Here is a 48,324-nt window from a genome sequence, read left to right as displayed (position 1 = left end):
AAGACAATAAAAAACTGGCATTGGCGTGATCACCAATACCAGAAATTTTACAGCCTTTTTTGTTGGACTGAATTTTACCGCTAGCATTGAGGTACACCGCAAGGCTGCGGCAAAGGACCACGCCTTCAATCTGCCCATCATATAATCACAGGGTCGCGTTAGAAACTCAGGGTTCTTTTCAGATCATTTGAAATATAACGGCCAATGAACCTCACATTTCGGGTTGAACTGCGCGTGACAAGTTGGGCAGTACCCGTTTTGATAGTCGTCAAATGACATCGTGGTGTGACATTCGCCACAGATCACCGGGGCATCAGTCTTGTCACAGGCAGCAAAGGGATGGTCACGCAGCGCATCGTGGCACTGATAGCAGGCAAAATATTCCTGGCACGCGGCACATTTCAGACCGGCAATGTCATTATCCTGGTGGTAGTGTACGCACCGGCCGCACTTATCCGTTTTGATGCCAATAATTGGAATCGTCATGTGCTAGCCCTCTTCCTGCTGTCCAGCGTAGTTGACCTTCGTCACCTCTCCGCTGCTAAAGGTTCTCAGTTTGCCGTTACCCGTTTTAATGGTCAGCGCGCCATCAGCCTCGATTTGTTGTGCGACACCAACCACCGTTTCGTCACCCAGCTGCAGCTGAACCTCCCGACCCAATACAACGGCGTGTTGTCGATACTTTTCGAGGTATTGTGGATCATCGTAATCCAAATAGTGTGCGGAAATCGTTTCAATCAGCCGGCTAAGCAGTAAATTTCGATCAATGGGATGGCTAGTCATGCTCGTTACTTTAGCGCTGATATCGCTTGGAAAGGCCGTGGTCGCAATGTTCATGCCAACGCCCACAACAAAGGCTGCCGTTGAACTTGATTCTAGGTCCAAAACCGCTTCGGTCAGGATACCAACAACCTTCTTATGATGCAGGTAAATATCGTTGACCCACTTATACTGAAACGCTTCGTCGGGGAAGAACTGTCTGAGGACATCCGCAATCAAAACGGCGAATGTCGTTGTCATCAGACCCGCCTTAGGCCACACGTTCGTCGGGTTAGGCAGGATCATACTAAAGTACAGCCCCGTTTCAGCAGGGGAATAAAATGCCCGTCCCCGCCGACCATAGCCCGCCGTTTGTCTGTTTGCAATGAAGACCGTGGGCGCAATCACCTGGTGATGACTGAGAAACGCCTTGGCCACACTCTGCGTCGAAGTCACTTCGTCCGCAACGTGAAGGTGGCCGGTGAAGTGGTTGTTTGTATCAAAATTAATAATATCAGGATTCAGCGACATATTTTTGATAAAGCGGTAGCCGACGTTTTTTCGACTTTCAATTTCATTACCCTGTTTACGCAAAGCATTAATGGCTTTCCAAACGGACTCGCGACTGATTTGTAACTGGCTGGCAAGGATGTCACCGGAGACCCACGACTCTGAGTGTGATAACAGCTGTAACAATACTTTTTGCGCGGTTGATTGCGCCATGATAAAACTCCTTTTTTAAAAATAGGACAGGGCGCGTCGCAAACGGCGCACCAGGATCACTGAAATAACGGCTTTGATCGTGTCCCCTGGAATAAAGGTCAGGCTGGACGTCAGGCTTTCGACCATCGTCATGTGGGATTGCGCACTGACCCACACCGCACCAAGCCCATCGACGAACAGCACGCCAAACAACCAGACGATTAGATATTCAATCACCCAGTTCGGCTGGCGATGGCGGCTAACGCCTTTCAAACTGATTCCGATTAGCAGCGGTACCAGCACCCAGGCGACAATGTACCCGCCGGTTGGTCCGATCATGGTGGCAATTCCGCCACGCCCGCCTGACAGAAGGGGCAGGCCAAGAGCAACCAGAATTAAAAAGAGCCAAACCGCCAGACTGCCCTGTTTCGGCCCCAATAATTCGCCCGCAATCATGACCCCCATGTTCTGTAAAACGATTGGTACAGGGATAAAGCCTAACGGAATCCCTGGAAACATTCCCAGGACAATAATAATCGCAATCATCGTGGCAACCATGGTTACCTCACGTACTGATAACCGGGTCGCGCCTTGTTTATTGATCAAGATAGATCTCCATTCATGTTTGATAATCATTTTTAAAATACTGTCACAAACTGATTATAATCCTTAGTAACCCAAGATTCAACAAGAGGGTTACTATTGTCGCATTTAACAAAAAACGCTAATTGTCGGCATTCCCGGCAATTAGCGTTTAACTTTTATTTTGCGTGGACCCTGAACCATTTTGGCATGCCGTTCACCGCAAACGCCTGTAAAAATGCGGTTGCGAGAATCATAATACCGCCCAGCGCTTCTGGCAATCCAAAGGCCGTGTGCAACAAAACGACTGATAAAATCGTGGCCGTAAACGGCTCAAATGAACTCAGCATTCCCGTTGTTGACGGTTTTAAATACTGGAGGCTTTGCAGGTACAACAGGTAGGCAAACATCGTCCCAACCGTTGCCACAAATAGCACGCCAGCCCAACCAATCAGCGGCAATTTCGGCATCGGCGTTGTCAGCAAGTGCGGCAAGAACGCGATACTGCCGATCAGCATGGCCCAGCCCGTCACCACTTTTGCATCGTAGGTTTTCAACAACCGAATCGGGATCAGCGTGTACAGCGCCTGGCCGACGCCCGCCATCACACCCCAAAAAATAGCTGGCGGAGCCAATTGGAGACTCGTGAACTGGCCCTTCGTTACCAGCAAGTACGTCCCAAACAAGGCAACCGCCATTGAAATTGCATCGATTCGCCGCGGCAGCTGCCAGTTTGCGATGGCTAAATAAATGATAATGAATAATGGTCCTAAAAATTGCAGAATCGTGGCCGTTGGTGCATTCCCGTACTTCACTGCCATGAAATAGGAGAATTGTGACGGTACCATGCCGAACAGGGCAAACCCCACGAGCAGCGCCGCGTCACGTTTTTTGTGCCATACCGGCATGACTTGTTTGGGGGTGGTCACCGTACTCCACACCAGGAGCAAGACACCAGAAATCAGTAACCGCACGCTTACTAACCACGCCGGTTTCACGGCCAAGTCGGAAAATAGAAATTGTGCCGCGCAACCGGACATTCCCCAGAATGTTGTGCCAACAATGGCACAGATGAGCCCTTTAGTTTTAGTCGTCATCGCTGGTCTTCCCCTCTCAATTAAAACACTATGAGAATTATGCTATTGAATTTATGATGGTTTGTAAAGTCTTATTTAATAACGAATTGAAAATAAACCTCAAATTTTGCGGTATTTAGAATCATTCTGTACTAGAATTAGACCAAGACACCGTTTTCAGAGAGGATGATTATATGACCGATTATCACCAACAGGCTGACTGGACCACGGTCAACGACCACCAGTCACCCATCAACATTGACACGGCCAACACCGTTGTCATTAATCAATACTTACCGTTTACCATGAATAATAAGCATCACTTAAAACTTGACCGCGATGATGGCACCACGATTCAGGTCACGGGAACGGGGCACGCCAGCATTTTCAACCGCCCCTTTCACTTCGCTCAGCTGCATTTTCACTGGACGTCAGAGCACCTCATTGATGGTGCCACCGCGCCGTTAGAGATCCATCTGGTGTACCACACGAGCATCGGCCAACTTTGCGTTGTGTCGCTGATGGTCAAACTCGGTCCTGCTGACGAAACGTTGCAGGAGATCATCGATAACTTTCACCCGGATCAGGAGACGCCGGTAACATTTATCATCAAGCACTGGGTCAGTGAAAAAAGTTACGGTTTCCACTATCTGGGCTCCTTAACCACCCCGCCTTTGAGTGAGGGTGTTGAATGGGTCGTCATTACAAATCCGCTGGTCACAGCTAGTGTGGCACAACTGGCATGGTTTAAAAAACATTTTCCACGTAACGATAGGGACGCTCAAGATTTGAATGGCCGCACTATTGAATGGTACCAAGAGTAGCGTGTGGTTCCAGACGTCCTGCCTTGCAGAACGTGTTTCAGCTCAATAACCAAGGCCAACCGATCTCAGCATCGTAACCCAGTCCACAACAAAAAGCCGCCAACGGCTCAAATCCCGTTGGCGGCTTTTAATAACCAAATTATCATAAACCCTCTATTTCAAATAAGCACGCGTATAGTCCGCAAACCCGGCAACGTGGTATTCAACACCTGTCAACTTCGGGTTAACCAAGTGGGATTCTTTCACGTAGTACAACGGAATAATGCCCATCTGCGACTGCAGCCGTTTCTCAGCAGCTCTTAGATAACGCCAGTACGTAGTTTGGTTACCTGCTTTTTTAGCTTCAGCAACCAATTTATCATAGGTCTTATCACTGTAGTGACCCGGATTCATCGTGTTGCCAGACGTCAGAATACCTAAGTAGTTGATCGGATCAGCAAAGTCAGCCAACCAGTACCACTGACTCAATGAGAAGTTGCCGTTAGTCTTCTTGTCCTGGAAACCCTTATCAGGCAAGTTGCTGATCTGAACCTTGACATTTGGCAGATTTTCTTGAATCTGGCTCTGAATAAATTGCGCCACATTCTTGGTCACATCCTGGTCATCGCCAATGATCGACAACTTCAGCGTACCGGTAACGTTTGCTTCCTTACGGCCTTCTGCCCATAATTGCTTGGCTTTCGTAACGTTTTGAGCCGTGGATGTACTCGTTTCCTTGCTGAAATCTTTACCGGTCGTCGGATCAGTGGAAGTTCCAGGACTGACAAAGCTGCTGGCAGGAGTTGAGCCGTCAGCAAGAACTTTGCTGGTCAGCGATTTTCGGTTGATGACGAGCGAGATGGCTTGACGCAGTTTCTTGTTAGCAAGTGGCTGACCGTTACGCTGGTTAACTTGCAGGTAATAGGTCCAGGCTTTTGAAACGGACTTCAAATCCTTGTTTTTCTGCAAGTTCTTGGCGGTGACACCTGAAATAGTGGCGTCATCCAGCTTGCCCGATGTAAACAAATTGTGGGCCGTGTTGGCGTCCTTCACAGTTTGATACTTGATTTCATCAAGTTTGATTGCCTTCTTGTCCCAGTAATGACTGTTCTTCTTCAACGTATAAGTGTCGTTGGTTCCAGTCCAACCAGTAATCTTAAAGGCCCCGTTTGAAACGGTGTTCTTTGAAGATGTGCCATAGTTTTTGACGCCAATCTTTTGCACAAAGGTCTTATCCTGAGGCATAAAGACCGGCATAGCAACCAGCTTGTTAAAGTAGGTCATTGGGTGATCCAATGTGATCGTCAGTGTACGCTTTCCAGTTGCCTTAATACCAAGCGTTTTGTACGATTTTTTACCTGCAATAATCGCATCGGCGTTCTTGATGCCGCTGAAGATGTATGTGTACACCGGATTATTCTTTGGGTTCAGCGACCGTTTCCAAGAATATTCGAAGTCCGCAGCGGTAACCGGATCGCCGTTACTCCACTTGGCATCCTTGCGAATATGGAAGACGTACTTAGTGCCATTTGCCGTTGGTTTGACGATTTTCGTTGCCATGGCAGCTACCGGTTCGTTCTTACTATTCAGACGGTACAGCCCCTCTGAAATATTGGTGAGCGTGTTGAATTCCGGCATGGTCGCCTGGTTTGTATTATCCAAACTCGTCAAATCTGACGTTTGCATTAGCGAAATCGACTTTTTGGACGTGGACTGCTTACTATTTCCACAAGCGGCCAGCAATACTGCGGCTAACAGCACACCGGTCCCCATGAACACTTTCTTAAACCCTTTCACGATGATTCCCCCTCTTACTTGAAGTTACCTGAGTTTATCTTACCAAAATTAGGGTTTAATCGCTTAGATAATTCTTTGAGAATGGCAACTAAAACAACACTCAAGACAAATCTGCTAAGCCAACTGACAAACTTTGTATCGTCACCTTGATCATCTCAAACAATCTTTCAGGTGACTCCTTTTTGTGATGTTCAAACCACATTGACAGCGTACTGATCAACAACGCAGCCAGACTTGCATTCAAAAAATCGATTTGGTCTGTTGGTAATCCTAAACGATCAGTCAAGAATGGCATTTTCTGAAGCGTTCGGAGTTGGGCCGCATAAATAGCTTGTGTCTGATGTGTTCGAATTAATGTTTCTAATAAAACGGCATTGGCAATGAATGTGTCAATATTTGTTTGCAACCAAGTATTAATACTGGAAAATTCGTGATGATCGACCGTCATCGTTTCAAACAATTGATCACACTCATACACCAGAACATCCGTCGCAGAATCAAACAACCGATAAAAGGTCGCCCGGCCCACGGTAGCCTCAGCCACCAACGTGGAGATTGTAATGTCTTCAAATTTACTTTCAGCCAGGCACCGATCCAATCCCGCAGTAATTAATCGGGCTGACCGTTGTGACCGTTTATCTGATTTGATGTGATACATATCACACTCTCCCCTCAAAATATGGAACTCTTCCGCTAAATTAGTTCAGTATTTTATGGAACTATTGTATCACACAATAGTTTCATTTATACTAACCTCAAGATTAAAAATTGGAGGTGTTTTACATGTTAGAAAAGTGGGATAAAAGCTGGTTAAACATTTTGTATGTTGTCGGCATCGTCTTGTTAATGATTTTAGTAGCAGCCGGCTCAAATTGGTCGACAAGATTCAGGCTTATTTGGACAGTAGCCATCATTTTACCGATTCATGCCTGCGAAGAATGGCAACTGCCTGGTGGATTTCATTATTAATACAATCTAACCTTTGGCTCGAATGACCCCAACCGCTACCCAATGAACAGAATAACGGATATGTTGACCGTCTGCATCGCTGAAATCGTCTATCTCGGTTGTCTCTTTTTCGCTCAAAACACTTGGATCGTGATGGCACTCTGCGGTTTTTGTTTGCTGGAAGTTGGCATGCACACCTTCTTTGGCGTTACAATGTATCGCCGGTTTAAAGATCGCGGTAAAAAAACAATCTACAATCCCGGCTTTGCTTCTGCCTACCTTGGCTTTGGCGTCATCGCTATTATGATGATTCAAAACGTTATCGCCAGTGGTGTTACAGGCTACGACTGGGTAAAAACAATTATTATGCTGATACTCATGGGCCTGATTGAAATTCTCTTACCAGAACGGTTATTTCGAAATCACAACACGTCATACGGCTATGCTTCAGCGAAATACTTCACTAAATTTTTGAAATAGAACTGTTGTCTTCAGTATCAAAAAATAGACCCACATCAGAAAAAATAATTTTCTGGTCTGGGTCCATTTTTTAGTTTAGAATGACTAGTCAAAAATCACCGTATTACTGCTCTTTTCTTCACGAAATACGTTCTTCCATTAATGATTTCGTAATTACGGGGAACCTTAGGAAGGATAACAAGTTAAAAATCTCAATCATCACTAGACAACCATAAAATGACAAGTTTATTCCAGCCTAGATCAGCAAAAAGCACCCAGGCAAACCCGTCTTTCGGCCACTCCCATTTGCTGTGATAAATTAGAAAGACTTCCTAGACAACTGAGCGCAAAGAGTTTCAGAAAGCAGCAACCACTTTTTTCATTCTTTAATCATAATCCACAGCACTATGAGCCGCATCAACATAAACGGTCTCCGTCTTCGCACCCAAGTACTGCTCGATTTCACTCGTCAACTGGTTGACAGCTGCTTCGTGGTCAGCCTGCCATTCTGGCTTCAAACATTCAATGTACATCGTGGCAGCCGTGGTGTCATCGCGAGTCTCGACCCGTTCGGCATCCCGCCAGCACCAACAGCGACTGACCACGCCGGCATCATCCGCGTAGATCACTTCACCATCCAATGCCGGTTCTGGTTCATCTTCACTGATGGCTTGGAACGGTTCGCCGCCCTTGGCCACCGTTAACCGAATGTCACCCTGAATCGATTCAGTATCCAAACTGGCAACCGGAAACCCAGTGCGTAGTGAACAGGCGTTGTATAAATCTACCATGGGGTCGATCGACCGAACGGGATTCCCATTCTTCGACCGTTTTAACAAATTTTCCACCGCGCAACGGGCGCCTTTCTTGGTCTTAAACTTCCGAAAAGCTTCGCGCCACTCGTGAATCAACGGGTTGGCACTGATGGGGTCGTCTGGAATCAAGTCGGCCACGTGCGCGTTAGCTTCTTCTACCACAGTGTCCGGCAGTTGACCATGATCGTGATTATCTAATCCCGTCACGCGAATCAACGCGATTCGAACCTCCGGAAAAATATCCCAAAATGGTTTTTCAACAACGAACTGACTCATAACAGACACGTCCTTCCAACTTTTTGTTGTATTTACCACTATTATAACAAATCTTGCTTGTTTTCAGAAGGTTTTACCTTGGCCTTAACGTAAAAAACACGGGTCCCGCGGTCGATCAACTGTTGCAGCAGCTGCAACAGCATGACGACCCAGCCGAATGACAGCACAAACCCAATAATTTCAAAAGCGGTCAACGATAAGTAGCCAACGCCTTGAAACAAAATGTCGGCAGCGACTAGGATCGCACCAATCGTGTACGACAACGTCAAAAACTCCTTGGTAATACCCGGCAACAGCCATCGAATGCCAACAATCAGAATAATAATGAAGTACACCAGAAAACCCGAAACCTTATCATGCATGTAATGTGAGGCCGCGTTGTTTGGGAAAAAGCCGACTGAACCGAGGTCGACTGCCATGAGCGTCAGAACCCCGCGCAACACATTTAGCCGCCAAGAATGCGGATAACTAGCGTGCAGTGACACAAAGATGTAATCAACAAGCGCCACCATGATCAAAGCCGAAAACATGAGTGTGATATTGAATTGCCAACTGTTACTAGCTAGTTTTGTGCCCAAAAAGCTCAGATTATATTGCCACCACCGCCGTGACGTATTAGAAGCCATCGCGATCAGGACGCCGCTGATGATTGCCAGTGTAAATAGTCGAATCAGCATGTTGGGTGCTAACGAAAAGGCGACGAGAATCATCACGTAGTTAATAATCGTTTCAAAAATAAAGAAAATGATCGTTGCCGTCAGCCGGTCAAACGATAAACCATCAAACATCGTTCTAAATAGCCAGAAAAAGCCTAATAACCCTAACCCCAAAATAAGTGCAAACGACAAAATAATGACTGGAAAATTCCGCCAGTAAATATTCTTGGAAAACGTGTTGGTCTGATTACGGCGTTCACGAATAAAGAAGATACCAAATAGTATCGTTCCAACGATCACCCCCAGCAGAATCGTCGCTGTCGCCAGTGACGTATTCCCACTCAACGGAATTTGATTGTCCTCACGAACTGCGAAAAAAGCGTTAAAGACGAGTGCACAGACCACTGCCGGCAACACGTACCAGGCCAATGAGATACGCTGATATAACGAAATTTCACTCGCGGAACTCTGGATCAATGCATCGTGGTTACGCAGCGTTATTTTCACCTGGTCGCCATCTTTTAGCGCTAGCTGCTTAGTTACTTTTTGCGGCAGTTTAAGCCGCATTTTTTGTTCTGACATGTGTTGTTTTCCATTCCTCTTTCTTAATCTACATCCCCTATTTTCTAGTAAACGCAGAAATTTCGCAACTTTTATGTCCAACTTGACCGCCGTCAATTTCTTTTCCGGCAAATCATCGTACGATATAGCCAATCAAACAGGACATGTAAAAAGAAAGGACGCGAAACAACATGAAATTTCAAGCCTATATGCAGCACCATCAAAATCAATACACTGCTCTAAGTGCCATACTGATTGCCGCGGCTTACCTCAGCCAGTTTGGGCTCCATTACCAGCAAGGCTACACGGCCGCCATGATAGCCGCCTCAATTTTGGCCGCCATCCCCATCATGCGCCGCGCCTATCAAGCATTGAGGGTCGGGGTCATCAGCATTGAATTGCTGGTCTCGATTGCTGTCATCGGTGCCTTTCTCATTGGTGAATACAACGAATCGGCCATCGTGACCTTCTTATTCCTCTTTGGCAGCTACCTCGAACAGCGGACACTTGCGAAGACCCGCGATGCCATTAAGACTTTGACTGAGCTGACACCGGCAACCGCAGAACTGCTGCACTCAGACGGCACGACTGAAACGGTTGATCTCGACGATGTTGAGAAAGGAGATCACGTTTTGGTTAAAACCGGTGCCACGGTGCCCGTTGATGGCACAATTATTAACGGTGCGGGTTACCTCAACGAAGCAGTGATTACCGGTGAATCAGTCCCAGTCACAAAACAAACGGGCGACACCGTTTTTACTGGATCCCAGGTGCACAACGGTACGCTAACAATTGAAGCTGCCAAGGTTGGCGACGACACCACTTTCGGCAAAATCATTGAACTGGTAGAGGACGCCCAGGATGCCAAATCCAAGACTGAATCCTTTATTGACCGCTTCGCGCAGTATTACACCCCAGCGGTTTTGATTATTGCGCTGATCGTGTATCTCACAACCCAAAACTTTTCAACTGCCATCACGGTGTTGGTTCTAGGCTGTCCGGGGGCGCTTGTGATTGGTGCACCCGTTGCCAACGTTGCCGGCATCGGCAACGGCGCCAAGCGCGGTATCTTACTCAAAGGTGGCGCCGTAATGGACGATTTTTCAAAAATCGACACGTTCATGTTTGATAAAACTGGGACGTTAACCATGGGCAACACCGCCGTAACACAGGTCAAGACCTACACAAGCAACAGTAACATGGCCCTGTCATTACTTGCGGGAGCCGAAAAACTGTCCGACCATCCGCTTGGCAAAGCTGTCATCGCCTATGTTGCTGATAAGGGGTTGGCCTATCAAAATCTTACCGTCACGGACAACAATACTATCAAGGGTCAGGGTCTCGTGGCAGACATTTCTGGTCACCACGTGCTCGTAGGTAACCAGGCTTTACTGACCGCCAACCATATCGCTCTCACACCCGCCCAGAAATTTGATTTGGCTGAGATTCAAAACGATGGCAATTCAGTCATCATCGAAACTGTCGACGATCAACTCGCCCTCATTGTCGGCGTGGCAGACGTGGTCCGGCCAGAGGTGAAGACTGCCCTTCAAGCCTTGCACGGTCATGGTGCAAAACATCTCGTCATGCTGACTGGCGATAATCAGGCAACCGCCAACTCAGTGGCCGCCCAAATCGGTATCGACGAAGTGCGTGCAGAACTGCTGCCCGAACAAAAAGTTGCCGTCATCAAGGCTGCCCAGGCCGCTGGTCGCCGCGTTGCCTTTGTCGGCGATGGTATCAACGACAGCCCCGCCATTGCCACTGCTGACATCGGAATTGCCATGGGCAGCGGCACCGATGTCGCGATAGAAACTTCCGACGTTGTCCTCATGCAATCCAGTTTTCAAGCCCTAGTTCACGCTTTCGCCCTAGCTAAAAAGACCGTCCGCGTCACGAAAGAAAACATTGCGCTCGCTATCGGGGTCGTCATCTTCCTGCTGGTTGGTCTGATTCTTGGGGTCATCTACATGGCCAGTGGGATGTTCGTCCACGAGACAAGTATTCTCATAGTCATCTTGAACGCCATGCGACTGATTCGTTTCGGTAAACTGCCGATGACTCAGCCGAAACAATCAGCGACACCGGTCGAAAATCATCCCTGATAACCGGCGAATCTTCTGCTGATACCCACCTCATTGACCAGCAGGAACCTCACTTCTGCTACCGACAACCCGTAATTGCCCAATACCAACTAGATACGAAACGAATCGCTAAATCGTGTTAAAAAAAAGGCTGAACTTGACCTGGATCAAGTTAAATTCACGCCAAGCCCGTTAAACTAAATCTATTCAAAACAACTTGGAGGTTATTACCATGACAAAACGTGCTATTTTACAACTCGACACACTCACCTGTCCCTCTTGCATGACCAAGATTCAAAGTGCTGTCTCAAAACACCCTGGAACTGAAAAGGTTCAGGTACGCTTCAACGCCAGCAAGATCAAAATTGATTTTAACGAACGCCAAACCACCGCTGATCAACTCGTCGAAGTGGTCAGCAAACTTGGTTACACCGTCAAAAGTGTCAAGATTAAGACAGAAGCCTAGGGAGGAATTATTGTGACAACAGACCAAATTGAAGCAGCTTACCAGACCGAAATCAAACAGGCCGACACCGACCACCACACACCAACTGCTGGCGCAATGGCCGGACACATTGTGGCTAATTTAAACGTCCATATAACTAAACTTCACCAAGCCAAGTGGTTCTTGAAGGGTCCCGCAAGTGCGGCAATCAAGCCGCTGTACACCACCCTGATTGCACGGGCACGGCAAACCTATGACGATCTTGCTGACGTCCTGCTCGATGAGGGACAATTGCCACCCTCGACCACCGCTGAATACAAGACGTACGCGATGCTGGATGAGGACGGCCGCTTAAAATACCATGACACCGAAACCGTATTAACCGCGACCATCAAAGACTACAACACACAGAATCTGTTCGTGACCCGGGCAATTACCCTAGCAAAAAAAGAAAGCCGGCCTGCGATGGCCGCCTATCTAACTCAGATTTTTGGCGAGAATAACCATGCTGTCCGCCTCCTAGAAGACGCTTTGGGACATGGCATCGACAAACCGGAATAACCAAAGTGCGGGGCAGAAGTGCCTGCCGGAAATGACTGCAATACCACGTTTTCTAGGCAACTGAGCCGAAATAAGTGCTACAACCCAAAGGCTTGCAAAGAAGCGGCCTATTTTACAAACCCGGGTTTGTAAATGGTCCGCTTCTGCGTCAGTCATTAACCAATTTGTACCAGCATTTTTCACAACTATCTATGCCCATACCTCGTTTAGGCGTATCCTATTCTTAAAACGAACTGAGAAGTGATCATAATGAAACCATTAATCGGAATGCCAGCTGACACGGTCAAAACAGACCTCGGCTTTCGCGACTATGCTTACGATAACGTCATGCAGGCGGTCATTGCAGCTGGCGGAATCCCTGTCATGCTGCCATGCAATAACCCGGAACTTGCTGAAGACTACGTGACCCGCTGTGACGGATTCGCGTTTCTCGGTGGCCCCGACATTGACCCCACGCTATTTGGTGAAGAACCCATACGCGAAATCGGCGCGACCTCCATGAAAAAAGACCAGTTTGAAGTCGCACTATGTCAGAAAGCTTTTTCTGCCGGCAAGGCCATCTTCGGAATTTGTCGCGGTGCCCAGATTATCGCCATCGCACTTGGTGGTACGATGTATCAGGACTTTCCAAGCCAGTCACCCGATGCAAGATTGAAACACCAGCAAGAAGCGCCGTTGATCTACCCGACCCACCACGTCAACATTAAGGGCGACACGATCGCCGCTGAGTTGCTAGGTTCACATCCGTATGTCAACTCCAACCACCATCAGACTGTCAAGGAACCGGGATCGCATTTAATGGTGTCCGGACGGGCCGATGACGGTGCCGTTGAAATGATCGAATCACAGGACGATGACCAAGTTGTCGCCGTTCAGTGGCACCCAGAGTATCTTTATGAAACAATGCCAGAAGAAAACGCCTTGTTTGAAGATTTTGTTGACCGGTGTCGAAGCGGCCGTTAACTGTATTTTTATGTCCGTTGCGAAATTCACAACAGCAATTTACTAAAGGGTCCCCTGCCACGCCTAGTTCCCGAACGATAACACATTGCTTGCTGAGAAAACTGACACAAGTAGTCTAAAGACAGCAAATAGATGAGTGCGAGCAGGCATCTCTTCAGAATCCCCCTCGTTTAGTAGAATTCCTTTACTAATACCAATTTTAGAGATAGGAAGAGGCACCAAGTTATGCCCCAAAATATCAACGCCCCTAGCTAACCGAATAGGGTTTAGCTAGGGGCGCTGATATGACCATGGTCTTCGTTCATGACCTAAGCCAGCTAGCCAGAACGCACCAAAACGGTAATTGTATTGTCTGTGAAGACTTTTGACCCAGACCTATTTAATAGCGTGTCATCGTTTGCCAGTTTCCTGCGGGCAAGATCCTGATTTTGGTCGTGCTTAGCCGTCTAATTTTAACTGTCATTGTTTTCCCAAAGGCCTTTCCACGAATGTAGTAAGTTTTATTAGCATATTTATAGGTTGTGCCTTTGAGCTTAAATTCGTACTGAAAACCATACACGGAATAGGTCGTTTTCGTTGCGGAAACGTGTTCGTAATGGCGCGCGATGTTCCGCAAACTTTTCACATACTTGCCACGATATTTCTGACCGACAAAAACCTTTGGCGTTCCTTTATGCCAAGTTGCAGCCTGAACCGATGTGCCGCCAAAAGTCGCGACAGCACCTAAAGTGGCGGCAATGACAAATACAGTTGAGCCCTTAACAATATTTTTCAAGAAATCATCTCCCCTAAGAGTATTATAAGATACTAATATGTAGATAGGAAGATATTTTAGAAGTCGTTAAAAAAGCATCTCCCCGGCTGATTACTGGTTAGATGCTTTTTAACATACTTATTATTTAATGGTCATCTTCAACGTTCCAAGTGATGTGATACTTCCGGTCAGTTTATCGCCGGGTTTTAGGAAAATCTGCGGTTCATGGCCAACCCCAGTACCGCTTGGCGTCCCAGTGAAGATCAGATCACCAGGTTGCAGTTCAGTAATCGTTGACAGGTAGTGAACCAAATCGGGAATCGAAAAGATCAGCTGGCTTAACGGGGCTTCCTGCATGGTTTTGCCATTGACCTTGGTGGTGATCACTTCATCATCCAGGTTTTCCACTTCGTCGAGCGTGGTCAACCAAGGTCCAATCGGCCCGTAGTTTTCAAACGATTTCCCCATTGAAAATTGCGGGTTATCGTTTTGGAATTGGACTTCCCGGTCGGAGATATCTTCCCCAACCATGACCCCGGCAACGTGGTCCCAGCCATCTTCCACTGCGATGTCACGACCGCCGTCTTTGATGACCGCTACGATTTCAGTTTCCCAGTCAGTTTGCGGGCCCTGGGCTTTCACGTCAACCACTGACGGTGCTAAGGAACTGCTGAACTTCGTGAAAATGCTGGGTGCTTTCGGTAAGTCAATATGAATTTCAGCCGAGTGGTCAACGTAATTCATGCCCACCGCAAAAATTTGTTTCGGGTCACTGATCGGCTGTTCCAGTTCATCCTGAGTAAAGGCCTCAGTTTCGCCTAATAGTCGGTTGCTCGGGTTTTGGTGCAGCACGTCAATAATCGTGCTGGCGTTTTGAACGACCGAGCCGTGTTGATCATCTTTAAGAATAAATGGTTTTCCGTTTCGCATGGCAATTTTCATAGTCTTCACCTCGCTATCAGAATAGCACTTTGACAAGTTTCTTAACACTAAATTCTTAGAAAAGTGAAATCTGTAATGATTTGTCCTATAATAATAACCACTGTATTCAAAGTAAAGGAGGAACCAGCTATGCTCTATGCCCCATTATTCGAAAATGATGTGCCAGCCGTTGCGTAAGCCTCGATTGAGCAAATCTATCCTTCAGCTCAGTTAGGCGACCATTCGCCAACTAACTAAGGAGTTCACTAAATATGTATAAAAAAAATAGTACCAAATCAAAACTCATTGGGAGTCTCTATCTCACATTAGCCGCCAGCATCTGGGGCGGCATGTTCGTCGTCGTTAAGGTCGTGGTACCGAGTGTGCCGCCCTTCCTATTGGTGTGGTCACGGTACCTGATTGCCATCGTCGCCCTGACGTTACTGGGCCTGCAGCAACACGTACACTGGCACGTTGAAAAAAAAGACTGGCACCTGCTCATCAGTATCGGAGTTATCGGTCAACTGGCTTCCATCGTCTTCCAGGAAACGGGGACCATGCTGGCCAACGCCCAAATCGGGTCGATCATCACGGCGACCACCCCGGCATTTATGACACTCTTTGCGGCGTGGCTGCTGAAAGAACAGCTAACGGTCGTCAAACTACTGGCAGTCACTAGTGCCACCATTGGTGTAATTCTCGCGGGCGGCGGTCTGCATTTTCAGGCCCATCAAACGCTGGGCGTTCTCTCACTGACGGTAGCCGCGCTCACTTGGGCGCTGATGTCCGTTCTGTTAAAGAAGGTTCCGGCACGCTATTCGGCCTTACAAGTGACAACGATTGGTACCCTGGTGGCACTAATCGGTCTGACACCGGTAACCCTCATCGTGTACCATAGTTTCAACTGGGCCGTCATGCTGACGCCAAAGGTCGGCGGCGGTATTTTGTATCTAGGAATCGTATCTACCGCGATCGCGTTTGTGATGTGGAATAAGGGCTTACAACTCCTGCAAGCCAGTCAATCCGGTTTATTTTTCTTCTTCCAGCCATTGGTTGGCAGCTTATTAGGTTGGCTAGTATTGGGAGAGGCGCTGCATGTGAGTTTTGTCTTTGGCTGCTTGCTAATTTTCATTGGCGTGGGGTTGACGTTAAGAAATTAAAGAGCGTGGAACAAGGCGATTAGGGGGCGGAGTGTAAGGGGCCTTGGACAGAAAAGGCCGGGTCTGCCTTTTTTGCCCAAAGTCCCTTACGCGGTAGCCCCCTGCCTTGTGTAACTCGTTTCCACTCGGTTGCCTAGAAGGAACGGTTTTAAAGTATCTCCCTGAGTAACCATAGAGAATAGTGGCAGGAAGCAGTTAGAGACCAGAACGTAACCACGATTAGCGGGAAATCCTGGGCTTGGATTTGTCACTAATCGTCCTTACGTACCCGGTCTCTGTTTCCTAAAACTCGTATCCGCGACGTTGCCTAGCAACAAACACGGGCAGAAAAATCGAGGCCTCTTTCTCGTTTCAAAGTCCACTCGACACCAGTCCAAACTAGCAGAACTCATCTCCTCTGGACTGCCAAAAAGATTTACCCAATTAATAAAAAAGAGGTGCTTTCATGACCTATCATCTGTTTCACTGGCTCATTAAACGCACTGAGAACCCATTCCCGTGCTAGCAGATTCACATCAATAAAAATCTACTAAACGGGAGTCTTATAATGAAAAACGAACCTGTACTACCACGAAAAACCGTGCTCATGATGGCCTTCACTGCGGGGGTCATTGTGGCTAATTTAAACTTTATCCAACCCATTGAGGCTCTGATTGCCAACGACTTTCAAATTTCTAAAGCGGTAGTCGGGATTCTGGCGATGCTGACACAGTTGGGATATGCCTTTGGGTTACTGCTTATCGTACCGCTCGGCGATATTTTCGACCGTTACCACCTGATTCAATTCATGATGGTGTTATCGATCATTGCGCTGCTGCTTGCGTTCATGTCGCCAACCATGGGCATCTTCGCGGTCGCCACGACGTTGATTGGTATCACATCCGTTGCCCCGCAGATCATCATCCCCTACGCCGGTTTTCTTGCTCCTGCGCTCCAACGAGGGAAAGTACTGGGAACCGTGCTCAGTGGCTTGCTGACGGGAATTTTACTTTCCCGGTCGTTCAGCGGGCTTTTGGGCAGCGTGCTCCCATGGCAACAGATTTACTTGATTGCTGCGGTGCTGGATACCATTTTGCTTGGCGTCGTACACAGATACCTGCCGCGGGATCCCCGTGGGCACCATAGTCTGAACTACTTCAGCGTCATCCGGTCATTGCCGCATTTGTTAGTTACGCAACGTCCGTTACAGGGCGCTACGTTAAACGGCTTTTGTATGTTCGGCGTCTCAAATGTGATGTGGTCCACGCTGGCGTTTTATCTGGCATCCCAATACCATTACGGTAGCAACATTGCCGGTTTACTTGGCCTGCTGGGCATCGCCGGGGTCACCGCTGCGCCGTACATCGGCAGCATGGTCGACCACCGTTCACCACGACTGACAATCGGGATGTCAATTGGCTTTTCCACGTTGGCCTTTCTCATTTTCTGGTTGATCGGCCACTGGATGCTGGGACTGATTATCGGTATTGTGCTCCTGGATCTAGGAACCCAGTTCAGCCAGGTTTCAAACCAGGCAATCGTCCAGTCGCTGAACCGAGAACAAAGCAGCCGCAACAACTCGGTGTTCATGTTTGGCTACTTTATGGGCGGCTCACTGGGCACGCTGACAGCGACTTGGGCTTGGAGTCAGGCTGGCTGGACAGGTGTGTGCTTGGTGGCACTTGGCTTTTTAATTGTGTCACTGTTGGGACACTTGATATTGAGGGAGCCGGAAAGGTTGAATGCGTGAAAGAGAGTGGAACAAGGTGATTAGGGGGGCGGAGTGTAAGGGTCTTTGGGCAGAAAAGGCCGGGTTTGCCTTTTTTGACCAAAGTCCCTTACGCGGTAGCCCCCTGCCTTGTGTAACTCGTTTCCCCTAGGTTGCCTAGAAGGAACGCCTTTAAAGTTTATCTCCTTGATTAATCGCGTGAAAGAGAGTGGAACAAGGCGGTTAAGGGGCGGAGCATAACGGACTCTGAGCCAAAAAGTCCGTACCTGACTTTTTGGCTCAGAGTCCGTTATGCGGTAGCCTCCTGCCTTGTGCAACTCGTTTCCGCTAGGTTGCCTAGAAGAGAAACGGTCTTAAAAATCATTCCCTTGTAAACCCGTTTCCACCCTATGTCACTGAGCCTCTGCAATCATTGCATACTCACCCAAAAAACACGAAACACCACGCTAAAAAATTAAATCCAATAAGTAAAAAATCTTGAACTCACCGCCTTTACAATCAAGATACAAACGGTCCCACCCTAAGAAATTCAAACTCTTAGGATGGGACCGTTTATTATGGATAGGAGATTATCTCCAGTTATTTATTTAAACCAATAATCATTAGAAATGTGCTAGATCACTTCAACGCCAACTCCAGCCAAAATATCAGCCGCCTGAAATGTCGAAACTTTAAGTCCGCGCGCCAACTGCAAGTTTAGTCGGATGCCTGCCACTTGCGATGAACTCAAATCCACACCCTTCAACTTAGTCTCCGAAAAATCGGCCTCAGTCAGGTCGCATTCGGCAAAGGCAGTCTTACCGGTAAACGCGATATTATTCCAGTAACTTTCGATGAACCGACTGCCCATCGCAGAAAAATCCTTCACTTTGCTGTCACTGAAGTTACAATAATCGGCAACACAGTTCGTCAGCTTGAGTTTTTTGATTGCTGACTCGCCAAAATTGGCACCCATCAACTTTACATCCTGCAGCTCACAGCGTAACCAGTAACTTCTAGTAAAATCGGCGTTGGTGAAATCACAGTTTTTGATCAGGCAGTCGATCCAGGTGCCGTTACTAAAATTTGTCTGTTTAAAAGTACAATGATCAAAGACCACATCACTCACATCACTGTTATGATTGGCATACCCCACTTCACAGTTCACGTAGGTCGTATCGGGTTCAACATCGTCCAACCCAATGGTCACATTTTTTACAATTTCGTTTGGCATTTTATGGCTCCCATCCGCATTCTTTAGAAAAAAAGTTTACGCTACTTTTGCCGTATTAACAGGAATTTCGGCTGTCTTTCAAAAATAATTATCAAAAATGGCTTTACAATGAGAAAATCATCGGTTACACTACTCGTATATTAAAAGTTGATTAAAAGCTATGAAGAGCAGGGAGTACTGATCCCCAGGTCCAAGAGAGCGTTCGGTTGGTGTGAGAACGTGACCCATCGTCAGGAAAGTAAGCTCGGAGCTATAGATGCGACGATTTGAAGTATCTATTGGGTGCCGCCATTATCAAGGCCAACGAATCTGCCCACTGGGCATGCTCGTTAAGACTACGAACAGTAGTAAAGACAAGGTGGTACCGTGCATATCAATGCGCCCTTCGAAGATTATTCTTTGAAGGGCGTTTTTTCGTGGTTACGGCATTTACAAGGAGGAACTAAAATGACATTACTAGACACATTACAAACAACACCAGGCCAGTTAATTCCGGCAGCCGGCGATGGCAATACATTTAACTTATTAACAAACAGCGATACCCCAGCAATTTTACTGGACGCGACGCTCGCAACCAAGACTCTCTTGGCCGAAGAAAATCCCGGTCTGTTGACCATTTCTGAATACGCCAAGTTTCTCCGCGACATGCAGTTAAAAAAGACCACCCCATTGATTGCGGATATGCAATCAGGCTTCGGCAACCCGCTGAACACCTTCTACGCGGCCCAAGAATTAGAACGGTCCGGTGGCGATATTTTAATGCTAAACGACCAAACCTATCCAGCCCATAACCTGGAACGGCCAACGACGACCACACCAGCTGACCTGCTGGGAAAGGCTCGGGCCGCTAAGGACAGCCTTGAGAATCCGGCAACGCAACTTTGGATCAAGCTCGAAGGCATTTGGGACTACGGCATTGAGGGTGCGCAACAACGGATGCACTACCTCGCAAACGCCGGAGCCGACGCCATCATCATCGACCACTACACGACATCAGACTTACAGGCGTTAGTCAGCTCAGAACCCGAACTACCCCTGTTAGCCACTTGGAACCCAGACACCACCAAGATCTCCGGTATTGCTGGCTGGCTCGATACCGGCTGCCTTGCCGACAAAGCGTTACAAGCGCAACAAACTGCGTTACAAAACTTACTTAAGGAGGACACCAGCTATGCTGAAAAATGATCGCATGCGTCACCAATTTAAAACCGAAGTTATGAGCGGCCGCATCGTGCGGATGATGGTTGCGCCGGATGCCTTAGCAGCTAAAATTGCTGAGGACAGCGGTGCGCAGGCCATCTTCTCTGCCGGTTACGCCACCAGTGCTTCCACCTTAGCCATGCCAGACCGCGGCATCAGTGATTTCGGCAACGCATTGAACCGTTGCCGAGAAATCATCAACGCCACCAACATTCCAGTCTTCGCTGATGCAGATACCGGTTACGGCGACCTCGATAACGTCCGCCGTACGGTTGAATCTTACGAAGCCATCGGTGCTGCCGGTATCTTCATCGAAGATCAGGTCTGGCCAAAACGTTGCGGTCACATGGACGGTAAGAAAGTTGAGCCAACTGAAGTTCTCGAGGCTAAGATTACTGCCGCTAAGGCGGCCCGCAAACACGATGATTTTCTCATCATGTCCCGGACTGATGCCCGTGCCGTTTACGGGTTAGACAACGCCATCGAACGCAGCCGTCGCTACAAGGCTGCTGGCGCTGATCTCATCTTCATCGAAGCCCCTCGAAGTATCGATGAATTAAAGCAGATCCACGAAGCCTTCCCTGACACACCGTTAATGGCCAACATGATCGAAGGCGGCAAGACACCGCTGACCAAGTCCGAGGACTTAGAAAAATTAGGCTTTAACATCGTGGTTCATCCAACCGCAATGACTTACACCCAGGCTTACGCCGAAGAACAATTGATTCAAACCTTGCAGTGTGAAGGCACGACTAAGCATTTCGAAGACCGGATGATCACCTTCTCCAAGTTCAACGCCTTTGTCGGACTGGATAAAGTCAATGCACGCGATGCCCAGTACTCACCGGAGAACATGGCGCAGTACATGACGGACTAAACAAATCACACATAGCACATTAGTACCACCAACACATAGCAGCAAAACATAGTCTCACATAGCTTCACAAAACACATAGTTTCAATCCATAGGTTCACTTAACTACGCAAAACACATAGTTTCAATCCATAATTTCACTTAGCAACACAAAACACATAGTACCAACCCATCGTTTCATTTAGCAACACAAAACACATAGTTTCAATCCATAGGTTCTCAGAATAACACTCAACAAATCGCTCCGCACAAAGCTCTCCACACATAGCAAGTCCCAAAAGCATCTCGTTTCAAGCCATATCTTTCCAAACATATATCTTCATTATCCATCCGGGATCATTTCCCGACACATATTGCGTCACCAAATAGCATCATCAAGCAAAAACGGCGTCCCTCAAGCGTCGACATATTGCATCATCCACATAGCACATCACCATCTCACACACATAACGGAGGTTTATTATATGGCAACTAACGCCCTCACTTTGGAAACACAACTCAACACCGCCCGCGAAACACCCCTGTTCTACAAGGTGTTCGCCCTCGCCAGCGCCGGCATGATTCTTGACGCTGCGGATGTATACATGGCAAGTGCCATCAACAGTACAATGATCGCCCAGAAATTTGCAACCATTCAACAAGGCTCGACCTTTTTATCGGCCGGCTTTCTTGGCCTGTTTATTGGGTCAATTCTTGCCGGGTACATTGGTGACTTCTTCGGTCGGAAAAAATCCTATCAAATCAACCTGTTGCTGTTCGGAGCCTTCACCCTGTTGGCCGCCTTCATGCCAAACATTACCCTGTTGATTATTTGTCGGTTTATCGCCGCCATCGGGCTCGGTGCCGAAATCGTCACCGGTTACGCGGTCGTTAACGAATTTGCCCCTATTAAACGCCGTGGTCACTGGTCTGGGATGAACGCCATCGTTGCTAACGCTGGTGCGCCCATCGCCCTGTTGATTGCCACTTTTGCTATTCCAAAGTTCGGCTGGCGGTCAATGTTCATCATCATGGGCATCCTCGCCCTCTTGCTTTGGCTGTTGCGTCGTCATTTCCCAGAATCACCACGGTGGTTATTGGCAAAGGGTCGCAACGAAGAAGCAGCAACGATCATTAACGAACTGACTTCCCGCGGTCAATACGACGAAGACGAATTCACAGACAAAGCTGAACCTACAAGTCACATTAGTTTCGCCCATGGATTGTTTATTGCCATCATTGCCGTTAGTGCCACGTTGTTGTGCCAGTACACGTTCACCTCATGGGTACCAACCCTGCTGCTCAACCGCGGGATCAACATCGTCAGCTCAATTGGATTCTCAGCCATCATGATGATTGGTGCACCCATCGGCGCTGCCATTGGTGCTGCGTTGGTTGACCGTGCCGGTCGAAAAAAAGTTATCTTAAGCGGCTTTGCGGGTGTTGCCATTTTGGGGATTGCCTACGCCTATGAAACAACTACGGCCGGGATTCTCATCAACGGCTTCCTCTTAACGGTTACGTTATACATTCTGGTTGCCACAGTCGTTAGTGTTTATAACAACGAACTGTTCGAAACGACCCACCGTTTCCGCGGTGCCGGCATTTCAAACGGGATTTCCAAACTACTCAATGTGCTGATGCCAACCGCCGTAGCGTTCTTGATCACGCAAGTTTCCGCTTCATTTATCTTCTATGGAATCGCCATCATGGCCATCATTGCCGCACTTATCATTGGTATTTGGGGTCCGGAAACGGATCAAAAAGCGATCAAATAGCTTCGCTTAAGTGGTATTACATTGGTTATTTGATTACGTGTCAACGCCATAATCAAACACGGTAAAGAGGCCGGTCAAAAGGACCTTTAGATAATAAAAATGTCATTTAGCAACGTCCTAATTATCAAGCCTAAACGTGCGACAAATGGCCACATCTCAGAATAAAAAGCACCTCTAGCTAAAAATCCAAGTTGGAATTTTTAACTAGAGGCGCTTTTTATTCTGGGGAGCAAGACCGTCTTTTGCCCCACTCTCTAATACCCGCTAAACACCAACGGATTAATGCCAAAAACATTTAACCCGTACAAGAACACCATAATCAGGTTAACGGCAGTCGAAAATAGAATGATGCCGTAAGGAATGGTCGCAAGGTAAAATCCAAAGATCCATGGATTACGGAAACGGCGTCCCTTATACCCAAAACAAAAAACAATCAGAATCACCGTCAACACAATCTCTAAGATAAATCCGATCCAATATAACCCTGTACTTACAGCGTGCAGCTGGACAAAGTAGCCTGCCAACGCAACCGCATCGATAATAATTGCAATAAACGACATGAGAATCCCCCGATTCATGACTTATTTTGACAGTTATCATTGTAGCATGCCCCCCTTTGACTGCTTGTTTTTAAACATTTGTCGGACGGCTTTCTTACGCGCTTCTTAATTAATTTTGACGACAAAAAGCTCACCAGCATACAGTCAGATATGCCAGTGAGTTTTGATGTTGCTGATGACGGTCAATCGCCTGTTATTGACGGTTTTCCTTCAATGGATAAAGGTGGTGCTATGTGGATATTACTTAGGTGTTACTATGTGTTTTTTAAATTTGTAACCTCTTTTTAGATGATTCTTAGTGGACGTGGTGCGGCGTGGTGCCCATTTTCTTGCATGTTGTGTGGAAATTTCTGCCACAGTAAGTCACTTTTCGCCGTTAGCGGAGCAAAAGCCATTTTAATTATTCGGTGCTTTTGTCTTTTTTGTAACTTTCGTGACGGTTTCTTTTGTCGCATTGCCGAAACGCGGTGCGCGGGGCATGAAGTTACTGCGTAAAGCACTTTGACCTAAAATTTAGATTGGCTGTTTTTTCCCCTCTGCGTTGGTTTGGCGACGTGCTTTAATGCTATATTGCCGAAACGTGTTTCGCAAAGCAGGGGGCTGCTGCGTAAGGCACTTTGACCCAAAATTTAGATTGGCTATTTTTCCCTCTGTGTTGTTTTGGCGACGTGCTTTAATGCCATATTGCCGAAACGTGTTTCGCAAGGCAGGGGGCTGCTGCGTAAGGCACTTTGACCCAAAATTTAGATTGGCTGTTTTTTCCCCTCTGTGTTGTTTTGGCGACGTGCTTTAATGCCATATTGCCGAAACGTGTTTCGCAAGGCAGGGGGCTGCTGCGTAAGGGAACTTGGTCAAAAAAGGCAGGCCCAGCCTTTTTCGACCAAGTTCCCTTACGCTCCGCCCCCTAAACGCCTTTCTCCACACTCTACCTGCCACTCACATGCGCCGAATTCACATCTCGTTTACTTGCAAATACTGGTCGCAAGAAGTGGACGCCTAGGCCCAGCACTGCGCCTACCACTGCTGGAACCACCCAGTCCATGCCCAGACTGGCGAATGGTAAGACGCTTTGCTGGAAACCAGCTAAGGCTTTACCCAGTGCGCTCTGGCTGACGACTGCCGGGAAGGAAGCCATCATATCTAAGAATGCTGGGACTGCGGTGAAGACCACGACGAACAAGTAGACAACTGGGTCGCGATGGAACAGTGGTGAGAAGATCGATAACAGAATCAATACCATGGCGAATGGGTACAGGAACATCAGCATTGGGGTTGACCACTGGATGATAGTATCCAAACCGAAGTTAGCAGTCAGAAATGACGCTAAGGCCACGAACCCTAACCACTGACGATAGCTGAACCGTGAGAAATGTTTGTGGAAATCTTGAGCAAATGCCGCAATCAACCCAACAGCAGTCGTTAGGCAAGTCACTGTCAACAGTGTTGCCAGCAGTGCGTGGCCAAAGGCACCCATGTAGTATGAAACCAGTTGGTTAAAGGCGGTTCCGCCGTCAGCTGAAACTTTGAAACGACCGAGTGTTGTTGCTCCTAACCAGATCAAACCAACGTAGATAACACCGATCATGCCAGTGGCGAAAACGCCCGCTTTAGCAGTCACTTTGGCGTTGCTCTTCGCCGTGGTTTTGCCTAACTGGTTGACCGCGGTGACGACTGTGACCCCAAAGGCCAGTCCCGCCAAGGCATCCATAGTGTTATACCCTTCCAGGAAACCGTTGAAGAACGACTCATGTTTGTAAGCCGAGGTCACTGCTTGGGCACCAGCGCTGCTTATTGGGTGCGCAAATCCCATCAGGAAAACGACAAACAGCATCACAAGAAACAATGGGTTAAGCACCTTTCCAACGGAGTTCATGATGTTGGATTCTTTGTAGGAAACAAGGAAGGCAGCCCCGAAGAATAACGCTGAAAATACGAACAAGCCAACGTGCGCCCAACTTGCGGGCAATAATGGCTGAACACCAACTGAAAATGGAATTGTGGCTGTCCGCGGTGTCCCAAACAACGGCCCGATGGTGGCGTGAATCAGCACCATGAAAGCCAACGCAAAGGCCGGTCCAAGTGGTCGACCAATGTCGTAAACACCTTTTGAATGGGTCACACTGACGGCAAGCACCGAACAGAGCGGCAAGACAACGGCGGTGACTAAGAACCCAACGGTCGCCATGCCCCAGTGTCCCCCGGCAAGCTGTCCTAAATGAATTGGAAAAATGAGATTACCGGCACCGAAGAAGAGTCCGAAAAGCATTGAACTAACAGCGAAATACTGTTTGCCTGTTAAAGGCTTTGGATTTAAATCTTTGACTGGTTCCATAAATGAAGACCCCCACACTATGTTTTAAAATCTGAATAAACTGCAATCTATGAATTTGAATCTGGCTAATACCACTAATCTGATCTTCCATTGAAACCACCCGCTTTCTAAAAATCAATATGTAAGCTAAACGAAAAGACACCCCTAATCCAGACAATTTGTCTAAATTAAGGGTGCCTCTGCACGTTACCACCTTATTATTGTCACACCATTGCTGATGCAACCTCTTCACGTACGGCAAAACTGCGATACGCTAACACGATAATGGGTGTGCCCAATGTACGTTACTAAATGTTCGGTACATCGCTCAAAAGGGATTTTCGCTGTTAGCGTCCCACTTCCTCTCACCAAACGAAGCTCGCTTGCGGACAACTAACAGCTACTCAACTTTCTCATAGCGTTTATTAATTTATGACCCCAGCATAATCAGAATTACGAAACTTGTCAACTTTTTTCTTAGGTTATTTTAATGTGTGCACGGTGGTTCAGGCCCTGTCCAATCGGAGCGGAATCTTAGAGCTGTGCTGTCTTTTGGAAGAATGTTGTCCCGTTTAATTTCACTTGAAAATTATTTTGTACAGAATAAACGAGACAAAAGTCCATGTTTTCCCTAACAATACTCAAATAGTGACGTTAGTATAATCGGGCCTGTATGCTAAACGTGCAATACCCGACTGTTCTGATTCTTAAATTGTTGAACCAAAACCGCAATTTGTCTCACTCTCTTCAGCAATAAATCATTAGGCTGTTGAATAAAAAAGATCACAGATGTGGCATCATTTGAAATGTATAATTATTCTTTTTTATTGTGACTTTCTGAAAATTTTCGCCGTGTTGGACTGACCCACGTCCCGGAACCAGCCCCCAAAATCGTTTTGACCGCTGGAATAAAAGTCGTGACTACCGTCAACGGATTGACCATCCAGTAATAAAGCATGTACAGCGGTGCAAACGGCAAGTATTTCAGTTTAGCACCTCGGTGGTCTAAGAGTAATGCAGTTACAAGTTGCACCGTCCCTGCGATCAGCTCAAAGGCAATGACGATGCAGACCATGCAGAGTGTCTGCAGTAACAGGTGCATCTCACCTTGGAGCAGAAAACTGACTATCGAAAAACCGAATATCAGACTGGTAATAACAAAGAAAAACGACCAAATAATCGACAATGTGGAATCAATGAACATGGACATCTGAAACCGTCGCTGAAACGGATGTCGCAAGAACGGCTTCAGGTTTGTCAACCAGACTTCAGTTCCGCCCTGGGCCCAACGTTTTCGTTGGTGAAACAGGTCCTTAACTGTTTCCGGCACGTTCATATGAAAAATGATGTTAGGTGCAAACCGCGGCACACTGCCGCTGACTTGTTGATCCCACGCTACGCTAATGTCTTCAGTAGCGCGATCCTGTCGAAAACCATTGACTTCGATCAGCGAACTCTTGCGGTACAACGTATTGGCACCGCTGTATGCGTACATTGAGTCGTTGACGGCGCTTTGACTGCGTTTAATAACACCCACGATACTAGAAAATTCCACGGTCTGCGATTTGCCCAGCATGGTCGTTCGATTTTGAACATCCATGTTAGCCGTCACAGCCGCGGTGTTCATATCCTGGTCGTGAATGAAGAAGTTCATATACTTCATCAGTGCTTCCGGTTCAGGAATGGTGTCGGCATCGTTACTTAGGATGTAGTCGCCCTTTGCGAAAAACATCCCGATGTTAAAGGCGTGCGCTTTTCCCTTGTTTTTAACGATTTCGACAGTCCGTAACCGATCGTATTTTTTCATCAACCGGTGGACAATATCTGACGTGTGATCAGTCGACCCATCGTTCATAATCAATATCTCGAAGTTTTGATAATCAAGGTTTTCAAATAAATAGGTGATCGTCTGTTCAATCATGACCTCTTCATTATGTGCCGGAATCATTATGGTGATAAATGGCTGTTCTTCCGGGGCTATACGGTGCCAGTCGTCACATTTATTGATCTTAAAGAACCGGTAAGACAGTGCTCCCCAGAACCAAAAGAAGGAACCAATAATTGGATATAGACATAAAATCAGCGTAAAAAATTGCATAATATCTATAAACGATTGAACCGAAAATATACCGTTAAGCATGCCGATCCCCCACTTCTTCTAGGGCTTCTCGTTCAGCTTGACGTTCCGCCAATACTTTTTCCTTATCGACCTGTCCCATTTTTGCCAACTCATGCGTATCTAAATTTTGATCGGGCTGGACACGATAGAGCCGGACGTTCTGCCGGAATTTTTCTTCGCCAAATCGTTTCGTCATAAACTTTGTCAGTTCAGTTTCCCGGTTACGCTCGTCCAACGGATCAAATGTCGGCCACTGTTCAATCAGTCGATCCCGTTTGCGATTTTGAATCAACACCATTGAAATTGCGAACACTGCGGTCACCGCAAAACAAAATAGCAAAATGATGCCCAAAAAGGCGAACGTGTATGCACCACCACGCAGGTCAATCGTATCGCCGAACAGGTGAATGGACCGGTGTGTCAAGATAATACCGGTCATTACAATAGGTACAACTGCTGAAACAAAGCCAAATAAAGCCACTAGGGACTCCTTAATTTTTAATCCCCAGTGCCCTTTTTCAAAGAAGAGGTCAGTATATAACTGTTGTTTAATTCTATCGTCCGCTGACGGGGTCGTCTGGGGAGCTGAGCCCAGCGTTGACCGCGTTTTTGACTGTTTGGTTGTTTTCGTCTGCGTCTGTTGCACGCATATTCGCCTCAATTCCAGTCTCGATCTCATTGACTGGCTTACCAAACAAATATCCCTGGCGAAAATCGATTTGCAGCTGTTCGGCTAATCCTTCGTCCTCGCTGTTTTCAATACCCATAAGGTACAGGGAAATATGGTGGTCTCGAGCCAATTTGTTCCAGAATTGAAGGTTAAGATCAAGCCAAACATTCGGGTCTTCCTTACGAAACGCCCTCATGGAACACTTAAGGATGTCTGCGGTCGGCAGCATCCACTCGATATTGTGCAGGCTTGTCAATTCTGAATCAACGTTGTCAATGGCAATGCGAACCCCATATTGTTTTGCATCCCTGATTCGATGCATAAACTGTTTTTGTCTAATCCTATGTAGTTGTTGTGTGGCATGGTATTCGATTACTAAGTCCATCGGGTCAATTTTGCTAATAGCCCACCTAACAAACAGCGAAAAGTTTGGATCCATAATCTGTTCATAGGTGAGATTGATCGACAAACTGTAGTGAACAACTGGTAAGTGACGGAATGTCTCCTCCAAGAGAATCACTACCCGCTGCAACGGCATCCCTGCCAACTGTTTGGGTAATGTCCACGTTCCGTCGTGATGCTGTTGGCGTAATAAACATTCATAACCAATAACCTTACCGCGATAATTAACTTGTTCTTGAATAAAATACTGGAGCTTAAGTGTTGGGTCATCAAAATAGTCGTTGGTCCGCTTACGAGTGACGTAGAAAAAGTGCAGCACCCAAATGGCGAAAAACGCAAAAATCACCCAGAAAATGATGAAGAGCCTGACGCTTAATTGCCAAAGCAAGCAAATCCCCCCCTACCAGCGTTTGACTGCTATAAATTTTCCGTTCTGTTTTAATTATCATAGAGACATTTTTCAATTTTATCAAGGTACTTTAAGTATTTTATAGCATGCTAGGGCGTTATTTACCATTCATATATATGTGTAAGCCCGCCAATTGACCGCAATTCTGTTGGGTGAAAAAGCCATCACAGGTAAAATGAAACGACTATCCGTATTGTATTTTCGTACGTGTGCCAAATACAATACGAAAAATATTACATTTTAATAACATTTATCTTTTTGTTCGATTTCTCATGCAATTCGTAATCAAACCAAAACAGACCTGTATCAGAAGTGCCCCCCTATAAAAGCAAGACCAAACTTGCACCAAGAGACCAAAACTTTTTTTGTTCCACTCTCCTTCTTCTGATTAGTCAACCACTCGATCTGATGACGTTTTCTAAGCAGTTAAGGCAAAATTAGTCTCACTCTTTTTTCTGCGTAACGACTTCCTGCACCCAATCCAAGAATAATGCTGGCCACTGTTGAACGTCGGCTGCCGGTTGCGGTTCATCAGCTAACCGAGCCATCTCAGGAATTGCCATACCAAGTCCGTGCGGTCCCATCGGGAAGAGGTACAGTGCAAATGGCACCTTTGCGTGTTGTAATGCAGTCGCATACTGTAACGAATTATTAACAGAGATTCGCTTGTCGGTGGTCGTTGCCCAGATGAAAGTTGGTGGTGTGTTCGACCGAACATGCAGATCAACAGAAGTTTCAGCTAATAATGCCTGATTTTGATCACCATCCCCCAGCAAACTGTTAAAACAACGATGAGAAGTCGGGTCCGCGGCACTTACAACTGCGTAGCCCATCATCACAGCATCTGGCCGAATTTGCTTCGGGTTCGCATAATACTGAGCCAATAATGGTTCACACCAGGCAGTGGCGAGATTGGCTGCCAAGTGACCGCCGGCAGAAAAGCCGCCAATAATGATTTGTGCAGGTTGAACATGCCATTCAGAAGCGTGGTCACGCACCGTTTTAACAGCCTCTGCTGCTTCCAATAACTGCGCCGGATAATGGACCGGCTTACAGCTATACTGCAAAATAAAGGGCTGAATGCCGTGGCTCAGAAAATACAGTGCCACCACCTCTGAAGTCCGGGTGCTCAAATGCCGATAACCGCCACCGGGACAAATAATTAATGCCGGTTTGGCAACGTCCCCTGCCAGGTCGCGATCATCCGTCAGATACGCCGACAACGTGGCCGTAGTCAGTGCCGTTTTTAGTGGATACTGTACACATTTCATACTAGTCTGCCTCCCTTTTTGGACTCGATAATTGGGTCTTCGAAAAATCAATTTTCTGACTGGTTTCGCAAGTCTTATCCATGACGTTAACAATCTGGTGCTGTTGCTTAGTCTGCTTACCATCCATTTTACCAAATGAATGGTCATGTCGAGAAATCATTAGCGTTGTCGTCAACAGATCAATCTTTCTCTTCAATAGTGAAGTTTCAATTTTTAAGTGAGGCTTCAATTTTAACTCAAATGACCCGATGCGCTTCGCAACCTCAGACGCCACCAACGTATTATGCAGCTGTATGTCTCTGGGTAAAAGTTCGTCCGGGCCGCCAAAAAATCCCACTTGGTTGATGATGAACAACTAGCGCTCATCCATCGCCCAAGTGGGATAAAAATTAATTTTAAATCAACTACATTGGCTTGCGTAGTTACCAGTATCGGCAAAAAGCAACGCGCAGTGATAGCGACTAGTCGTCCTCTTTACGTTTCTTTTTACTGAGACCAGCCAAACCTAGTAATCCAAGCAGTGACGCGCCAGCAATCGCCCAAACGCTGCTCTGTTGCTCACTGGTTTGTGGTAATTTAGCGGTGTTCGCGTTTGTCTTCTGTCCGGCTGCTGATTGGCCAATGATCGTGTGGCCGGCGGTAGTGTCATCATGACCACTTAACGAGCCGGTTGCACTTGCAGTCGTTGAAACCAGATCAGTGCCGTTACTTGTTGTGCCGCTGGAAGCATTCGTATCGGTTGTTGTTGCTGTGGTCTTACCACCAGTATCTTGACCATTATTGCCGCTTGTCGTATTCCCGTTATCATCGGGAACAACGACTGGCTGGCCTGGCGTTGTTGTCACATCATCGCCACCCGGGGTCGTTGTGCCGCCATTACCTGGGTCGGACGGATTAGTAGTCGTCCCACCACCATTATCGGGCGTTGTAGGATTGGCTGTATAGATGACCGTAACTGTCGTATCTTTAATATCAGATGTGGCCGCGCTACCAGGATAGTTACCAGCAACCGTTGTTTCATTTGCCGTGTATCCTGCCAATGTCGGCGATGTTACGGCACCATAAGCGTCCTTTGCCTTGGCGTAGGACGTACCGGTTACCGCATCCGTTACGGTGTTCCAAGTAATTTTTTGAACTACCGATGGTGCTGCCGTTGAGCCATCTGCATACTGATAATTGATTGTTCTTGTAGTTGTGGTGGTACCATCAATAATTTCGTGATTTAAATGAACGGTGATTGTCTTGTCCGTAGTGCTCGTAACTGTGTAAGAGACCGAATAAGTACCATCCCCATTATTAGCAATTACCAAGCCATCTTGATCGTTTGCAAGGACATAATTTGCAGGCACTTTAAATGTATAGGTCACATTTTCACCAACGTAAGTGCTTTGCGTTGTTGTATCACCAACCTGTGCCCCATTTTCAGCATCGTCAACAAAGGTTGCCACCATACTTGCAGCCTGTGCCCCGTACGTCACAACAATGGCTTTATAAGGCGCCAGCGCAAGTTTTGCCGCATCATCCAACGTCGGTGTGCTGCCATACCCAAGCCCATACTGACCGATAACTGAGGCATCTGTAATACCGGCCGCCAGTGTTTCAGTAGCCGTTACATTGCCATCAGCATCCGTCGTGGTCATCGTAGTGGCATCGTCACCATCCGGCGTATAGGTAATAACCGTGCCATCGTTTTGAGTAACGACGATAGACTTGATGTCGTTACCGAGATAGTTAGTGACATTAATGTCGACGCCATTAGCATCCGTGCCTGTTGGGTAAGTCAAATCTTGATCAGTCGTACTAAACGTATGATTGGCATCGTCTTGCACCGTAACCGTGTAAGCCGCCTCACCATCGTTAATGGTGAGCGTTCCAGCTTGAACGATCTGATTATCAAACACGACACTCGTGTTAGCCGCTGCCAGTTCAGCAAGTCCCGTGGCACTCAGCGCCACTGTATACTCAGCATAAACAGGCGCAGTTGTGGTGTCAGTCGTTTGCGTAACGGTCAAATCACCACTGTCAGCAGAAATGGTGTACGTGCCGTCGCCATTATTCGTCCAAGAACTCGGTGCCGTGATACCAGTTGGCAATGTGACAACATAACTCGTCGGCATTGAACCAGTCCAAGTCATTGTCGTATCACTGATGGTTCCTTGGCCAGCAGTTGTGGAAGTGTCATAAACCTGAACATACTTGACGTAATATGGCTTGCTAACAATTGGAATTCCCGCGCCGGCGACACCTGCAGTGTTTGTCTTCAGCGTGTTGTATTGGGCGACTGAATCAGGCACTATTTGATAGGTCTTACCAGTGCTGCTGGATGTAACAGTGGTCGGCACTACCGAGGCAGTACTATAAGTCGTACCCGGTGCTCCAGTTTTTGTGGCCACGCCAATTTGGTTATTATTTGAATCTTCCAAATAGTAAACATCTTCGATTGTTGCGTTCACAATAACATATTGTGTACCGGCCTGATAAGCACTTGCGTACGCATCCGACAATCCCAAAGCATTTGCAACTTCAGAAACATTGTTGTAAAAATCCAGATAACCGGAATCTAATTGATAGGCGCCCTGTGTCTGGGCCACATCATCCGTCACATACAACACATCCTGGTCTAATGATGTGTTATGGCCAATCGAGCCGGATGTTACTGTCGTATTCGGATCAACGGTAATTTCAACAGGAATTTTGGTCGTGTCCGTGTTTGCGTTGAATGGTGTCACACTCGCGAACTTAATTTGGAAGACTTGCCGACCATTATAATCTGTTTCTTGTGTCACCGTTAAGCCACTGTATGTGACACCATCGGCAGCAAGCGCTGTCTCAAGCTGTGATTGTAATGTAGCAGCTGGATTGGAAGCCACAACCGCATTAACTTCTGCGTCATTGGTTCCAATAACGAATCCAGCTGGAACAATAAAGTAAGATGTAAAATTATTAAGTGTTGTGGTTGATGTGGTGCTGAGTAATGGCAAATCCACTTCAAGCAATGTCCCTGTAGCAAATACCCAGTTTGTATTAGTAGGTGGAAGAGGGACATATGTTTGATAATTTGCCATAATAACTTGCGTTGCTGACGAATTTGCAGCGCTTACAGTCACTGTTGCATCCTGAACATTAATCCCTGTTAATTGATAATCAGGATTTGATGTGTTTAATGTAGTTTCGGCTGCTGCCGTGAGTGAAACGGAATAGGTGCCGGCTGTACTGGTATCGACTGCTGAAGTATCAAAGTACGATGCGGGTACCGTATAAACCGTGGTATTCGTTGATGTGTTTGTTGAGAAAGCAGTCCAGTCAGATGGTACTGTATAGCTTGACGCGTTACTGATAGAGACCAAATACGTCGTTGGCAAACTACCGCCAACCGTGACATTCTTGTTACCAATTATAACCTGATCATTAGCTGTAATGCTAAACGTTCCTGATGTGATTGCGTCGCTAGAAATCGTGTAACTTGGATTAACAGCCTGTAAGTCACTAATACCTTGCGTTGACAGCGTCACAATGTAACTACCAATGGCTTGACTCGTAATTTCAGCATCAATATCGTTGGTTGCGGTAGGTACTGTATAAGTCCCATCTCCGTTATCCGTCCAAGTGGATGGTGCAACCAGTCCATCACTCAAGGTCACTGTGTAGCTCGTCGGATCAGTGTCCGTAGTATTGTCATACGGCTTCGACCCGCCAGATACAACAATTGCGTTCGATGGCGCGGTCGCAGCATTGATCACCAGTGACCCAACCACGATGTTGTCAGCGCTGATTGTTGTGTTTGGATTAGCAGCCTGCAACCTTGCCAAACCGCTATCAGATAAACTAACACTGTAAGTACCAGCATCAACTGAACTTGCATCCGTTGTTAAATCAGTCGAATCAGATGCCACTTCATACTGGTTAGCCGTTGATGTTGCGTACCAATCAGTTGGGGCTGTTAACCCGTCAGCGAGGGTGACTGTAAAGGCCGTGATTGCACTGCCATCGTATGTTTTCGTGGCCGTCGAGATCGTAGCATCCGCAGTCGCATCAGTTGTCGTGGCCGATGAAGCCGTAATCTTCTGAGATTGACCGGTAGCTTTGTATGCCGCTGCTGCCGACTCCTTGGCAGCAGCAATCTTCTCAGCTGTGGTTGACCCTAAATCAGTTTCTGTGTTGGCGCTTTCACTACTGGCTGTGTTAGCATCACTTGAGCTGTCGTTGGTTATCCCATCAGAATTACTATTGCTGTTTGCATCAGCAGTTGAACTTGAGCTTGCTGATGAGCTGTCGCTTGTAGTTGCGGCAGTACTCGTTGAATTAGCAGATGTGCTGCCAGTTGCGGCACTGCTAACTTTGCTGGTGGCGCCTAACGTTGCACTAGATGACGACTGTAACTGTGCCGATTCACTGGAACTATTGTCCGCAGTTGTTGAATCAGCAGCACTTGTTGTCGAATCGGCGTGTGTCGTCACGTTACCGCCAAGGAAAACGGCCGTACCCAAAGAAAGGCATACAATGCCAGCAAACACCCAGTGTTTGCCTGCCTTGTATGCCTTATAATGTTCTGTTAAATTTCCCCATACTTCCCTATTTCGGTTATTTTTGCTAAGCATAAAAAATTACCCCCGAATATTAAATTCTGCCCCTGCAGCCTAATTATTAAATTACAATGATTTTGATTTCAGATAAGCCTGTACCAATCCCTCCAAAAGGCTGGCAACACTAGTGTTTTCCTCCACCGCGCGAATCTTGAGCTGCTTAATCAAATCACTGTCTAATGTTGTGGTAAACTTCTTTTTCCCCCATTGAAGTTCATCTCCTTTATTAAACGATGGTGTGGTCGCTATGATACTTTCGTGGTCAGATAGTCCTTCGCAAGCTTTTCCAATAAGTTTGCGACACTCGTATCTTCTTCCACAGCGATAATCTTGAGTTGCTTAATCAAATCACTATCTAACGTCGTGGTAAACTTCTTTTTCCCCATAGAAGTTCATCTCCTCCAAAATGTATTTACGCTAAGGTATATGCCCATTGTATACGGTTACGGAATCTTAGTAAATACGTATGACTCGAGATTAAGAAAACTGTTAATCATGGGGTTAGCACTTTGTCGGATAAACAACGATTATAGTTAAATTGTCCTTTTTTTATGATCATCGTCACAGATTGACAAAATAAAAACGGCTAGTCAAATGATTAGCCGTTTTCCTTGCTGTACAAGTATCTGAAAATGAAGCCCATACTTTAACGCTGCGAAAAGATTATCTCAACTAAGCGCTCATTCTAGTCATCTTGACGCTTCTTCTTGCCAATACCAACCAAACCCAGCAGGCCTAGAAGCGATGCACCAGCAATCGCCCAAACCCCACTTTGTGACTCACTTGTTTGCGGTAATTTGCCGGTTGCGGCTGTGTTGTTTTGAGATGCATTACTAGAATTCGTTCCCTCGGTTGTTGCAGATGATGTATCTTCTGAGGTTTCATCGTCAAGTACCCCGGCAGTGTTGGTCGATTGAGCAGTCGGATTATTGATAGCATTTGTGTTGCCATTGTTGGCAGTCGTCACTGTCTTTTCAGTTGTAGTGTTGATATCCTCTGTATCATTTGTGTGCGCCTTGATAGTTGTTTGTCCTTGATTGTCACCATCATCGGTAGTGATATCATTACTGCCATCATTTGGAACAACAACTGCCTCACCAGAATTAACTACGACATCCTCATCAGTCCCTGAACCAGTTGTCGTATCATTTTCTGAAGGAGTGGAATCAGTGTCATTATCTGGCACGGTTGGATTGGCCGTGTACGTCACTGTTTCAATACTGTCAGCGAGCGAGGACGTTTCAACATTGCCAACCAATTGTTGTGCCACGGTTGCCTTATCAGCCGTGTAGCCAGCCAGTTCAGGCGTTACAACACTGTCATACCCGTTTTGGGCGGTGGTTGCGTATGAAGTCCCAGTCACAAGGTCGCTAACCGTCTTCCAAGTAATCGTCTGGGTGACAGGAGCTGAAGCTTGGCTGCCATCAGCGTATACATAGTTGATTGTCCGCGTCGTGGTTGTTGTACCATCAACCAATTTGTGTGTCAATTTAATAATAAGGTTATCAGAATTATCAGCCGTTACTTTGTAAGCCACTGTGTCAATGCCATCGGCTGAAAGAATTGTCTCATCCTGATCATCGGCATCGGCAAGTTCATATCCAGCAGGAATCGTGATGATGTAATTACCGGTGTCACCAACGTAAGCGCCGACAGTATCAGTGCTGATTACAGCGTTATTATCATCAGTATCGACATAGGAAACCGTAGTAGTTGCTGCTTTAGCCTGATAAATCACGTTCACCTTACTAAATTGTGCAAGCTGTGTCTTTTCCAGATCACTAATTGTAGTTGCTGCGCCATAGCTAATGCCAAATCCGCTCATCAATTGAGCGACAGATGCAGCAATGATGCTTGTTTGGGTTTTCGATGAATCTTGATTAAGAACCGTATACGTGGTCGTCCCGTTACCATTATCTGTCAATGTCAGTTGCGTGATGCCCTGCGTGTTATAGAGTGAATCTGTATTTGCAGTAACGACCACTTCTTTGATATCATCAGCTGAATACCCGTCAACAGCAACGTCAACACCACTTACACTAGTGCCATCTGGCCACGAATAGCTTTCAGTCACATCTGGTTGCAATGTATTGCCGCTAGAATCCTGAACCGTCACAGTATAGTTGGTCTGGCCGCCATTGATTGTTAGCGTACCTGCCTTGACAACATTACTGTCAAACAAATAGTTAGGATTGGCAGCAGCTAATTTAGCGAGGCCTGTTGCAGAAAGTTTTACAGTGTACGTTCCGACGTTGGTAGACAAATCACTCGTGTCGATATCGTTGCTCGTCAACGGCACACTGTAAGTACCATCAGCATTTTCAGTCCAATCGGAAGCACCAACTAAGCCTGAGGGCAAGGTCACTGTGTAGGTAGCGGGCATTGTCCCGTTCCAGAATTGTGTTTGGTCAGCAATTTGGCCTGAATCCTGAGTTGTGTCAATCACCTTTAAATATTGAACAGTGTAAGTGTTCCCTGTCGAAACGGCATCCGCACTTGAAAGCACTGATGTGATTGCAGGATATGACGCATAAGTGGCCACGGAACCGTCCTTTAACTCGTAAGTGACCCCATCCTTCTTAATCGTGGTTGGCAATAACGCAAGCACGTTATAAGTTGTTTCTGGTGTCCCATCGGTCGTAATGTCAACCGCAATTTCTTGCCCGTCTTCACCAACCAGGTGATAGGTGTCTTGTACTTGGGCATCCTGTGAGACTGTATATGAGTATACATAGTTAACGTAAGTGCTGTTTAATGCGTATGCATCATCAATGCCTAATGCTGTGGCAACTTGAGGAACATTAACATAGTAGTTCTGGTTTTGAATCTGGTAAGCACCTTGCGTGTCGTTATAATCATCTGTGACGTACAATACGCTGTCATCTTCAGAACCTGCAGCTGTCCCAATATAGCCTGCACTTGTTGTTGAGTTCGGATCAGTGACAATGGTTATAGAAATCGCATTGTCAGCTTGGTTGGCATCATTCCCATTAATGGTAGTTACGCTGTCAAACTTAACCTTGAATACTTGACGATTATTATATGAATCTTCGTGAGTAACGGTTAATCCGGAATAGGCTAAATCATATTCCGCCATGCTTGCTTCGACATCTGTAGCAAGCGTATCAGCGGGATTTGTCGAAACAGAGGAATCCCCTGTGCTGCTATCAGTGGTACCAATCACAAACCCTGCAGGGATAATAACATATACGGTATAGTTGTTATAGCTATCACCTGTACTTGTATTCAACATTCTTAATTCAAGCTGAAGAGCTGACCCATTGGCTAAAATATAACTATGCGCACCATCTGTACCACTGCCAATCGTTGCATAGAAATTAGCAGGCTGAAAACTATTAGCCGTTATTGTTAGTGATGAATTAACAGTGATCGTCCCGTTTTCAATAGTATTCGCTGTTAATTGATCAGATGAATTTAGGCTATTCAGAGTTGAGACGGTATCTGCTGATAACTGGAGTGCATAATTACCAACCGTAGTTGTCACAACGTCATCAGTATCAAAGTATGATGCTGGCACGGAATAAACAATGTTACCTTGGTCAGCACTACTATAAGATGCCGTCCAATCACTCGGTACCGAATAATCAGAACCTGCGTTCACCGCAACGTAATAGGTTGCTGGTAGTGAGGTTCCTACAGTCATACTACCGGAGCCAACAACCAGTTGATAATTGGTTGTAATATTAAACCAGCCTGACCGAACAGCCGACGAAGTAATCGTATAGTTTGAGTTAGCTGCTTCAAGTTTTTCAAGGCCCTGGTCCGAAAGCGTAATTTCATAGCTTCCAACATCTTGGCTGGTAATATCCGCATCCAAATCACCGCTGTCCACTGAAACTGTGTATGTGCCGTCAGTGTTAGCTGTCCAACCATCAGCTGCGGTCAATCCGCTGCCCAATGTCACAACGTAACTCGTTGGGTCTGTACTGGTATCGTCATCGTAAGCCTTACCGCCACCAGAAATCACAATGGAATTAGATGGTGCGACGACTGGTTCAACGACCAGTGAGCCAGCAACAATATTGTCGGTGGTAATCGTTTTAGCAACGTTGACTGCCTGCAATTTTGCTACTCCGTTGCTTGATAATGTGACGGCATAGGTTCCGACGTTCTGGTCAACAGTTGACAGATCTAAGTCGCCTGACGAAGCTGCGACTTCGTATTGATTAGCGGTCTCTGTTGCATACCAGCCGCTTGGTGCGGTAACACCATCAGCCAAAGTCACTTCGAAGTTTAAAGGTGTATCAGGATTATCGTCATAAGTCTTAGTTGTCGTTCCGACGGTGGCATCAACTTCGGCAGTTTCTGTGGCCAAGTCAGCGCTGATTATTTGCGGTTGTCCCGTTGTTAAATAAGTTTCAGCGGCAGTTTCTTTGGCTGCATTAATCTTTGCTTGACTCGTGGAACCAAGATCTGTCTTTTTTGTATCAGTCGTGGTTGCGTTTGAATCGCTTTCACTAGCTAGTTCATCGGTATTATTATCATTAATTATTTGACTGTCACTTGCTGCACCAACATTTGAATCGTTGCCTACTGCAGAAGGATCAGATGAAGACGCCTCGTTTATAGTCGAATCTGTTGTACCGTTGTCGTTATCTGTAGTTGCTGGTGTGTCACTGGTTACTGATTCAGAAACAGCGGATGAAGATGAAGCAGAAGAGGCAGTGCCGCTTGCCGTTGTTTCGGCATTGCTGCTTGTCTCATCTGCTGTTGAAGTTGATTCGGAGGTTGAGTCTGCACTTGTGGCTTTCGTTGCATTACCATCAGTATCGGTGTTCTCTGTTTCGGAAGACGAAGACCGGCTGGTGCTAACAGCAGTTGTTGTCGTTTCTGCTGTGCTCGTTGCGGTAGCGTCAGCAAAAGTTGTTGTGTTAACGCCAAAAAACAAGGCCATACCTAAAGACAGGCTAGCAATGCTGGCGAAGACCCAGTGCTTTCCTGATTTGTATGCCTTGTAGTGTTGTTTTAAATTAGATTGTACTTCTTTATTACGATTGTTCTTACCGACCATGGTAGAACCCCCCATTCACTTAAATGCCTATACTGCTCCCATAAAGCCTATGCTTGTTTCATTTTTTACAGCGTCTTGACCTGAAGATACTCTTTGACTAATCCCTCCAAAAGACTAGCCACACTGGTGTTTTCCTCCACCGCGCGAATCTTCAGTTGCTTAATAAGCTCGCTATCAAGCGTTGTCGTAAACTTCTTTTTCCCCAAGAAGTCCACCTCCTCCAAAATATTCAGTTTTTAATGATTACAATGTAATTGTAACTGATATACGTCATAAAGTAAATACGTATGCACTAGTTTTTCCATAAAACTAATTGTCGTATTCAACATCAATATGGTAACACACATTGTTCTGTAACACATTATGTTTTACTTACTTTTTATCATAAATACGAATTTGGTTTACTCGTCCTATAAATTTACCCCAGTGTTTTTTAAACTGTTATTCTAAATTGATCAATCCGTAAAGATAACTATAAGAAAAGAGCCGAATGTTTGATATGCATTCGGCCCTTTTCTTATAGTTAACTAAATTTCGTTAATCGTCTTCACGACGTTTTTTCTTCCCAATTCCAAATAGGCTAAACAACCCAAGTAATGATGCACCAGCGATTGTCCAGATGCCATTTTGTTTTTCGTCCGTTTGTGGCAATTTAGCAGCAGTTGTTATATTGACTTTATTGGCAGTACCTTTCTTTACGCCGGTATCGTCAGTGGTAACCGTGGGAACTGCATCAGCATGGGTTGAACCATGAACATAAATACCAGCTGAACTCCCGAAAGCATTGCTCTTTGTCGTTTCATCTGAGTTGCCATCTCTCGTTACTTTTTGGTTATCTTTTTCTAAAACTGTTACATCACTTTGTTCGTTATCAACATCACTGCCCATTGTTCCAGAAACCGCCGTATCCGGTTGCGTTGGTGTCACCACCTCGTTTTCTGAATCATTATCTGGTGCGACTGGAATCGCTGTGTAAGTCACTGTTACCGCACTATCTGCCAAATCAGCAGTATCGACTCTGCCCAGCAACTCTTGCGCGATGCCAGACTTATCAGCAGTATATCCCGCCAATTCTGGCGTGATCACTGCATCATACCCATTTTGAGCAGTCGCGTAACTCGTTCCCGTCACCATGTCGCGAACAACCTTCCAAGTAATCTTTTGAACTACGGCCTTGGGTGCTGCAGTTGGATTCCCATTGACCACATAAGTGATGGTTCGGGTCGTCACCACGGTACCGTCAGCGATTGCATGTGTCAAATGAACCTTGGTGGGAGTTTGCACATCAGCAGTATACGTATATGGAACCGTGGCGGATTGTCCCTGACTCAAGACGTAGTTCTTTGGCACAATAACTGTGTACGTTCCCGCTTCATCTGTATGACCTTCCAGGGTAATATCCAAGTTCTCCATTTCGTCGCCAGTGGTATCATCGACATACGTAAAAGTTATTTCTTGCGGGTCAGCAGAATAGGTGACATCCGCCGTTTGGTCACTCGGTTGTGTTTCACTAGTTGCCTGCGTAAATTTGATTGTTTGTTCACTTGGTGTGTAACCCGGAACTTCTGGGGTACTAATCTCTATCGCGGTTGAACTAGGCGTGAACGTGCTGATACCAGTAGCTTCGTCCGTATCTATTTTCCAATTAACACTCTCAGTTTTTGATTGCTCAGCCTTGTCCTGCGGTAACTCATAGTAGTTAACTGTATCTTTCGTGCTCATTTCCGATTGGGTATGGATGTGCACCACGTGAATTTGAACAACCTGATTATCTTCAGCCGTAAAGGTGTAGGTCCCGCTAGAAGGTTGATTGGCTGCTAACTGATAACCAGCAGGAAGATCGCTCGTATCCCAATTCGTTGACGTACCAGTATACCCATCAATTATCTTTGGTGTACCGACAATTGTCTCACTGGCACTGTCATCAACGTACTCTGTTGAAGCAGTTTGCGCATCCGCTGTATAAGTGACGTAAATATCAGCAGCATTAGCTGGTAAAGTAGTGATTGGCTCTAAGTTTTCGCTAGGCACTATAGCAGTATTGGCTGTATATCCAGAAATCGGCAGACTGTCTACCTGATTGTAACTATCAGTCGTTGTTGCTGTTATGGCCCCAGTCACCATATCTTTAGTCACATTCCACATTGCGGTTTGATTAACCGGTTCGGGATTTAAACTATTATTATATTCAACAATAAAGTAAATGTTTCGAGTAGTAGTCGTTGTACCAGTAGCCTGAATGTGGCTCAAATGAACAATAATATTATCGTTATCCGACGCTTTGAAAGTATATGTGCCAGATGATGACTGTCCGCTAGCTAACACATAATTGTCTGGAACGCTTACTGACCAAGGCACATTCTCATCAGTTTTGCCTTGTAATACTGTTTGGGTGCCAACTACTGCGCTATTATTATCGTCATCGACAAACTCAATGTTCGTTGTTTGCGTTTCGGCATAGTAAGCAACTTCGATTGATTGATCTTTTGGTTCAGTCGTCTGGGTCGTCACTGTAAAACCGACTTGTGCCTGACTTGAATCATAATAATAACCTGAAACATTAGTTGTGGTATAAGTTGTTTGATGAGTCGAAGAAGGGACATAGGTTACTTCACCAGTCACATCATCTTTTTCAACATTCCACGAAACTTTTTTGCTCTGGGAAGCAGGTGTTTTATCTGTAGGAAGACCAGTATAAGTCACAGTATTCGTGGTCGTCTTAGTCCCAATAACTGTAATCTGATGAACTAGATGAACTGTGAGATTATCCGTATCACTATCTGACAGCGTGTAACCAATCGAAGAAGCTTGTCCAGAGGCCAGTTCATAACCATTTGGAATGACTACTTTGTAGGTGTCACTGGCACCAAGTAAGCCAGTAACGGTGGTCACATCACCAACCACTGCACCATCAGCGGCATCATCAATATAGGTGACCGTTAAACTAGCGTTCTTTGCAAGTTCATACTGTACAATCTCACCGTCAGTATTGTAAACAGCCGTATCACCAACTTTGGTCGTTGCAGACGACATAATACCATCCGCGTTAGCACCTGAAACATACGTATATTGATTGCTTGCAAGCGTGTACCCTTCAGGAATCAAAGCTTGATCAACCGCAGAAAAGCCGTCCAGGTTCGTCGGATAGATGTCCTGCAACGAATCAACATTATCCTGTAAGTCAGTTTGTTTCAAATCATCTAAAGTAATATATTGGTCTTCACCGTTGTCATCGATGTAGTGAAAACGGGCAGTGACAGTTGAGGTCCCAGTTATTGACAGTGATGTTGAATTATCGACGCTGGCACCATCATCGTTGACCAAAACAATTGCTTGTAAATAACCAGTCATTCCCGCAAGATTCTGCATATCGGCAATCGTCCCATTTAAAGCAATTTTCCCAGTTGAATCGTCTAAACCAAAATTATTGATTTTTATAAGCACCGAACGAATTGAATCCCATGAGGTGACCTCATCTGCAGAAACATAACTGCTAGTATCAATTGTTTTTTGTCCCTGAGTGACCGCGACTGTAGCAGTTGAATAAAGAACAGTGGCATCGATTGTATCTCCGGTCCCCGTTGCAGTGATAAAGTTTGTTGGTAAAGTAACTGGGCCGGTTAAATTAAATGTATATCCTGAACCATTGGCATCATCCGACGTTGGTAAATTAATGATACTTGTTGTTGTATTGTCGGTACCATCTCGAAGCGTGTTGACCAACGCTACATAAAATGTTGCGTCAGAGCTTCCCTGATCATCTGAGGTTGCGTTAGTAACACCTTGAACATCCTCGTTTGTTTGACCAAAACTGTACTGGTCAAAAGTACTTGCTGAAGAAATCGTCCAGTTTCCCGAACCAAATTCCACGGCTTCTGCATTACCGGCGCTATATGATGTATCAGAAATCATTTTTGTATTTGCCAATTTTGTTACCGGTGAGTAAACGTACATGAGGTAACCATAAGACCCTGGCAACGCATCAGCGTAGTTCGACAACTTAACCTGTTGTGAAAAAGTTGAATTAGTGGAGACGTATTCTCCAGTGCCAGAATAATCAATTTGCACAACCGTTCTTCCATCATCGGCTTGAAATTCAGTGACTTTAGCCTTTGAATCTATTGCAGAAAAACCGCTGATATACGTGGCTGATGGGAGCACGTAATAAAATATTGGTTCATAAACTTCATATGTTGTATGAGAATCTTGACCGGTCATTCTTAACGACAAAGAACCGGCTGCAACAGCGCCTGGTGTTTTATCACTTTGGCTCAAATAAGCGTAGAAATGGGCAAATGACTCAATGACTGTCTGCTTAATACTATCTGAACTAATAATTGTTGAGGGATCAGATGAAAGCGCCAACGAGGAAGTGAAGTCAATCGTATCCCCATATTGAACATCACTACCGTCATCATATTTTGATGACATTATCCCTGAGAGAATAAACGCATTGCTGCTTGTATAGGCACCGGCTGCCAAGTAATTAGGCGTTAATACAATTTGACGAACTTCTGATCCATAATTTGCAGTGATTGTACCTCCAGCATCGACTTCGCCGTTTTCAATACTGCCATCTGCCAATGTTAATTGGTAGGCATACGATGTTGTTCCCGGCAAGTACTGAGATGTTGTTGCGCCCTCAGCTGGGACTGTAAGGCTGGTCATTTCAATTCCATCTGGCACATTTATTGTTAGATTTAAATCATCCGTTAAGCTGATTGCTGAGTTATCTGTTAAAGAATAAGTTGTTAAATACTTTGGATCATTCGTCGTGTCGCCATCCAAAGCCAATTCCGTGCTTGTACTCGATGAATTTCCATGCATGGAAATTGAAATATTGCTGGCGTCAGGAATCTCTGTACTGGCGGCTAAAGTTTCCGAAAAAACATTTTCGCTTTCATCTGTGATTGTTGTACCAGTACCATCAATTACTTGAGTTATGGTGACGGGTCCAGACGCAGTCAATGTTTGTTCACTTTCGGATGCCGCTACATCGTATGACCCAACTAGTTTATACCCTGAACCGCCTTCATAAGTCTCTTTTCCAGAACCCTTTGGTACAGTAATAATGACGTTAGTTCCACTTCCGTCTGGTTGTGATATTGTTGTCTCATCCGAAAAACCATTTATGCTATTCGTTACATCAGAATTAAGCGTAAAACCCTCTGGCACAGGAATCGTGATGGTCGTACCGTAATTCACTGCAGCATTTACATAAGACGAAGTACTACCGTCGTTGTAAACACCATCAGCCTCATTTACTTTCAGAGTATAGATATAGTCAACACCTGATTGAACGGCTGTTAGTTCAGAAAGATTCGGGGTTGTTCTTGTCACGTTACCCATTGAAATCGTGGGCGTAATTGTCTGTGTAATTGGAATAGAAGCAACTTCAGTGTCACCGTTCATAGCTGTAATCGTATAAGTATTAACCCCAACATCGCTCATTGGCCTTGGTTGCTGATTCTCATTGTTCGCGGTTCCAAGTTTGATTTTGAAGGAGAGGTCGCTGACAGATCTGGCCATTGTTACTGTAATCATGGTTCCACCGTCAGCTGTGGATTGTGTTTCTGATGTTCCTTGAGTTGCAGTAAGTTTGTCCATTGATGAATAGGAAAAAACGCTGGTTTTTGGAATCGTAATTGTGTACACATCACCCGCCTTAGCCCCAACCACTGTAAATGTCAAAATGATAGAAGTCTGGCCGGAGTTATATCCAATAACGTCGGTATTGCTCGTCAGTGTGATTACTGCACTAGAAGCACTCGGTGCAGCTTCATCCAACAACGCATTCAATTGCTGCGCTTGTCCAGTCAATTTATAGGCAGCTTCCATTGTTTCTTTTGCGGCGTCAATTTCTTTCTCCGTTGGATTAATTAACGTCAGTTTGTTGACATTTAATGTGTCATCAGCAATTGTTGGCGTGCCGGAAACTTCGCCGGGCACATCATCAATGACACTTGGGGTCTCAGTTTTATTTTCATCAAGTATTGATGAACTGTCAGTATTCGATGAAGCACTACTGATGCCACCAGTTGGCGTTTTGGTTGTTTCTGGAACAGTTTTCCCAGCATCCACGTCTGACGCATCTGTATCGCTACTAGTTGAATTACTGTTAGAACTTACTTCTGAACTTACTTCTGAACTTTCCTCTGAACTTTCCTCTGAACTTTCCTCTGAACTTTCCTCTGTTTTGTTGCTTGAGGTGCCACTGTCATTTACGTTTACCGTTTTTGAATCATCCAAATTAGTCGTTTCAGTCGAAGATTTCGATTCGATCTCAGGACTATTCTGCTCGGAAGAACTGTCGTCATTTACAACAGTGGTTGCATCATCACTTGAATCAGCTGTGGCTGTTGTGCTCACACCATCAGCCTCAGTCGTTGCAGTCGCATTGCTTTCACTATCAGAACTGCTCAATTCTGCACCAGTATTCTCACTAAATGACGACGATAACGCCACTTCTTTTGCAGACGAAGTGGCTGCGGCCGTACTTGCGGTACTGTCGCTCAGTGATGCTGTTGTATTTGACGTATTGCTGCTACTGTCAGCGTGCGTGTTTAATCCTGTGCCAAAAAATAATACGGCACCCAAAGATAAACTGGCGATGCTTGCAAACACCCACCGTTTACCAGATTTATAAGACTTATAGTGTGTCTTCTCATTCGCTTCTACATCTTTTAACCGATTATTCTTCCCTACCATGGTTAAAGACCCCCTTGTTTTTAATTACCTGCTGCACTCCCATACAGTAACGCTAAACTACAACGTTTTTGTCAGTAAATATGACTGCACAAGTTTCTCCAAAAGACTTGCTACACTGGTGTCTTGTTCAACAGCGATGATTTTTAACTGCTTAATCATGTCGCTATCCAGCGTTGTGGTAAACTTCTTTTTCCCCAACGAAGTCAACTCCTCCAAATATTTAATTTTTATGATTCTAATGACATTGTAAGGGTTTTCTTTCTAGATGTAAATACGTGTGCATAGTTTTTTTAACATAAATTATTTTTTGTTTGATTGTTCAATCAATGTTGTACATAATATCAAACATCTGTTTATATTTGTTGAGAAATTAATGTATATTTATCTGGTAATGGCGGGATAATACGAAATATCTTGCCTATTTTTCCCTTAACCATAATAAAAAATGGCGTTATTTTATAAAATATGTACATGACACACTAATCACTTTCACACTCAATTTTTCCATTGCCATAAAAAAAACACCCAATAATTTTGAGTGTTTATAAAATGCTATTAATTTAGCCCAATCAATTTTGCAGCACCATTTTTGGCCACTACAATTGAATCACTTGTTTCAGATTCCCGTAACTGCAAGACGTATTTACCCTTCAACGTTTTGTTGATTGATGTATTCACCTTGCCATAATTCGCTTTTAAAGTTGTCAGTGATTTTTGATTTGAAGACGGATACTTCCACATGGTCTTTAGTGCTTTTTTGAATTTAGCTGGACCTGCCGTAACCGTGTAAGTCTTAGTGCCCTTATCAAACGTCACAGTGCCTTGATTAACATATATTTTGTTCAATTGTTTCAAAACAGCTTTTTCATTAGTGGCAAGTTTGCTTGCTGCCTGCTGTTGTGAGCTGCGTTTAGCAAAAAATTGCGAGGATGCCAGCTTCTTTGAAGACGAACTGGATGACTGTGCCGCATCGGAATTGGTGGAGCCAAAACTAAACCCATTGTGCCATAGCCCAACCCCACTGCCAATCAAACAAATAATACTAATAAATGTAATGACACGAGTGACACCGACCAACCCATCGTAATTAACTGCGTACCACCAAGCTACCCCTCCAATGGCGGTCGAGATGATAAAGACAATGACTAAAATAAGCCACATGATAATTCCCCCCTAGAATATTAT

Annotated in this window: 37 protein-coding genes and 2 other annotated features; of the genes, 12 read left to right on the top strand and 25 right to left on the bottom strand. The window is 45.8% G+C overall.

From position 1 onward, the window contains the following. Positions 1–183: 183 nt before the first annotated feature. The 4 genes from FC82_RS10245 to FC82_RS10230 all read right to left on the bottom strand — a co-directional run bounded on the left by FC82_RS10245 (position 184) and on the right by FC82_RS10230 (position 3,140). Positions 184–486 carry a CHY zinc finger protein gene (locus FC82_RS10245; protein WP_054762392.1) on the bottom strand — a complete coding sequence of 101 codons (303 nt, stop codon included), beginning with the start codon at positions 484–486 and terminating at the stop codon, positions 184–186. 3 nt (positions 487–489) lie between these two features. After that, positions 490–1,482, bottom strand: coding sequence for a biotin--[acetyl-CoA-carboxylase] ligase (locus tag FC82_RS10240; protein WP_056996926.1), 993 nt, complete (start codon positions 1,480–1,482; stop codon positions 490–492). A 15-nt stretch (positions 1,483–1,497) separates the two neighbouring features. Next, positions 1,498–2,019: a biotin transporter BioY gene (locus FC82_RS10235; protein ID WP_054762396.1), complete on the bottom strand. Its 522-nt coding sequence runs from the start codon at positions 2,017–2,019 to the stop codon at positions 1,498–1,500. 203 nt (positions 2,020–2,222) lie between these two features. Then, the gene (locus FC82_RS10230; protein ID WP_056996925.1) at positions 2,223–3,140 is read right to left on the bottom strand and encodes a DMT family transporter; all 918 of its coding nucleotides are present in this window, start codon (positions 3,138–3,140) and stop codon (positions 2,223–2,225) included. Between the two features lie 173 nt (positions 3,141–3,313). On the opposite strand from FC82_RS10230, the gene FC82_RS10225 reads away from it, so the two are divergent. Beyond that, a complete protein-coding gene (locus FC82_RS10225; RefSeq protein WP_054762390.1) occupies positions 3,314–3,943 on the top strand; it encodes a carbonic anhydrase family protein in 630 nt (209 codons plus the stop codon). A gap of 153 nt (positions 3,944–4,096) precedes the next feature. Here FC82_RS10225 and FC82_RS10220 read toward each other — a convergent pair whose 3' ends face one another. Together FC82_RS10220 and FC82_RS10215 are read right to left on the bottom strand one after the other, a co-directional pair. Then, positions 4,097–5,695: a peptide ABC transporter substrate-binding protein gene (locus FC82_RS10220; protein WP_056996935.1), complete on the bottom strand. Its 1,599-nt coding sequence runs from the start codon at positions 5,693–5,695 to the stop codon at positions 4,097–4,099. Positions 5,696–5,819: 124 nt separating this feature from the next. Then, positions 5,820–6,377 carry a TetR/AcrR family transcriptional regulator gene (locus FC82_RS10215; RefSeq protein ID WP_056996924.1) on the bottom strand — a complete coding sequence of 186 codons (558 nt, stop codon included), beginning with the start codon at positions 6,375–6,377 and terminating at the stop codon, positions 5,820–5,822. A gap of 125 nt (positions 6,378–6,502) precedes the next feature. Here FC82_RS10215 and FC82_RS10210 point away from each other — a divergent pair, with 125 nt between their 5' ends. Beyond that, complete coding sequence (locus tag FC82_RS10210) at positions 6,503–6,688, top strand: hypothetical protein (protein ID WP_054762387.1); 186 nt, start codon at positions 6,503–6,505, stop codon at positions 6,686–6,688. A gap of 42 nt (positions 6,689–6,730) precedes the next feature. Then, a complete protein-coding gene (locus tag FC82_RS10205; protein ID WP_082620303.1) occupies positions 6,731–7,147 on the top strand; it encodes an HXXEE domain-containing protein in 417 nt (138 codons plus the stop codon). Positions 7,148–7,512: 365 nt separating this feature from the next. Here FC82_RS10205 and FC82_RS10200 read toward each other — a convergent pair whose 3' ends face one another. Together FC82_RS10200 and FC82_RS10195 are read right to left on the bottom strand one after the other, a co-directional pair. Continuing rightward, positions 7,513–8,217 (bottom strand): B3/B4 domain-containing protein, encoded by a 705-nt coding sequence (locus FC82_RS10200; protein ID WP_054762384.1) that lies wholly within the window; start codon positions 8,215–8,217, stop codon positions 7,513–7,515. 41 nt (positions 8,218–8,258) lie between these two features. Continuing rightward, entirely contained in the window at positions 8,259–9,455 is a 1,197-nt protein-coding gene (locus tag FC82_RS10195; RefSeq protein ID WP_056996922.1) for a hypothetical protein, read from the bottom strand. A gap of 170 nt (positions 9,456–9,625) precedes the next feature. Between FC82_RS10195 and FC82_RS10190 the strand changes: the two genes are divergently transcribed. The 4 genes from FC82_RS10190 (at position 9,626) to FC82_RS10175 (ending at position 13,487) form a co-directional block, all read left to right on the top strand. Further along, complete coding sequence (locus FC82_RS10190; RefSeq protein ID WP_056996921.1) at positions 9,626–11,539, top strand: heavy metal translocating P-type ATPase; 1,914 nt, start codon at positions 9,626–9,628, stop codon at positions 11,537–11,539. 211 nt (positions 11,540–11,750) lie between these two features. Beyond that, on the top strand, positions 11,751–11,984 hold the full coding sequence (locus FC82_RS10185; protein WP_054762379.1) for a heavy-metal-associated domain-containing protein: 234 nt from the start codon (positions 11,751–11,753) through the stop codon (positions 11,982–11,984). Positions 11,985–11,996: 12 nt separating this feature from the next. Then, positions 11,997–12,524 carry a ferritin-like domain-containing protein gene (locus FC82_RS10180; protein ID WP_056996920.1) on the top strand — a complete coding sequence of 176 codons (528 nt, stop codon included), beginning with the start codon at positions 11,997–11,999 and terminating at the stop codon, positions 12,522–12,524. A 249-nt stretch (positions 12,525–12,773) separates the two neighbouring features. Then, entirely contained in the window at positions 12,774–13,487 is a 714-nt protein-coding gene (locus tag FC82_RS10175) for a gamma-glutamyl-gamma-aminobutyrate hydrolase family protein (protein ID WP_056996919.1), read from the top strand. A 379-nt stretch (positions 13,488–13,866) separates the two neighbouring features. On the opposite strand, the gene FC82_RS10170 is transcribed toward FC82_RS10175, so the two are convergent. Together FC82_RS10170 and FC82_RS10165 are read right to left on the bottom strand one after the other, a co-directional pair. After that, positions 13,867–14,262: a hypothetical protein gene (locus FC82_RS10170; protein WP_054762373.1), complete on the bottom strand. Its 396-nt coding sequence runs from the start codon at positions 14,260–14,262 to the stop codon at positions 13,867–13,869. Positions 14,263–14,382: 120 nt separating this feature from the next. Further along, positions 14,383–15,183 carry a fumarylacetoacetate hydrolase family protein gene (locus FC82_RS10165; protein WP_056996918.1) on the bottom strand — a complete coding sequence of 267 codons (801 nt, stop codon included), beginning with the start codon at positions 15,181–15,183 and terminating at the stop codon, positions 14,383–14,385. A 251-nt stretch (positions 15,184–15,434) separates the two neighbouring features. On the opposite strand from FC82_RS10165, the gene FC82_RS10160 reads away from it, so the two are divergent. Both FC82_RS10160 and FC82_RS10155 read left to right on the top strand, forming a co-directional pair. Next, entirely contained in the window at positions 15,435–16,322 is an 888-nt protein-coding gene (locus FC82_RS10160) for a DMT family transporter (RefSeq protein WP_056996917.1), read from the top strand. A gap of 547 nt (positions 16,323–16,869) precedes the next feature. Continuing rightward, positions 16,870–18,051: an MFS transporter gene (locus tag FC82_RS10155; RefSeq protein ID WP_054762371.1), complete on the top strand. Its 1,182-nt coding sequence runs from the start codon at positions 16,870–16,872 to the stop codon at positions 18,049–18,051. Between the two features lie 592 nt (positions 18,052–18,643). On the opposite strand, the gene FC82_RS10150 is transcribed toward FC82_RS10155, so the two are convergent. Next, the gene (locus FC82_RS10150; RefSeq protein ID WP_056996916.1) at positions 18,644–19,243 is read right to left on the bottom strand and encodes a pentapeptide repeat-containing protein; all 600 of its coding nucleotides are present in this window, start codon (positions 19,241–19,243) and stop codon (positions 18,644–18,646) included. Positions 19,244–19,394: 151 nt separating this feature from the next. Next, positions 19,395–19,632 (top strand) — a binding site (T-box leader). Between the two features lie 58 nt (positions 19,633–19,690). On the opposite strand from FC82_RS10150, the gene FC82_RS10145 reads away from it, so the two are divergent. The 3 genes from FC82_RS10145 to FC82_RS10135 all read left to right on the top strand — a co-directional run bounded on the left by FC82_RS10145 (position 19,691) and on the right by FC82_RS10135 (position 23,074). After that, positions 19,691–20,428, top strand: a complete 738-nt coding sequence (locus FC82_RS10145; protein ID WP_082620302.1) for an isocitrate lyase/phosphoenolpyruvate mutase family protein — start codon at positions 19,691–19,693, stop codon at positions 20,426–20,428. Then, positions 20,415–21,320, top strand: a complete 906-nt coding sequence (locus tag FC82_RS10140) for an isocitrate lyase/PEP mutase family protein (protein WP_175279872.1) — start codon at positions 20,415–20,417, stop codon at positions 21,318–21,320. Before FC82_RS10145 ends, FC82_RS10140 begins: the two co-directional genes overlap by 14 nt. Positions 21,321–21,781: 461 nt before the next feature. Further along, complete coding sequence (locus FC82_RS10135; RefSeq protein WP_056996914.1) at positions 21,782–23,074, top strand: MFS transporter; 1,293 nt, start codon at positions 21,782–21,784, stop codon at positions 23,072–23,074. A 254-nt stretch (positions 23,075–23,328) separates the two neighbouring features. On the opposite strand, the gene FC82_RS10130 is transcribed toward FC82_RS10135, so the two are convergent. The 14 genes from FC82_RS10130 to FC82_RS10080 all read right to left on the bottom strand — a co-directional run bounded on the left by FC82_RS10130 (position 23,329) and on the right by FC82_RS10080 (position 48,300). Continuing rightward, positions 23,329–23,634 carry a hypothetical protein gene (locus tag FC82_RS10130; protein WP_056996913.1) on the bottom strand — a complete coding sequence of 102 codons (306 nt, stop codon included), beginning with the start codon at positions 23,632–23,634 and terminating at the stop codon, positions 23,329–23,331. A gap of 925 nt (positions 23,635–24,559) precedes the next feature. Continuing rightward, positions 24,560–25,966 (bottom strand): branched-chain amino acid transport system II carrier protein, encoded by a 1,407-nt coding sequence (gene brnQ, locus FC82_RS10125; protein WP_054761264.1) that lies wholly within the window; start codon positions 25,964–25,966, stop codon positions 24,560–24,562. Between the two features lie 166 nt (positions 25,967–26,132). After that, positions 26,133–26,371: a binding site (T-box leader), on the bottom strand. A gap of 388 nt (positions 26,372–26,759) precedes the next feature. Continuing rightward, on the bottom strand, positions 26,760–28,085 hold the full coding sequence (locus FC82_RS10120) for a glycosyltransferase family 2 protein (RefSeq protein WP_056996912.1): 1,326 nt from the start codon (positions 28,083–28,085) through the stop codon (positions 26,760–26,762). Beyond that, the gene (locus FC82_RS10115) at positions 28,078–28,545 is read right to left on the bottom strand and encodes a hypothetical protein (protein ID WP_054761267.1); all 468 of its coding nucleotides are present in this window, start codon (positions 28,543–28,545) and stop codon (positions 28,078–28,080) included. The genes FC82_RS10120 and FC82_RS10115 overlap by 8 nt, the downstream gene beginning before the upstream one ends. 73 nt (positions 28,546–28,618) lie before the next feature. Then, positions 28,619–29,524 carry an EAL domain-containing protein gene (locus FC82_RS10110; RefSeq protein ID WP_065101433.1) on the bottom strand — a complete coding sequence of 302 codons (906 nt, stop codon included), beginning with the start codon at positions 29,522–29,524 and terminating at the stop codon, positions 28,619–28,621. 464 nt (positions 29,525–29,988) lie between these two features. After that, positions 29,989–30,816, bottom strand: a complete 828-nt coding sequence (locus FC82_RS10105; protein WP_056996911.1) for an alpha/beta hydrolase — start codon at positions 30,814–30,816, stop codon at positions 29,989–29,991. A 1-nt stretch (position 30,817) separates the two neighbouring features. Next, entirely contained in the window at positions 30,818–31,012 is a 195-nt protein-coding gene (locus tag FC82_RS16905) for a hypothetical protein (RefSeq protein ID WP_161939716.1), read from the bottom strand. A 265-nt stretch (positions 31,013–31,277) separates the two neighbouring features. Next, a complete protein-coding gene (locus FC82_RS10095; protein ID WP_056996910.1) occupies positions 31,278–35,414 on the bottom strand; it encodes an MBG domain-containing protein in 4,137 nt (1,378 codons plus the stop codon). Positions 35,415–35,644: 230 nt separating this feature from the next. Further along, complete coding sequence (locus tag FC82_RS17010) at positions 35,645–35,785, bottom strand: hypothetical protein (RefSeq protein ID WP_169790380.1); 141 nt, start codon at positions 35,783–35,785, stop codon at positions 35,645–35,647. Positions 35,786–36,084: 299 nt separating this feature from the next. Continuing rightward, entirely contained in the window at positions 36,085–40,431 is a 4,347-nt protein-coding gene (locus FC82_RS10090; protein WP_056996909.1) for an MBG domain-containing protein, read from the bottom strand. A gap of 65 nt (positions 40,432–40,496) precedes the next feature. Beyond that, positions 40,497–40,637, bottom strand: coding sequence for a hypothetical protein (locus FC82_RS17005; protein ID WP_169790580.1), 141 nt, complete (start codon positions 40,635–40,637; stop codon positions 40,497–40,499). A 331-nt stretch (positions 40,638–40,968) separates the two neighbouring features. Continuing rightward, complete coding sequence (locus FC82_RS10085) at positions 40,969–47,139, bottom strand: mucin-binding protein (RefSeq protein WP_056996908.1); 6,171 nt, start codon at positions 47,137–47,139, stop codon at positions 40,969–40,971. A gap of 57 nt (positions 47,140–47,196) precedes the next feature. Beyond that, entirely contained in the window at positions 47,197–47,337 is a 141-nt protein-coding gene (locus FC82_RS17000) for a hypothetical protein (protein WP_169790579.1), read from the bottom strand. A gap of 357 nt (positions 47,338–47,694) precedes the next feature. Beyond that, on the bottom strand, positions 47,695–48,300 hold the full coding sequence (locus FC82_RS10080; RefSeq protein WP_056996907.1) for a hypothetical protein: 606 nt from the start codon (positions 48,298–48,300) through the stop codon (positions 47,695–47,697). Positions 48,301–48,324: the final 24 nt, after the last annotated feature.

This window comes from Secundilactobacillus collinoides DSM 20515 = JCM 1123 (assembly GCF_001435975.1).
Taxonomy (GTDB): Bacteria; Bacillota; Bacilli; order Lactobacillales; family Lactobacillaceae; genus Secundilactobacillus; species Secundilactobacillus collinoides.
Note: the sequence above shows the minus strand (reverse complement) of the source record. Positions and strands in the feature narration are given on the sequence as shown.

Excerpts from the sequence above, each read along its gene's own strand:
- FC82_RS10245 (WP_054762392.1), bottom strand. The coding sequence starts at position 486 with ATGACGATTCCAATTATTGGCATCAAAACGGATAAGTGCGGCCGGTGC.
- FC82_RS10240 (WP_056996926.1), bottom strand. The coding sequence starts at position 1,482 with ATGGCGCAATCAACCGCGCAAAAAGTATTGTTACAGCTGTTATCACAC.
- FC82_RS10235 (WP_054762396.1), bottom strand. The coding sequence starts at position 2,019 with ATGGTTGCCACGATGATTGCGATTATTATTGTCCTGGGAATGTTTCCA.
- FC82_RS10230 (WP_056996925.1), bottom strand. The coding sequence starts at position 3,140 with ATGACGACTAAAACTAAAGGGCTCATCTGTGCCATTGTTGGCACAACA.
- FC82_RS10225 (WP_054762390.1), top strand. The coding sequence starts at position 3,314 with ATGACCGATTATCACCAACAGGCTGACTGGACCACGGTCAACGACCAC.
- FC82_RS10220 (WP_056996935.1), bottom strand. The coding sequence starts at position 5,695 with ATGGGGACCGGTGTGCTGTTAGCCGCAGTATTGCTGGCCGCTTGTGGA.
- FC82_RS10215 (WP_056996924.1), bottom strand. The coding sequence starts at position 6,377 with ATGTATCACATCAAATCAGATAAACGGTCACAACGGTCAGCCCGATTA.
- FC82_RS10210 (WP_054762387.1), top strand. The coding sequence starts at position 6,503 with ATGTTAGAAAAGTGGGATAAAAGCTGGTTAAACATTTTGTATGTTGTC.
- FC82_RS10205 (WP_082620303.1), top strand. The coding sequence starts at position 6,731 with ATGAACAGAATAACGGATATGTTGACCGTCTGCATCGCTGAAATCGTC.
- FC82_RS10200 (WP_054762384.1), bottom strand. The coding sequence starts at position 8,217 with ATGAGTCAGTTCGTTGTTGAAAAACCATTTTGGGATATTTTTCCGGAG.
- FC82_RS10195 (WP_056996922.1), bottom strand. The coding sequence starts at position 9,455 with ATGTCAGAACAAAAAATGCGGCTTAAACTGCCGCAAAAAGTAACTAAG.
- FC82_RS10190 (WP_056996921.1), top strand. The coding sequence starts at position 9,626 with ATGAAATTTCAAGCCTATATGCAGCACCATCAAAATCAATACACTGCT.
- FC82_RS10185 (WP_054762379.1), top strand. The coding sequence starts at position 11,751 with ATGACAAAACGTGCTATTTTACAACTCGACACACTCACCTGTCCCTCT.
- FC82_RS10175 (WP_056996919.1), top strand. The coding sequence starts at position 12,774 with ATGAAACCATTAATCGGAATGCCAGCTGACACGGTCAAAACAGACCTC.
- FC82_RS10165 (WP_056996918.1), bottom strand. The coding sequence starts at position 15,183 with ATGAAAATTGCCATGCGAAACGGAAAACCATTTATTCTTAAAGATGAT.
- FC82_RS10160 (WP_056996917.1), top strand. The coding sequence starts at position 15,435 with ATGTATAAAAAAAATAGTACCAAATCAAAACTCATTGGGAGTCTCTAT.
- FC82_RS10155 (WP_054762371.1), top strand. The coding sequence starts at position 16,870 with ATGAAAAACGAACCTGTACTACCACGAAAAACCGTGCTCATGATGGCC.
- FC82_RS10150 (WP_056996916.1), bottom strand. The coding sequence starts at position 19,243 with ATGCCAAACGAAATTGTAAAAAATGTGACCATTGGGTTGGACGATGTT.
- FC82_RS10145 (WP_082620302.1), top strand. The coding sequence starts at position 19,691 with ATGACATTACTAGACACATTACAAACAACACCAGGCCAGTTAATTCCG.
- FC82_RS10140 (WP_175279872.1), top strand. The coding sequence starts at position 20,415 with ATGCTGAAAAATGATCGCATGCGTCACCAATTTAAAACCGAAGTTATG.
- FC82_RS10135 (WP_056996914.1), top strand. The coding sequence starts at position 21,782 with ATGGCAACTAACGCCCTCACTTTGGAAACACAACTCAACACCGCCCGC.
- FC82_RS10130 (WP_056996913.1), bottom strand. The coding sequence starts at position 23,634 with ATGTCGTTTATTGCAATTATTATCGATGCGGTTGCGTTGGCAGGCTAC.
- brnQ (WP_054761264.1), bottom strand. The coding sequence starts at position 25,966 with ATGGAACCAGTCAAAGATTTAAATCCAAAGCCTTTAACAGGCAAACAG.
- FC82_RS10120 (WP_056996912.1), bottom strand. The coding sequence starts at position 28,085 with ATGCTTAACGGTATATTTTCGGTTCAATCGTTTATAGATATTATGCAA.
- FC82_RS10105 (WP_056996911.1), bottom strand. The coding sequence starts at position 30,816 with ATGAAATGTGTACAGTATCCACTAAAAACGGCACTGACTACGGCCACG.
- FC82_RS10095 (WP_056996910.1), bottom strand. The coding sequence starts at position 35,414 with ATGCTTAGCAAAAATAACCGAAATAGGGAAGTATGGGGAAATTTAACA.
- FC82_RS17010 (WP_169790380.1), bottom strand. The coding sequence starts at position 35,785 with ATGGGGAAAAAGAAGTTTACCACGACGTTAGATAGTGATTTGATTAAG.
- FC82_RS10090 (WP_056996909.1), bottom strand. The coding sequence starts at position 40,431 with ATGGTCGGTAAGAACAATCGTAATAAAGAAGTACAATCTAATTTAAAA.
- FC82_RS10085 (WP_056996908.1), bottom strand. The coding sequence starts at position 47,139 with ATGGTAGGGAAGAATAATCGGTTAAAAGATGTAGAAGCGAATGAGAAG.
- FC82_RS10080 (WP_056996907.1), bottom strand. The coding sequence starts at position 48,300 with ATGTGGCTTATTTTAGTCATTGTCTTTATCATCTCGACCGCCATTGGA.